General features: G+C 37.6%; 33 protein-coding genes. 3 read left to right on the top strand and 30 right to left on the bottom strand.

All coding sequences use genetic code 11. The features are described 5' to 3' along the window. Positions 1 to 79 precede the first annotated feature (79 nt). The 19 genes from CHI06_RS30000 to CHI06_RS23365 all read right to left on the bottom strand — a co-directional run bounded on the left by CHI06_RS30000 (position 80) and on the right by CHI06_RS23365 (position 21,727). Positions 80 to 226 (bottom strand): hypothetical protein, encoded by a 147-nt coding sequence (locus CHI06_RS30000; RefSeq protein WP_165979065.1) that lies wholly within the window; start codon positions 224 to 226, stop codon positions 80 to 82. Between the two features lie 42 nt (positions 227 to 268). After that, positions 269 to 1,666 (bottom strand): CitMHS family transporter, encoded by a 1,398-nt coding sequence (locus tag CHI06_RS23450; RefSeq protein ID WP_179292750.1) that lies wholly within the window; start codon positions 1,664 to 1,666, stop codon positions 269 to 271. A 93-nt stretch (positions 1,667 to 1,759) separates the two neighbouring features. Next, on the bottom strand, positions 1,760 to 2,446 hold the full coding sequence (locus tag CHI06_RS23445; RefSeq protein WP_095250984.1) for a response regulator: 687 nt from the start codon (positions 2,444 to 2,446) through the stop codon (positions 1,760 to 1,762). Next, positions 2,439 to 3,947: an ATP-binding protein gene (locus CHI06_RS23440; protein ID WP_257009427.1), complete on the bottom strand. Its 1,509-nt coding sequence runs from the start codon at positions 3,945 to 3,947 to the stop codon at positions 2,439 to 2,441. The genes CHI06_RS23445 and CHI06_RS23440 overlap by 8 nt, the downstream gene beginning before the upstream one ends. 127 nt (positions 3,948 to 4,074) lie before the next feature. Beyond that, positions 4,075 to 4,797, bottom strand: coding sequence for a response regulator (locus CHI06_RS23435; protein WP_095250982.1), 723 nt, complete (start codon positions 4,795 to 4,797; stop codon positions 4,075 to 4,077). Continuing rightward, complete coding sequence (locus tag CHI06_RS23430; RefSeq protein WP_095250981.1) at positions 4,775 to 6,385, bottom strand: ATP-binding protein; 1,611 nt, start codon at positions 6,383 to 6,385, stop codon at positions 4,775 to 4,777. Before CHI06_RS23430 ends, CHI06_RS23435 begins: the two co-directional genes overlap by 23 nt. Before the next feature lie 70 nt (positions 6,386 to 6,455). Beyond that, entirely contained in the window at positions 6,456 to 7,982 is a 1,527-nt protein-coding gene (locus CHI06_RS23425; RefSeq protein WP_095250980.1) for a tripartite tricarboxylate transporter permease, read from the bottom strand. 24 nt (positions 7,983 to 8,006) lie between these two features. Continuing rightward, the gene (locus tag CHI06_RS23420; RefSeq protein ID WP_095250979.1) at positions 8,007 to 8,459 is read right to left on the bottom strand and encodes a tripartite tricarboxylate transporter TctB family protein; all 453 of its coding nucleotides are present in this window, start codon (positions 8,457 to 8,459) and stop codon (positions 8,007 to 8,009) included. A gap of 60 nt (positions 8,460 to 8,519) precedes the next feature. Further along, positions 8,520 to 9,551 (bottom strand): Bug family tripartite tricarboxylate transporter substrate binding protein, encoded by a 1,032-nt coding sequence (locus CHI06_RS23415; RefSeq protein WP_095250978.1) that lies wholly within the window; start codon positions 9,549 to 9,551, stop codon positions 8,520 to 8,522. Between the two features lie 307 nt (positions 9,552 to 9,858). Beyond that, positions 9,859 to 12,270: an Ig-like domain-containing protein gene (locus CHI06_RS23410; RefSeq protein WP_095250977.1), complete on the bottom strand. Its 2,412-nt coding sequence runs from the start codon at positions 12,268 to 12,270 to the stop codon at positions 9,859 to 9,861. Between the two features lie 48 nt (positions 12,271 to 12,318). Next, positions 12,319 to 13,887: a glycoside hydrolase family 43 protein gene (locus tag CHI06_RS23405; protein ID WP_095250976.1), complete on the bottom strand. Its 1,569-nt coding sequence runs from the start codon at positions 13,885 to 13,887 to the stop codon at positions 12,319 to 12,321. After that, positions 13,844 to 14,305, bottom strand: coding sequence for a DUF4064 domain-containing protein (locus CHI06_RS23400; protein ID WP_095250975.1), 462 nt, complete (start codon positions 14,303 to 14,305; stop codon positions 13,844 to 13,846). Before CHI06_RS23400 ends, CHI06_RS23405 begins: the two co-directional genes overlap by 44 nt. A gap of 16 nt (positions 14,306 to 14,321) precedes the next feature. Beyond that, on the bottom strand, positions 14,322 to 15,263 hold the full coding sequence (locus CHI06_RS23395) for a pectinesterase family protein (RefSeq protein ID WP_218833116.1): 942 nt from the start codon (positions 15,261 to 15,263) through the stop codon (positions 14,322 to 14,324). Next, the gene (locus CHI06_RS23390) at positions 15,233 to 16,129 is read right to left on the bottom strand and encodes a dienelactone hydrolase family protein (protein WP_095250986.1); all 897 of its coding nucleotides are present in this window, start codon (positions 16,127 to 16,129) and stop codon (positions 15,233 to 15,235) included. Before CHI06_RS23390 ends, CHI06_RS23395 begins: the two co-directional genes overlap by 31 nt. Further along, a complete protein-coding gene (locus tag CHI06_RS23385) occupies positions 16,129 to 17,463 on the bottom strand; it encodes a glycoside hydrolase family 28 protein (protein ID WP_095250974.1) in 1,335 nt (444 codons plus the stop codon). The genes CHI06_RS23390 and CHI06_RS23385 overlap by 1 nt, the downstream gene beginning before the upstream one ends. Before the next feature lie 4 nt (positions 17,464 to 17,467). After that, a complete protein-coding gene (locus CHI06_RS23380; RefSeq protein WP_095250973.1) occupies positions 17,468 to 18,583 on the bottom strand; it encodes a glycoside hydrolase family 88/105 protein in 1,116 nt (371 codons plus the stop codon). A 105-nt stretch (positions 18,584 to 18,688) separates the two neighbouring features. Further along, entirely contained in the window at positions 18,689 to 20,218 is a 1,530-nt protein-coding gene (locus CHI06_RS23375) for an extracellular solute-binding protein (RefSeq protein WP_095250972.1), read from the bottom strand. Continuing rightward, positions 20,163 to 20,849 (bottom strand): YesL family protein, encoded by a 687-nt coding sequence (locus CHI06_RS23370; RefSeq protein WP_095250971.1) that lies wholly within the window; start codon positions 20,847 to 20,849, stop codon positions 20,163 to 20,165. The genes CHI06_RS23375 and CHI06_RS23370 overlap by 56 nt, the downstream gene beginning before the upstream one ends. Positions 20,850 to 20,869: 20 nt before the next feature. Further along, positions 20,870 to 21,727, bottom strand: coding sequence for an ABC transporter permease (locus tag CHI06_RS23365; RefSeq protein ID WP_373558164.1), 858 nt, complete (start codon positions 21,725 to 21,727; stop codon positions 20,870 to 20,872). 445 nt (positions 21,728 to 22,172) lie between these two features. Between CHI06_RS23365 and CHI06_RS23360 the strand changes: the two genes are divergently transcribed. Beyond that, positions 22,173 to 23,057, top strand: a complete 885-nt coding sequence (locus tag CHI06_RS23360; protein WP_095250969.1) for a carbohydrate ABC transporter permease — start codon at positions 22,173 to 22,175, stop codon at positions 23,055 to 23,057. A 342-nt stretch (positions 23,058 to 23,399) separates the two neighbouring features. Here the strand turns inward: CHI06_RS23360 and CHI06_RS23355 are convergent, their stop codons facing one another. Further along, positions 23,400 to 25,625, bottom strand: coding sequence for a helix-turn-helix transcriptional regulator (locus CHI06_RS23355; RefSeq protein ID WP_095250968.1), 2,226 nt, complete (start codon positions 25,623 to 25,625; stop codon positions 23,400 to 23,402). 339 nt (positions 25,626 to 25,964) lie between these two features. Here CHI06_RS23355 and CHI06_RS23350 point away from each other — a divergent pair, with 339 nt between their 5' ends. Both CHI06_RS23350 and CHI06_RS23345 read left to right on the top strand, forming a co-directional pair. Further along, positions 25,965 to 26,648: a rhamnogalacturonan acetylesterase gene (locus CHI06_RS23350; protein ID WP_095250967.1), complete on the top strand. Its 684-nt coding sequence runs from the start codon at positions 25,965 to 25,967 to the stop codon at positions 26,646 to 26,648. Positions 26,649 to 26,691: 43 nt separating this feature from the next. Continuing rightward, on the top strand, positions 26,692 to 28,455 hold the full coding sequence (locus tag CHI06_RS23345) for an ABC transporter ATP-binding protein (protein WP_095250966.1): 1,764 nt from the start codon (positions 26,692 to 26,694) through the stop codon (positions 28,453 to 28,455). A 154-nt stretch (positions 28,456 to 28,609) separates the two neighbouring features. Here the strand turns inward: CHI06_RS23345 and CHI06_RS23340 are convergent, their stop codons facing one another. The 10 genes from CHI06_RS23340 to CHI06_RS23295 all read right to left on the bottom strand — a co-directional run bounded on the left by CHI06_RS23340 (position 28,610) and on the right by CHI06_RS23295 (position 44,903). Beyond that, the gene (locus tag CHI06_RS23340) at positions 28,610 to 30,103 is read right to left on the bottom strand and encodes a UxaA family hydrolase (RefSeq protein WP_095250965.1); all 1,494 of its coding nucleotides are present in this window, start codon (positions 30,101 to 30,103) and stop codon (positions 28,610 to 28,612) included. A 15-nt stretch (positions 30,104 to 30,118) separates the two neighbouring features. After that, entirely contained in the window at positions 30,119 to 31,582 is a 1,464-nt protein-coding gene (locus CHI06_RS23335; protein WP_095250964.1) for a tagaturonate reductase, read from the bottom strand. Positions 31,583 to 31,644: 62 nt separating this feature from the next. After that, positions 31,645 to 32,643: a LacI family DNA-binding transcriptional regulator gene (locus CHI06_RS23330; RefSeq protein ID WP_095250963.1), complete on the bottom strand. Its 999-nt coding sequence runs from the start codon at positions 32,641 to 32,643 to the stop codon at positions 31,645 to 31,647. 76 nt (positions 32,644 to 32,719) lie between these two features. Beyond that, positions 32,720 to 34,156, bottom strand: a complete 1,437-nt coding sequence (uxaC, locus tag CHI06_RS23325; RefSeq protein ID WP_095250962.1) for a glucuronate isomerase — start codon at positions 34,154 to 34,156, stop codon at positions 32,720 to 32,722. Between the two features lie 192 nt (positions 34,157 to 34,348). Continuing rightward, complete coding sequence (locus tag CHI06_RS23320) at positions 34,349 to 34,840, bottom strand: DUF6803 family protein (RefSeq protein WP_095250961.1); 492 nt, start codon at positions 34,838 to 34,840, stop codon at positions 34,349 to 34,351. A gap of 169 nt (positions 34,841 to 35,009) precedes the next feature. Next, positions 35,010 to 36,755 (bottom strand): alkaline phosphatase D family protein, encoded by a 1,746-nt coding sequence (locus CHI06_RS23315; protein ID WP_095250960.1) that lies wholly within the window; start codon positions 36,753 to 36,755, stop codon positions 35,010 to 35,012. Positions 36,756 to 37,134: 379 nt separating this feature from the next. Then, complete coding sequence (locus tag CHI06_RS23310) at positions 37,135 to 41,604, bottom strand: hypothetical protein (RefSeq protein ID WP_095250959.1); 4,470 nt, start codon at positions 41,602 to 41,604, stop codon at positions 37,135 to 37,137. After that, positions 41,582 to 42,328 (bottom strand): DUF6063 family protein, encoded by a 747-nt coding sequence (locus CHI06_RS23305; protein ID WP_095250958.1) that lies wholly within the window; start codon positions 42,326 to 42,328, stop codon positions 41,582 to 41,584. Before CHI06_RS23305 ends, CHI06_RS23310 begins: the two co-directional genes overlap by 23 nt. Then, positions 42,325 to 43,839, bottom strand: coding sequence for a hypothetical protein (locus CHI06_RS23300; RefSeq protein WP_257009426.1), 1,515 nt, complete (start codon positions 43,837 to 43,839; stop codon positions 42,325 to 42,327). Before CHI06_RS23300 ends, CHI06_RS23305 begins: the two co-directional genes overlap by 4 nt. Next, positions 43,830 to 44,903, bottom strand: coding sequence for a Wadjet anti-phage system protein JetD domain-containing protein (locus CHI06_RS23295; RefSeq protein ID WP_095250956.1), 1,074 nt, complete (start codon positions 44,901 to 44,903; stop codon positions 43,830 to 43,832). The genes CHI06_RS23300 and CHI06_RS23295 overlap by 10 nt, the downstream gene beginning before the upstream one ends. Positions 44,904 to 45,069 lie beyond the last annotated feature (166 nt).

The raw sequence follows: 45,069 nt of genomic DNA, 5'->3' as shown, positions 1-45,069 counted from the left end.
GCACAAATCAACAGGTTCTAAAATCAACATTTACCTTTAACACAGCCTTAATAAAAAATAAATCGCATTTTCCTACTATTTACACTACCTGATCGTTAAAATAAATTACCTCTGAAAGAATCTTACAACCCGAAACATTTTTAAAAGCTTCTTTGGCTTCTTTTTCAGAATTAAATTCAAACATTGAAATATTGTTTCCTTTTAAATAGACAGTAATTATCCACATTAACATTCATCCCCTATCGATTTTCCTTTGTTCTTCGATTAGTTAAAAAGGAATAATTGACAATATAATTGCAACGGCAATCATAACCAGAGTTGAACCACAGGCCCATTTAAGGAATGTGCGCTGTAAGTCACCAAAATCTTCTCCAACCATACCGACTAATAGGTACGTCGAAGGTACAAGAGGGCTTAATAGATGGACTGGCTGCCCCAATAGTGATGCCCGTCCAATAAACTCAGGGTCAATTCCATATACACTTGCTGCTTTGGCAAGCAAAGGCAAAACTCCATAGTAAAAGGCATCATTTGACATGAAAAACGTTAGGGGTGCACTGATAATTGCAGTGATAAGTGCAAAATGAGAACCAAGTAAATCAGGAATATAGGAGATCATGGTTGTTGCCATGGCATCGACCATTTTCGTTCCTGAAAGAATACCAGTAAAAATACCTGCAGCAAATACCATTGAAACTACTGATAACGCATTATCTGCATAATTTGCAATTCGTTCTTTTTGGTCACTTATTTTTGGATAATTTATTGTAATCGTCAACGCAAATCCTAGCATAAACAAAACGGTTGTTGGAAGTAGTTCTTTGATTAAAGCAACTAATAGAATAATCGTAAGAAGATAGTTTACAAGTATTAGTTTTGGGCGTTTTAGATACGCATCCTCTGATGTTGCTGCTATCATCGACATTGTGCTGTAGTCGACTTGAAGTATTCCGACTCGTTTCCGTTCTTTTCTCCCAAGGCAGTAGGCCATGAACAATACGAACATTATCCCCCCTACCATGCTAGGTATAACCGGAGTAAAAACATCTGACATCTCAAGATTTAATGCCGTCATGGCTCTAGCAGTAGGTCCACCCCATGGGAGAAGGTTCATGACACCTGAAGCAGATACCGCAATTCCAGCAAGGATTAATGGTTTCATACCAATACGCTTATACAAAGGCAGCATGGCAGAGATGGTAATGATGTATGTAGTTGTTCCATCCCCGTCAAGGGATATTAAAAGTGCAAGGACTGCAGTTCCAATAGCTATTTTTACTGGATCTCCCTTTACTACTTTTAAGATGGTAGAAATAATAGGATCAAATACTCCTGCATCAATCATGATGCCGAAAAAGAGTATAGCGAACAGGATCATAATTCCCGTTGGGGCAACACTTTTTATGCCTTCAAGCGCCATTGGCCCCATTTCCTTACCAAAACCGCCAATCAATGCAAAAATGACAGGAATCACTATAAGAGCAATCATAGCGGGAAGGCGTTTGGTCATAATTAAAATCATAAAAGTAATAATCATCAAGAACCCTAATATTGCAAGCATCGTCTTCACCTCTTTTGTTTGTATATTAAATATAATCAAAATATTCAGATGTGAAAACGTTACCAAAATAAAGTTATTAACGTAAATAAAATTGATTTTGTACATTTTGTTCATAAGAGGGTAATTTTTCCAAGTTCGAATAACTTATTGGGGGTATCAAATAGGAGGACATAAAAGAAGGAGGGGTCATTTCCCTCCTCACGATACTGGATAATACTTCCTTTCCGGTCTGCCCACAATTCCATAAACAACTTCTGCTCTTACTTCCTGTTTAGAGGAGAGATATTCCAAGTACCTTCGCGCAGTTATCCGTGAAGCACCAATTTCCTTACCAACATCTTCTGCGGAAAGTCCCTCTCTTCTATCGTGGAAAACAGCCTTAACTTTTCCTAAGGTAATTTCGTCAATTCCCTTTGGCAATCCTGTGCTCTTTGTCGGCACTTCATTTTTCCCTTTTCGGAATAACAAGTCAACATAATTCTGATTTACTTCCTGAGTGGCTGAAAGAAGAGAGTGTTTTTTTATATATTCATGAATGACTTCATCGAATCTTTCCCTGCTTACTGGTTTGATTAAGTAATTCTCAACTCCATAGCTTAAAGCTTTTTCAAGGAAAACTTTATCTGTTGCTGCAGTTATCATAATAATACTAACTTTGAGGGAATTCTCCCGGATCATGGGGAGTAACTCAGAACCAAGCATATCCGGCATATACACATCTAGCAGCAGTAGATCAGGGGTTTTTTGCTCTAATAACTGAAGAGTCTGCTCACCATTCAAAGATTTTCCAACCACCTCTATTTCCTTAAACCTATCTAAAAATTTCTCATGTATCTCCGCTATTCGAAAATCGTCTTCCGCTATAGCCACTTTTATCTTATCCAAAATTCTCATCCCCTCGCACGTTCTTTGGAAGATAAACAGTAAAAACAGATCCACTTTCCTGGTTGCTTTGTACCTCGATAATCCCATTTAACTCCAAGACTGCCTCTTCAGCATTTGATAAGCCAAATCCCCTTGGCTCAGTACCATTTTTAGAAGTATAACCTCTTTCAAAAAGGAGTGGAAATTCTACATCACTTATTCCCTTCCCATTGTCCGAAATCTCAAAAATGATATCTCTTCCGATATCTGTAGCGAAAAACTTAACCGTTGGCGTCTCGCATTCATAGACAGCTTCAAAAGCATTATCGATTAAGTTTCCAAGTATCACGATTAAGTTAGAGAGTTTAATATGGGAAGGTAATATTTCCATATAGCTGTCTGAATTAATCTCAAACTTAATTTTCTTTTCTGAAGCTTTTCCTAATTTCCCTAAAAGGATGGCCTGCACTTTTGAATCTTTGATCTGGTTAAAAACGACTGAATTCTGAAATTGCTGTGTTTGTGTCTCACTTTGTATCATTTCGATTGCCTGGTTATATTCACCAAGTTGAAGCAGTCCCAATAAAACGTATAATTTATTGGTAAATTCATGCGTTTGAGCACGGAGATCTTCCGAATAACTTTTTACTTCAGATATGGTATTTAACATTTGCTTAATTTCTGTTTTATCACGAAAAGAAGCAACAACCCCCTTAATACCTGTCTCATCGACGATTGGAGTACAATTAACAATAACCGTTTTATCTTTCCAGACCATCTCTTTATCTGTTTGAGAGTTTCCTGATCGTAATACCTCATACAAATAATTTGAAGGAAAAAGCCCATCCACTTTCCTATTTTTGACCGTTCCCTGAAGATGTAGCAGCCTCTTTGCCTTTTGATTCATCATGGTAATGTAGCCTTTATTATCGATCGCTAAGATCCCTTCTTTTACCGCATGCAGGATAGCGTTTTTCTCTTTATAAAGGGATGCAATTTCGTAAGGCTCGAGCCCCATCGTATCCTTGCGGATATTACGCCCTAGTAACATGCTTCCCAGAAGGGAAATCAAAAGTGCAAAGAAAGAAACAATGAGCACTCTCCTGATGTTATTAATAATTTGCTGCTGTACATCTTCAAGGAGAAATCCTACAGAAACGATTCCGATAATCTCACCCTGATGATTAAAAATAGGAGATTTCCCTCTAATAGAAGGTCCGAGTGAACCCTCTGCCTTGGAGATATAGTATTCCCCTTGGGTTAGCGCCCTTTCATTATCTCCACCTTTCATCCTCTGCCCAATTTTAGAGATCATAGGATGCGCATATCTAGTTCCATCTTTATTTCCTATTACCACAAATTCGGCACCTGTTTCTTTTCGAATTTTTTCTGCGATAGGCTGTATCGCTTTAGAAGGGTCCTTCGTTTGAAAGGCATCAATGATAGTCGGGATAAAGGATACAGTTTTCGACAATTCTAATGCCAGCCTTCCCTTGTTTTCCTCAATTTGTTTACTTTCCATATAGCTATAAAACCCTGTCATTAGCAGGATTAACAATAATCCTAGTGAGAGAGCCAGCCCGAATATTTTTGTTTGTAGGGAAACTTTTAATGACTTCAGGCAGAAAACCTCCTATTAAAAAAATCTCTTAATTCTTAGTTGCTTTGCTTGACACGATATAAACGCGTTCCGGACGTCCTACTGTTCCGTAAGATAAATCGGCTTCTATACTTTCATTAGATACTAAATATTCAAGGTACCGTCTTGCCGTTGTTCTACTAACACCTAAATCTTTCGCGACACTCTCTGCTGTTAGTCCATATTCAACCTTCGCAAGAACCTCCATCACTTTTTCAAGTGTTAGTGGGTCGATTCCTTTTGGGAGGTAAGACTTTTCGTTACTTGCACCATCAATTTCTTTTCGTAAAAGCTTGTCTACCTGCTGCTGAGTAACATGGGTATTTTCTGTACCTATTTGTAATAGCTTTCCATGATAATCCTTATACCTCAGTAACGATTGTTTAAAGCGGTCAAAAACAACCGGTTTAATAATATAATCGAATACACCTATACTAATAGCCTCTTGCACTTTATGTATTTCTTTTGTAGCTGTGATCATAATAACATCCATTTGTTTTGATTGTTGTTTTGTTTCTTTCAGTAAATCTAGACCGTTCATATCTGGAAAATAAACATCTAACAAAAGTAAATCCGGCTGTAATATATCAATTAAGGTTTTTGCTTCTATATAGCTAGCAGCAATCCCTACTGCTTGAAAGCCTTCAATCTGTTCAAGAAACCGCTTTTGTATTTCTGCAATCCTAAAGTCGTCCTCGACAATTAATACTTCAATATCTCGGTTCCCCTTCATTCATATTCCCCCTGCTCTTTGGTATCGCCACAGTAAAAATTGTACCTTCCCCCACATTTGATGAAAACGTGACATATCCACCTAAACTATTAATTGCATTCTGAACTAGACTCAGTCCAATTCCGGCATTACTGTTCTTGTCCTTTGTGGTAAAGCCTTGTATAAATATCTGGTCGTTATTATTACCTTCTATCCCTATTCCGTTATCTTCTACTTCAATAATTAATTCTTTACCTAGGTCGGTCAAAAACAGTGTTACTCTTTTTTCTCCTTCTCCATTTTCTCTTACAGCTTCAAAGGCATTATTAACAAGGTTGCCAATAATGGTTACTAATGAATCTCTGCTGATTTCATCTGGGATATCTTTAAAGCCGCTCTCTCTATCTATTGAAAAATTTACTTTTAATTCGCTTGCTAGACTTACTTTTCCTAATATAAATCCAGCAATAATGGGATCGGGAATTTCCTTCATTAAAAATTGAATGAATCCTTGAGCGATATCCACTTCCTTGGAGATAAAATCAATGGCTTCTTTATACGAACCTAGTTGAATCAAGCCTAGCAGGGTATATAGACGATTAGAATATTCGTGGGTTTGAGCACGTAATCCTTCGGCATATGCCTTTACATGAGATAATTCCTGCAGTAACTGGGCCAGCTCTGACTTGTTACGTAAACTCGCGACGGCCCCAATCACATCACCTTTCTTATTAAAAATCGGAATCCGATTTGCCAAATAAACGTCCCCAAAGATGATAATTTCCTTATCATATTCTGCTTGTCCATTTCGAACTACTTCAAGTAGATTCGTATTTTCTATGACCTCTTCAATTCTTTTTCCACGGAGCAGTGTCTCATTTGGAACTCTTAAAATTTTATGAGCCGTTTCATTCACTACAGTGATTCTCCCATCAGTATCTATCGCAACGATCCCTTCATGAATAGACTCTAAAATGGCATGTTTCTCTTGGTACATCCAAGCAATTTCTTTTGGTTCTAGTCCAAACATCGCTTTTTTGATATTTAAAGATATTAGTAATGCCGCTAGTAATCCTCCTATTAGAATAAGCAGTGTAGCAAAAAAGATTTTTTTCTGTATTTTTGAAAGTTCCTTTTCAATGTCCGTTTGGAGATAACCGACTGAAACAACTCCAATAACTTTTCCCTGGCTAAAGATAGGTGCTTTCCCCCGTAATGAAGGACCTAGAGTTCCGGTAGATTCTGAGATGACAGATTCTCCTTTAAAAACAAGATCATTATCTCCTCCCACCATTTTTTGTCCTAATCGTTTCGGATTAGGATGCGAATATCGGATTTCATTCGTATTTCCGATAACAATAAATTCTGCCCCAACCTGTTTCCGAATGCTATCCGCGATTGGCTGGATAACAGACGCAGGTTCTTCTGCATGAAATGCCTTCTGGATATCTGGCATATTTGCAATCGATTGGGCTACAGATAAGGCTTTAGAACCTATTTCATGTTTAAGATTGGTTTCCATTATATTCTTAAAAGTAACCTCAAAAATAACTCCGATTGAGATAATAAGCAGAAGAATGACTAGCATTAATTTCGAATGTAAACGCACGCAATCACCTCAATACTTATTATAGTAAAAAAACTCCTTAAATAAAGGAGTTTTCACATTATTAAAAAAATTATCCTTCAATATTAATAATTACATCTTTCCCTCTTCGTTTCATGATGAACGGTATTAACACCCACAGGAAGGTAATGATTAGAAAAGCGAGTGAAATCGGTCGTGTAAAGAAAACACTAAAATCCCCATTAGAGATTGTTAATGCTCTTCTTAAATTATTCTCTACCATGGGCCCTAATACCAATCCAAGAACAAGCGGGGCGATTGGATAATCATTTTTACTTAAGAAATATCCAAGAATTCCACAACCCAATAAAAGTAAAAGATCGTTCGTTGATACTTGGACCGCATAGACACCAAAAATGGAGATTGCAATAATTATAGGAATCAAGAATTGTTTTGGTGTTTGAATAATTTTCGCAAACACTTTGACAAGTGGGAGATTTAATAATAATAGCATGATGTTCCCGATAAACATGCTGGCAATTAGTCCCCACGCTACTTGTGGATGGTCTTCAAACAATAACGGCCCCGGCTGGACGTTATACATCATCAATGCTCCCATTAATATAGCTGTAGTACCTGAACCTGGAATACCTAATGTTAATAATGGAATCATCGCCCCACCAGATGCTGCGTTATTCGCCGATTCTGGTGCAGCAACCCCTGCAATCGTTCCTGTTCCAAACTTTGAAGGCGTTTTTGATATCTTTTTCTCAAGAATATAGGAAAAGAAGGAAGCAAGTGTCGCCCCTGCTCCTGGTAAAATTCCGACAAAGAATCCTAACAACGAGCCGCGGGCAATGGGTCCCGCAGATTCTTTAAGCTCTTCTTTAGATGGAAGTAAATTATTAATCTTTGCAATTTCGGTATCTTCTTCATCTTTTTCCAAGATGGTCTTAAAAACCTCTCCAACTGCAAACAACCCTACCGCAATCGTTAAAAACTCAATTCCCTGATACAGCCATGGAACATTAAAGGTAAATCTGGCAATACCAGATACGTTGTCGATTCCAATCGTACCAAGTAATAAACCGAAAATGGTCATCATTAATGCTTTTGTTACCGATTTTCCAGCTAATCCACTAACAGCCCCCAGCCCTAATAGCATTAAGGAAAAATATTCTGCTGGTCCAAATTTGAGCGCTACAGCTGATAATGGTTTGGCTAATGCAATTAGTGCTACAAGAGTAATAATCCCCGCCACAAAAGAACCGATTGCAGAAATGGATAAGGCACTTCCAGCTCTTCCTTTCTTGGCCATTTGGTAACCGTCCAATGTCGTAACGACAGAGGAAGATTCTCCTGGTGTATTTAATAGAATGGAAGTGGTCGATCCGCCATACATAGCTCCATAATAGACTCCAGCGAGCAGAATGATTGCGCTCGTTGCTGCATGTTCTGGCGGTAGTCCCCCGGTAATAGAAGCTGTTACTGGAATGAGAAGAGCAACGCCACTCATCGGTCCAATTCCAGGAAGCACACCAACAGCGGTCCCTATTAATACCCCGACAAAGGCAAAAAGGATATTATACCAAATAAGTGCCGTTCCGAATCCCTGAAATAAATAATCAAGTGTGCTCATTTTTTGTCCTCCTTTCTTTCTCGCTTAAAACCAAATTGGCCAGTCTGGCAGTGTACCTTTTAAAATCTCTACATATAAAAAATAAACTAGTCCTGAAAAACAAGCAGAGATTATAAGTGATAGAATTACTTTTGAACGTTCCATTGTTTGAAAACAAACGAATAAAAAAAGAAAGGTAGTAATTACATACCCGATCGTTTCCAATGTTAAAATATAAACCAATGTAGCCGCAAAAATGATTAAGAAAGGCTTGTACTGTAATATCTCTTTTGTTCCCTGTTGATTCTTCGTAATGAAGGTTTCATAAAATAAACGGATACTTAATAAAATAAGTGCACCACCAAGAATAAGTGGAAATATATCAGGGCCAACTGCACTGCCATAGGACGAACTTTCAAGCTGCCTGCTCCCGATAATAAAAAGAACACCTACGGCAAGGAACAATACTGATGCAATGTAATCGAATTTTAATGCCATTCATAATCCCCCTTCTTAAAAAAATAGAGGAAGGAGAGAGTTAACTCCTTCCCGGATGTTTTACTTCTGCATTCCTAATGCTGTTAATAATTGCTGGACTTGGGTTTCTTGCTCCTCTAAAAACTTTTTGAAATCAGAACTGTTTTTATACTCTAATTCCCAGCCTTGCGTCTCTACTTCTTTTTTCCATTCAGGTGAGTTAACTAGCTTATCAATTGCTTGTTCCCAATATGTTTTGGCTTCTTTAGACATTTTTTCCGGACCAAAAACCCCGCGCCAAATCGTAAACTCTGCATCGACACCTTCCTCTTTTGCAGTTGGAACATCCTTAAAATCACCCGATAAACGTTCATCTGAGGTAATCGCCAACACGCGCACCTTACCCGCCTTTAAAAATTCTTTAACACTAGAGGCATCGGTACCAATTACATCTGCGTTACCGCCAAGCAGTGCAGTAATCGCTTCACCGCCACCGTCATAGGAAACGTATTTAACCTTTGTTGGATCCACCCCATATTTATAAGCAGGTAGAATGGAAATTAAATGGTCCATGGAACCCGGTGCAGATCCACCAGCAAATGTTAGTTTACTAGGATCTTTCTTTACCTCTTCCAATACTGATTTTAAGTCTGTAAATTTAGAATCCGCTTTTACGACAATTGCCCCAAAATCTTTTGTCAGTTGCGCCAATGGTGTTGTATTTTTGTAGCCATATGGACTGTTTCCTTCTTTTTTCAGATTGTTAATAACAATCGGAGGTGAATTGACAAAGAGCATGTCATTATTTTCAACTTGCTGGGTTGCGTATTCCGCCATAAAGACTGCACCGCCGCCACCAGGCTTGTTCTCGACCGTCAAAGGCTGATCGACCACCTTCGTTTCACCCAACACTTTTGCAAACGCACGAGCGGTTAAATCCCAGCCGCCCCCTGCTCCTGAAGGTGCTACTACTGTAATCGCTTTCGTAGGATAGCCAGTAGTTTCTTCCTTTTTACCTGGGCTAGCTGTTTCATTATTACTGCTGCAGGCACCAAGGCTTAGCGCCAATGCTCCTGCACACATTACTGCTGAAATTCTTTTGATAGAAAACATTTCAATTCCCCCTTGTAAACGTTTTCTTAATTTTACAAAATTTTTGAATATTTAATAGATTATACATTTAAACAGCATTAAAAACTTATTAACCATTTTGTTCATTTTGTTCACGAAGGATAAAACTTGCCAATGAAATTCAATGTCACAAAAGCTTCAAACTTAATTCTGAAATTTTGTGACAATTATTTCTGATTAAATAACAAAAGCCGCACTTGTGAACTATTCACTGTGCGGCTGAAAAAAATCATCTTTGGCTAAAAAGCCTTTTATTTATGTTTCATTTTGCTACGGATGGAACTTTAAATTATTTTTTGGCTTTGTTTAATTGTATATGAGAAAAGGTAGCTGTATTTAGATTGTTTAATTGATTCTCAACTTTGTTTCCATCAACAGCCATTCCAATATAAACCTTTTTATTCATTTCAATCTCGCGTTCACCTATTAAAGTCCAGCTGACTCCATCAACAGACCCTTCAGCTCTAAAAACATTACCAGTTCGTTTCAGTTTAAGAAAATAACCCAATGGTTTGTCTTTATCTTTAAAAGGTATATCATTTATTAACGCGACTCCCGATGCTATTGCATTTTCAGGAGAATCAAGGTTTTCACCTAATTCGTCCATATTTCCACCTTGTTCATAACGGGCTGCTACATAGGCAGACCAAGGATTTCTATAGTAAGTTGTTCCGTTTTCCTTCCAAGAATAAGATTTTGTATAAGAAAGACCCAAAGCAACCGTTTTCGCATCTTTTTCAAGACTCTCTCGGACCATTAACCCTGCAAAAGCGTGATGATCCACAGGTGTCATGGTCTCTACTTTTGCAATCAATTCTCCATCTCCTGCCAAATTACGGTAAGTAAATTGGAAGTTATCATCATTCTCTTTTAATTTTCCAGAACCTTTAACAGTCATAACATCATTAGCTAAAGATGCATGACCTGGAATATTTGGAGTTCCAATATCCGTTGATTTCCATTGTTTTAAATTAGTTTCGCTATTGATATGAATAACGGAAGCAGTTGCCTGTGTTTGTTGACCAGATTTATCTATTACTTTTGCAGATATATAATAGGTACCATCTGGTAAATTGGTGCTCATCCTAAATGGTTCACTTGTAACGGTTCCAATAACCTTATCTCCATTGTAAAATTCTACTTTTTCAATGTCTGTCTTTCCTTTTACATCTGCTCCAATCGTAATTTGATCACTTGTTCTAAAAATCTGATTATTTGCTGGGGTTTTCAATGATATTTCTGGGTTATTTGGTGTATATTCCATATCTACCAATGAATTGACGTAGTTTTCTATATTCGTATATCCGTTATGATCTGCTGATATTTCACTGCTATCATCAGCATTACTCGGATCTAATCCATTTTTCATCTCCCATTCATCCTCTATTCCATCACCGTCTTTATCAAAATCCTCTTGTCGAGTAATTACAGCTGTGTATGGGAGTCCCCCTACTTCTTCGTGGCGATTAACGAATCTACCTTGATTATTCTTCACTTCATTTATAATTCTAGCATCCAAGGCATCTCGTTTTGGATATGTTGCTCCCGCTTTTGCCAGAACCTCATTATATGCTTCCTCAGCAGCAGTAGTTCTTAGTGCCTCCGCTGATGTACCATCCATCTTAAGCTCTTCGTCTACTATTTCCGTTGTTGGGGAAGCACTTTCAGAAACATAAATACCTTTTGAATTATCGTTGGATACTTCAGAATTTCCTTCTAGTACATTTCCGTTAATGTAAAATTTACCTGGTTTGTCTTTCTCCCCAGCATCAATCACCCGTGATTCTACGCTGGTACGTGTCCCTAATCCTGGCTTCATATAGTTATTAATATAATTGGCATAGGCTCTGCCGCCACCATATGCAGTGTTAAATCCCCAGTTATAAATCACATTATTTCTGATATCAAATAAGCCTATATGGTTGTTATCATCTGCCTCGGCAGTACCCCCACCTAAACGAGGATTTCGAGAAGTATGATTAGCTACTAGATTGTGATGGTAGGTAGTATTGACTCCACCCCATATTCCACCGTACCCATGACGACCTTTCGTATGACCGCTCATGGCTAAACTTTCTGCTACAATTGACCACTGCACAGTCATATTTTCCGCACGATATAAGGACATCGTTTCATCAGTAGACCAGCTTGTTGATATATGATCAATCATGACATTTTTCATGCTTCTACCCCAAATAGCGTCCATGGAATCACCGCTATGTACATTTTCAGCTCCTGGACGGAAGCGAAGGTAGCGAATAATAACATTCTCAGAATCACTGATATTGGTTTCGTATCCAGTTAGAGTAATTCCATCCCCCGGAGCCGTTTGTCCTGCAATCGTTATATTCCTACGGTTTCTTAGAGATAATGGTTCTTTTAAATTGATTGCTCCAGAGATGTTAAAGACGATAAAACGATTGTCCTTACTTAAGGCATCACGCAGGGATCCTGGGATTGCCCTTTCTCTAGTTCCATAGTCTTCTAGTGTATGAACGATATAGACCTCGCCAAATCTTCCGCCGGAAGTATAGCGTCCTCCACCTTCTGCACCAGGAAATGCAAGCACTTTATCAATATTTTCAACTGCAGTTACCGCATTCACATTACTATCTGGTACTACTAACAAACTTGAAATCGCTAATGCCGCAGTTATGATAGAAGCTTGGATTTTCTTCCCTTTTAATGACGGTTTTTTCAAGATTTAATCATCTCCTATGAAAATAATTTCGGGGGCTCTTTCTGCTTATTAAAGTGAATCTAGTCCACGATATTCAAAGAAATCAAAATCAGCATACGATCCAGCTTGCAGGTCCATATCATGAACAGCAATACCTACAAAGTTTCCGGTAAATCCTCCAGCCAAGAATAATAAATCTTGACCTTCTCCAATTTCTTGCCAAAGAGTATTATCATCCATCCGATAGTAAAATCTTCCAGCTGGTCCGTCGACTTCAATCTTTAACTCTACTTCGCCCTCTTCTGTTGGGATAATGACTGGAAATAAGGTAAATTCCCCATCTCTACATTGCATTAATCGAATAACACGACCTCTTACCTCATCATAAGTTAGGTAGGCATAAAGGTAATTGCTATCATTTAGATACAATAGTAGTCCTGCCATTTGATTATAGGTTTCTGGTGTATAGTCTATTTTTGTAGAGGCATCAAACCGGAAATCTTTTTGGCGAATAGCTAGGATATGATGTTCAAATAAGGATTGGATGGAATCGCCTGAGCATACCCGTAAATATCCCTTACGACTGGTTAAATCGCACCATGAATCATCCGCTAATATGCGTAAAGTGTTCCACTCTTTGTCAAGAACACCTGTAAAATCATCTCGGAAGTTTGTATTTATCCTTTGTACAACTGGCTCTGCTGCAACAATTTCTGTTTCTACCAATGGTCCATTGCCACCATCCACTAATCGCAGCCAGCCATCTTCTGTCCAATAAACTTCTTGAATAGCCGTTTCACGACCTAAAATCGCTGCTTTTCCCATTAAGGGACGAGTGCATAAATAGACCATATACCAGTTGCCCATCGGGGTTTGAACGATACTGCCGTGACCTGAACATTGTAATGGTGATTCGGGTTTATCACTTGCTGTCAACATGGGATAGTGTGGATCCAATTCATATGGTCCGGTAAGTTCTTTTGCACGGCAAACCGTCACGGAATGACCTGAACCTGTTCCACCTTCCGCAGTGATTAAATAGTAATAATCATTATGACGGTAAATATGTGGGGCTTCTGTTTTTGCCAATTCTGTACCATCAAAAATTTTATAGACAGGTCCTACTAAACTTTGATTTTCTAAATCATATTCTTGAAGGACAACTCCGACTGATTTATTTCCTGTTTCGATACGATAATCCCAAATTTCATTTAACAACCACTTGCGTCCGTCCCGATCATGGAATAAAGACGGATCAAAGCCGCTGCTATTTAAGTACACCGGTGTTGACCATGGACCATTGATACTTGGTGCTGAAATTAAATAATTATGGCTATCTTTAAATGGTCGTTTTGTACTTTTTACATCGGTGTAGACAAGATAAAATAAACCGTCTGCGTAACTAATTTGTGGTGCCCAAATACTTCCATTTTGTGGGTTTCCACGTAGATTTACTTGATTCGTTAATATATCGGTTTCGTGATTCCAATTCACTAAATCTTTTGATTGATAAATGCGAACACCTGGCAGCCATTCAAAGGAAGAAACGGCAATATAATAGGTATCTTCCACCTTCAAAATATACGGATCTGGATTAAATCCTGGCAAAATCGGATTGACTATTTTTGTTCGATACATTTCCTACTCCTTCTTTTTCCTTTATTTTTCTAAATAGGCATAAGGCTGAGGCAATAAAAAAGAGAAAGGCTAAGGGAAAGGCAATAAATTGGGTACCAATTAAAGTTGCTAAGCCGGCAAATATATAGAGCACAGCTCCCCTTTTAAGATATTTATTTCGCCAAATTGATAGAGTAGCCAGAGCAACTAGAATAAATACAATTATTAGTGTAACACCAAACCATATAGCTAACGCTTTCACAGCTTCAAAGCTCTCTGAAACGTATTCTTCAGAAACACCCTCCTGCAGGATTGGGAAAACCGTTGTCTCGTAAATACTTTCCTCCATCGAAGTCATCGTCAATGAAAACCCGCCTAAGAAAATGACACAAAGTATGACACCTGCAATTCCAATCATCACTTCCCATTTTCGCTTCATTCTCCATGTTCCTTTCCTATAAATCTACTTGTATGAAATCAATCCAATCTACTGTTTTCATCTCACTATGGAAGATATATCGATTATTATTTTCTTTATATGTTACTGTTTTTCTATTTGCTATGTTTCCCCAATCATTCCATCTATCATGATGAATATGAGCACCTACCATACAGTTTGCAAAAGTAGTTTTCGCATAGGGGCGCCACGGCCTTCCTAAAAAGACATTTTTAACATCTGCGTCTGCTGTTAATAAACATTGATAGAAATAAAAACCTTTTTTATTTTTAGAAGTGGAGGCAGCAGTAATGTAACCTTCTTTGTTAAGCGGTCTTTTCAAGGACTTAATTTCACAGCCTTGGAACACTGCTTCCCCACCACCAAAAATAAAATCGACTGTTCCTTCTATATAGCAATTAATAAAATGACTCTTGTTTTCTTCATAGATGGTTCTTATTTCAGGAGTAGAAAAAGGCTGGCCATTTTTTTGCACTTCTGGCAGTGGGCCCAGACAAATGGTGTCCTGATACCCTTTGAAGGAACAGTTTTTAAATGTTACGTTGTTTCCTTCATTATATAAGGCAAGCGCCTGACCCACCTTTTCTCCTGGTCCTGCATCATTAATAATCTCAAGATTTTCTATTCGAATATTTTCTCCATTGATAAAAAGGGTTGCACTCTGAAAGGTGCCAATTTCTCGTAGATGTTCATCTTTTTGTAAAGCATATCGATTTCCAATCAACTTAGTAGAGCCTATACCTATCAATGAAATGTAAGATTGATATACTGTAATATTTTCATAATACTCTCCACTTAAGACGGTTATTTTTAAAGGTCCATCTTCATCTCGACAACTATCTAAAGCCTCTTGTATACTAGAAAAATCACATATTTCATTTCTTCCAACAACTAGACTCTTAACAAAATTCATAGATGGTTCTTTAAGAAAGTTTTCCATAATGATCTCATTTCCTTTGTTTCCTGATGTCCGCCTGTAAGTATGCACCCTTCCCAATTCTCCGAAACACCGTGTTTTTCATACGTACTTATTAATTGATCGTTTAAAAATCCGGCTCCTTCAATCGGACACATTCGATCATCCTTACCGATCATACTGAGGCGTGGTCTTGGCGCAATCATTTCTTGAACGGCTAATGTAGAAAAATGTTTTAGAAACCCAGGAACATAATAATAAAAACCATGATGATCTAAACCACGTTTCTGTTTTAGTGTCTCGATATCTACTTGGGCTGCGATGTCCACTGTGACTTTTATACGCTCATCTAGTGCAGCTAACCACCAACTCATTAAACCACCCATAGACATTCCGATAGTTGCTAATCTGGCAGGATCTACATCTGATCGGGTTTCTAGATAATCTAACAAGGCAATGTTATCGAATATCCGCATCCCCCAGAGCGTTTGACCATCCAACAGCATTTCCTTTACCAATTCACTTTCCTGTTTCCCTTTTCGTTGATTAAAGCCCCACATATCAATCGAACAAACAGCAAACCCAAGTTCAATTATCGCTTCAACGAAGGATGGGTTTTGTAAATAAGAGCTGCTGGTTAAGAGTTCTTCCTTCCCTTGATCAAAATTGCCGCCATGAGAATGATTAAAGATAACGGTTGGCAAAGGTTCAACGGCATTTAATGGTTTAGCAAAATAAGCAGGGACGGTTTCGATGTTATTTAAATGCAACATTAAACTTTCTAAAACAAACCCCTGCCTTGTTTCTACATTTATTAATTCGGCAGATATCTCTTCCGATTTTGAACGTTCTCCTAACAAATCGATTAGATGTTTTCGCCTTTTCTCAATCACTCTACCCCTACTTCCTTAAGAAGTACTTCTTCAGCTTTTGTATTTTTAGACTTGCAGTGGGTAATCTCTACATCCTCACTATATTCGACATGGAATGCTGGACCTTCATGATTCTCGATGGTTACTCGGTTAAATAGGATGTCTTTAGCAAAACCTACATAAAAACCTCGATTGTTCATATCCTCTATTCCTGCCATCATGGCTGGTTTCCCAGGAATCGCATTTTCTGCCATTGAAATATCAATGTTATTAAATGTAATTTCAGACACATATTGCTCAGCTAAGCCATAAATAAACCCTGCGGATGCATGAACATTTCGAGCTGTAATATTAGCAAAATAGATTCGTCTAAACATCGGAGTTTCTTCCGTAATTGGGTAAGGATTTTTATCCCAAACATATTTATCTTTTCCACGAGGCCCACAGAAGTAATACAAGTTAAGAATAAATGGACACATTACTCTTTCCATGACAATATTGTCGATACGAATATCCTCTACAATCCCCCCGCGTCCACGTCGTGATTTAAAACGAATTCCCCTATCGGTATCCTGGAAGGTACAGTTACTAATCGTCACATTTCGGATATCCCCACTCATTTCACTGCCAAATACCACTGCCCCATGACCGTGAACCATTGTACAGTTCGTAATAGTAATGTTCTCACAAGATACCCTTTCAGTAGTATCTTCCGTTCCAGCTTTAATCGCGATACAGTCATCTCCTACATCAATGTGGCAGTTACTGATTCTTACGTTTTTGCACGATTCCGGATCAATTCCATCCGTATTAGGTGAGTCGGCTGGATTGATAATAGAAACATTGTCTATGGTTACATCGTGACAACGGATCGGATTCACGGTCCAGCTTGGTGAGTTGATTAAGGTCACATCTCGTATGGTGATCCGCTCACATCCATCAAAACTAATCAATTTTGGCCGCGGATAAGCTAGTTTTTCTCGTTCATATCGAAAAATATGCCACCAAGTCACCCCATTACCATCAATCGTGCCAAAACCGGTAATAGAAATATTTTTTGTGTCTTCTGCAAATAAGCAAGACGCATATACCTCTCGTACAACACCTTCCCAACGAGAAACTACCACTGGATAGTCCTCTTGTTGATCCGAAAATTTCAAAGTAGCCCCTGCAGACAAATGCAATTCAATATTATCTTTTAAAAATAAAGCACCTGATAAAAATACACCTGACGGGATAACGATTTGGCCGCCACCATTTATATAGGCTTCATCAATGGCCTTCTGGATATATTTGGTGCATAAACTCCCATCGGCTAATGCACCAAAATCGGTAATATAGTAAGTTGTCATATCCTTACTCCTCATTCATGACTTCTTCAAATTCAGCTAAAGCTTGTAAAAACGCGCCTACCCCTTTTTGGTCATTACAAATAATCGGTTCACTAATGTAATAAGCATAGGTACCATCCCGTTGATCATCGCCGCCCAATCCAGCAACCTGACAATTCTTATTTAAATTCACCCAGCCTTCTTTCGTTAACAGGACAAATTCATCCAATAATCCTTGGTGCGACTTTCTTACCTGTTCTTCCCATTCTTGTCGATTAAGAACTCCCAAGCGAATCCCTTTTGCTATTGCACATACAAACATACTGCTGCATGAAGCTTCTAAGTAATTCCCTTTTTCATGTCCCTTATCTGTAACTTGATACCAGACACCACTTGCTTCATCCTGGTAGTTTACTAGTGCCTTTAATGTTTTCTCTAGTATCTGTACAAGAAAGTCTCGATCGGGTGTATCTTTAGGAAGGATTTCTAATGTATCTACTAAAGCCAATAAATACCAGCCCATAGAACGGCCCCAGAAGTTCTCTGACAAACCCGTTTCTTTATTGGCCCATGGCTGAATTTTTTTCTCATCCCATGCATGATATAAAAGCCCTGTCTTTTCATCTATTAAATGCTGATAACTAAGTTTAAACTGACGAATGATATCCTCTAAACCTTCTCCATTAGCAAAGGTTGTTTGATACTCCGCATAAAAAGGTGAACCCATGTATAAACCATCCAGCCAAATTTGATAAGGATAAATTTGTTTATGCCAAAATGCACCTTCGGATGTTCTAGGGTGTGTTTCGAGCTGACTGCGTAATAATTCAGCCGCCTTTTTATACTTTTCCTCTCCGGTTTCTTTGTAAAGGACAAATAACATTTTTCCATTATTAATATGATCGATATTATATTCATCCAGTTGATACCCTTTTATTGACCCATCTTCTTGAATAAAATAATCCATGTTTTCTTTTATATAGTTAAAATATTTCGGTTCACCCGTTTGCTGCCAGACTCTTTCAAACCCTTTAAATATCACTCCATAATCATAGGACCACTTTCCTTTATATCCATTGTCCTCATATAAATGAGGAAGTCTTTCCATAATTGAGTTTGCTGTTTTAACGGACCAGTTCATATCTATCATTCTCCTATCTCGGTTTATATTACTTACACATGCCTGCATATAGAATGGAGGTTCTTTCTATTGAACAAACATTCAATAGAAAAACCTCCATGGTGATTATTTTGCTGCTTTATACGCTGCTTTATATTCCTCTTTTATCGTTTTCCCGCCTTGCTCATTCCAACTTTTAACTGCTTCCTTATAATCATCAAGAGTGATTTCTCCTAAAATGTATTGATAAGTAGCATCCGTAATAATCTTTTGTAATTCCGAACCTTGTGTGGTGAAAGTTGGTGATTCTAAAGGAACAGCAGGGTTAAAGACAGCATATTTTGCGTTTTCAGCAATCATATCATCTGCTAATGATTTAATTGGGTTAGGATCTTTTAAACCATAACCAGCCTCTTTTGGACGTGAAGAGGCAAAAGGCTGGACTTCCTGCTGCCATAAATCCTGGTTAATAATTTCATATGCACCATCATCATTAACCTTATAGTGGGTACCATCAATTCCATAAGTCATTAACGTATAGTTTTCTGGTTCTAATAACTCATTAACGAATTTCAAAATGCGTTTTAATTCCGCTTCATCCTTAACCTCTGAACGTGGGAATGCTAATAATCCGCCAATACCATTACCTGCAGACCAAATGGCTCGTTCAGAATTAGAATTAGAAGTCATATCATTGACTAAGGCAATTTCCATATTATCTTGGATACCCGCGGCCATTGTTTGTAGGTTTTTGGCATCAAATAGGGCTCCCACATAAATACCTGCCTTACCTTGAGCAAAGTTTTGCTGTTGATCTGTTTTGGCTGTTACTGCAAAATCCTTGTTAATCCAGCCGTTTTCATATAACTCTTTCATGTAGTCCATCGTTTCAATATAGCCATCTGTTTCAAACTCAGCTATAAAGTTGCCCTTGCTGTCCACCTGCCAATTATTTGGTGTACCATGGTATGAACCTAATGTTTTGAAAGCACCATAGATTAAATCACTACGATCCATAAATCCAGTCGTATCATTTTTACCATTACCATCAGGATCTTTTTCTGTAAACGCTTTCGCTACTTCCATTAATTCTTCTGTTGTTTTAGGAACAGCCAAACCTAATTTATCTAACCAATCTTTACGAAGAACGACACCATTTCGTGCTAAATCTTTTTGGAACGGTATGCCATAAAGCTTACCTTCGATAGAGGCTGAAGTACGAATGTCTTTTGAAATCGCTTTTAAGTTAGGAAACTCATCTAAATAATCTTCCACATTCCAGAACATCCCTGATTTCAAGGCATTACGAACAGAAGAATTTTCCAAAATGGTTAAAGTAACAATATCTGCTAATGAATCCGAAGCTAATGCTGTATTAAGACGTTCCTCTTTTGAAGCATCTGGGATCCAAGAGAATTTAATTTCTGAATTTGTTTTTTTCTCTATTTGGTCTAACACCGTATCGGTCGGCGGTGAAGCTGTATGAAGAATGTTTAACCAAGAAATTTCTGTTGTACTGTTTTTGTCGTCGTCCTTTGCGGAATTGTCGTTGTTAGAAGCTGTACTGTTGCACCCCGCTAATAGAAGCATACTTGCTAAACTAACACCCGCTAACTTTGATACCATTTGTTTTTTCATCCCAATTCTCCTTTGCATTGTGGTAAATACTATTTTCTTCTAGCTCTTTGGCATCCATCGTTTCCATTCTCGTAAACACTTGATTACCTGTCCAAGTAATCAAATAGAATAAGAAACTAATACCTAAAAAGGTTAAAACCCCTGGAAAAAAAGTAGTTGCTGCCCAATAAATTACACCGGTAACCAAAAATAAAACAAGTGAATATTGTAGACAGGAAAAACCAAATAGTAGAGACATCTTCACTTTAAAGAGAATTCCCTTCCAATTATAATGAGCCATAATCGGATAGATATAAACTAGTGATAATAAATAGATAAAACTGATTACAAATAAAGCTACCCTAACATACCAATTGGCTACATGCATTAAATCAACGATTAAAACTATTCCACCTATAAGATATATCCAACTGATGATGACAGATTCTTTGAAATTCTCTTTGTAATATTTCCAGAAGGTTTTTAAAACCGACAGGCTATGGTTGCCGCGAACCCATTGCCTGCAAATACTAACCAAGGCATATGTGGAGGGGCCAATACCGAATATACCTAATCCAAAAATGGTAAAGAGTATCCATAAAAAATTCACGTATACCAAGTTAAGGATGATCGTTAAAACGTGATTTAACCTTTCCACTGATTTCAGCAAGATATCCCCTCCAACTTTCTCTAATACACGCCATCTTCTCCAAATTTCTTCGCTAATTTATTCGCAAGAATGACTAATACCAATCCAACAAGACCTTTAAATAACCCAACAGCAGTACTGAAACTTAACTGGCCATTCTTTAAACCTGCTGTATAAATATAGGTGTCGAAAATTTCTGCAACACTACGGTTTAATGAGTTAAGTAAAAGATACATATGTTCAAAACCTAGATCAAGGGTGCTTCCAATTTTCAAGATTAATAGTGTGATAATAATAGGACGAATAGCAGGCAATGTAACATGCCAAGTTTTTCGAAGACGACCAGCACCATCCATTTCAGCTGCTTCATATAATTGAGTATCTACTGCGGTAATCGCAGCCAAATAAATGATCGTTGACCAGCCTAATTCTTTCCAGATGATTTGTGCGATGTAAACGGTCCTTGTCCAATCAGGTGCAGTTAAAAAGCTGATTTTCTCCAATCCAATTAATGCTAAAAATTCATTAATAATACCGCCATCCACATTCAGAAAGATAAAAGAGATGGAAACAATAATTACCCAAGACATAAAGTGAGGAATATAAATTAGGGTTTGAATTCCTGCTTTAAAATATCTGTTCTTCACTTCATTCAGCATGAGCGCCACGATGATCGGTAATGGAAAAAAGATTACAAGATTTAAGGCAAACAAAATTAATGTATTCTTTAATAACATAAAGAAAGTAGGTTCCGTAAATAACCGAATAAAATGTTTGAGACCGACCCATGGACTTCCTAAGATCCCTAAGAATGGCTGATAATCTTGAAAAGCAATAATGAGACCAGCCATCGGTAAGTACTTAAATATAAGGAAATAAAGTACTCCAGGAAAAATCATAAGATATAAGATTTTATTCGTTTTTAATCCCGCTAAGATTTTCTGTCTTTTTTTGATTTTTTGCTGCCTTGCAGTCAAGATGGGCAAGGGTTGATTATTTTGATTCACAGCACCTTCCATTTCTTTCCTCCTCTTATCATTTTGCTTTCCTTTCTTGCTCTAAGCATACTGAAAATGAAAAATTACGTACATAATCATTTTATGATTACGCTTACAAAACCCTTTGGTATCAGTGTTTTTAAACATGGTATCAACCATAATGATAATTTTTAACTAGTTGTGATTATCACTTTATAATGCAATTTTTTCGTCACGAAAGCGTTATCTTTACTGTTAATTCAATAGTGGGATATTGATTATATACGGAATTTGGATGTGATGATAAGGTTGGTTTATCTTACTAAAAGATAAATAGATTAATATTTTGGAAGCGAGGAGGATTTATATGAAGAAAACGAAAAAGAATAAAAAAACCAAAGGAGGTCTAGTCTTTCCTATTATTAATGGAACCATTCTAATCCTGATTGCCCTTATTTGTTTTCTTCCATTTGTCAATGTGATCGCAAGTTCATTTGCATCCACTCAGGAAGTGGTGGCAAGAAAGTTTATCTTATTTCCACGTACTTTTTCTCTGGATGCTTATCGCTATATTTTATCAACGCCTACCCTCTTTAAGTCATTAGCGGTTTCCATTGGAGTAACTGGTATAGGTACTTTAGTTAGTATGGTTCTCACAGCTTTAATGGCATATGGCTTATCTCGAAAATATCTAATTGGGAGAAATTCCATTAATTTTATCGTTGTGTTCTCCATGCTTTTCAGTGGTGGAATGATTCCTACATTCTTAGTTGTTAAATCAGTTGGTTTAATTGATTCTTATTGGTCATTAATATTGCCAGTCGCAATAAACGCTTTCAACTTAATTATTATGAGAAACTTTTTTCAAGCCCTACCAGATAGTTTAGAAGAATCGGCAAAAATGGATGGCTGCACAGATTTTGGTGTTTTCGTTAAAATCATGCTGCCACTGGCATTACCATCAATAGCTACTATTTCTTTGTTCTATGCAGTCACCTATTGGAATACGTATATGACAGCGATTCTTTACATTAATGATTCTGTCAAGTGGCCGATACAAGTATTATTACGTCAAATTGTCATCGTATCTAGTGGTATGCAGGCTGAAGGGTCCTCAGTAGATGTTGTACCGCCTGCACAAACGATTAAAATGGCTGTTATCGTAATCGCCACTGTTCCAATGTTAATTGCATACCCATTCGTTCAAAAATACTTCGTCAAAGGTGCATTAGTTGGATCTGTAAAAGGATAAAATATATCAATCAAAAAAAGCTTCTGCTATAGAAGCTTTTTTTGTTGTCGAGAAAGGGTATTTTTCTCGGCAATTTTTTAATTTTTCTAAATCTAAAAATACCAAATTTTACTATATTTGATTCTCTCTGTTAACGTGCCTGTTGATTTCCGCTCCAGGTGCTTCGCGCACCTTAGGGCGTGCCGGGGAGCCTCCTCGGCGCTTTTGCGCCTGTGGGGTCTCCCCAGCCCCGTACTCCCGCAGGAGTCTTCGCACCTTCCGCTCCAATCAAAGGGTGCCAAATCAACTTAAAGAATTGCACACACTTTTTACAGTCAGGCTAATTGTGTTGCAATCTTTTTTCTAATGCATATATTCTTTACGATAATCTCCTGGGGTCATTCCTAATTTCTTCTTGAAGAATCGAATAAAGTTTTGAGAATTCCGATATTGCAAGCGTTCAGCAATTTCTTTAATGGCTAAATCGGTATCCTTTAACAAGGATTGTGCCATTTGTAGACGATAATTCATTAGATAGTCTACAAAATTCTCTCCATATTCTTTCTTAAATACATTGCTTAAATAGTTTGGATTGTAATGCAATCGATCTGCAATAATATCCAGGGAAATTTCTTTATCATATTCCATTTGTACAATGTATACGATTTTTTCAGATAAGGATTTAAATCCTCTTTCTGTTTTATCGTGAGTACTAATAATGACGGGTTTAATTAAATCGTTAATTAACATTTCCTTAATTTTCTCTGGATAATAGGCATTCATGGCAGCTTGATACAATTTCTTTATATTTTCAAAGATTTTTGATTCAGCACCCAATAGTTGTCCTAATTGCACGAGCTCGTTTATTACTCGAATTAATGTAACTCCTAAGCTAATGGGATTTTTATTTAAACGAAAGATCTCTTCAACAAGCAAATCGACCATGTTCATGACGTCTTCCTCATGACCAGAACGAATCGAATTCAATAACTCATTAAGTAATTCAACAGGGAATTTTGAAATGGACGCATCATTTAACATTGAAGAGATATCATTATAGAAAATAATCGACTCTGGTCCAACATTTACTCGGTAATGAAGCGATTCTTTTGCTAAATCTACCGCTCTTTTACTATCGATTAACGATTCATAGATTGGGCTAATACCAACACTAATGATGATATTCAGCGATTTTTTCACCGCTGCTTGGATTTCTTCATAGTACTTCATGATCCGACGCTCAGGTTCTTGGTCGCTTTTATCTAAGATAAAGATCGTTGCTTGCATTTCATCATTTAAAACGATCGGATTAAGACGTTCATCCTTAGGAACAATTTCTCCTACTATATTATTAATAGCCAATAATAAAAGATTTTTATCTCCAACCTGTTGATGATCAAAGTTGTCAATTTGAATCAATCCTGTATAAAACACCTTATCCTCTTCAAAATGGTAGCCAAATTGCTCTAAACGATTCATCACATCATTTTCAGAGATTCGTTTCCTAAATAAGCTTAAAACAAATAAGGTCTCCAATTGAGGTTTTTGAATAGACAGACTGGCTGTTAACAGCTCATTTTGTCCAACTATTTTATCGATAGATTCAGCCAAAAAGGAAAGTTCATTTTGTTTTTTATGTACTCCCTGAATGTCCAATTTTTCCTGTATCTTCCTTATCGGTCGTGTGAATGATAATGCCAGCAAATATGAAATAATACCCACCAAAAAAATTAATAGGGCTGAGACAATAAAAAGGCCTACTCTTGTATTTTGAATAATGCTGCCAATCTCATTTTCATCTATTTCTACTAAATAAAGCCAACGATTATAATCAGACTGCATATAGACATATTTCTTTCCCTCTTCTGTTTCTAATACATTGGCATTTTGCCCACTTTCCTTAGAGACTGAACTAAAATCCTGAAAACTACCTTTTTTTACTTCCCTATCCTTCATCATACTAGAATAGAGTAATTGATTTTTTTTATTATAAATTTCTACTATATTATTTTGGTCACCTATAATCTGATCAATACTTCTCCTAGGAATATACGATATTCCTAAAGCGAACTTTTCCCTCTTATACATCGGTAAAGTCATAACCATTTCAATTCCAGATTTTATTGGTTTCCAAAAAAGACTATTGGTATCATTGTTAATATATGTATTTTTGTATTCAGTAACTTCTTCCGTTGTTAGCATTTTCAAAGAACCGTTAATGATTCCCCAGTTCTGTTCCAAGCTTACTAAACTATGATTACTGCCTTCTATCCCCATCATTTCTATGTAACTCATCTCTTTTTTGATATCCCGGTAAATATCAAAATCTTTTCCTGTCAAAGGATTCTTAAAGATTTCTTCAAAATTGGAAGTCGCGCTGTAACCAGTATATCCATACTCGATGGTTCTTACTTTTTGTTCAACATTGTAAAGAATTTGTTTTGTATAATTTTTCTTATCCTTCAAGAAGCTTTCCTCAACGGAATGATACGTGGAATTATAGATAAATATGCTGAACCCCACAACAAGTCCTATTCCCAATAAGAAAAACGGGATAAATAGTTTGTAAAATACTCTTGCTTTTTTCAAAAAATCACCCCTTCGGTGAACTGTTATTCACTATATCTCAAAAAATGCAATTTTCAAAAATTTGATAACGCTTACGTTATAATAAACTACATTACCATATTTACAAGACTATGTAACCTAGCGTTTTATCTTTGTAAGTTATATGCATTGACACTAAAACCAGTAAATTGTAAAATGTTAACGTTAACATTTATTCGCACAATTTAATCATATCCTCATTTCAGAAACAAATATTAAGGTAAATGGGCTCTACTTTTGTTTTAACATAAAAATGTTAACGTGTACATATTCTTTTATCAAGTATTAATAAGAAAATTTAAAAAACGGGAGCAATTACGGATGGAAAATCAAATAACCATTTATATAGCAGGAGATTCTACGGCTGCTATCAAACTACCAGAAAAACGTCCAGAAACAGGCTGGGGGGAAGCATTTCAATCGTACTTTAAAGAGAATGTAAAGATTGAAAATCGTGCCATTAACGGCCGAAGCACAAAATCATTTATAAACGAGGGTCATTTAGCTGCTATTGAGAAAAGCATTCAACCTGGAGATTACCTCATCATCCAATTTGGTCACAATGATCAAAAACTAGAAGATCCTGAACGCGGAACGCACCCTTATGGAGATTACCAAGATAATCTCTTTCAATTCATTCAGGCGGCTTATCAAAAAAATGCCTATCCACTATTATTAACTTCAGTCACTCGCCGAAAATTTGAAGATGACAGTATTGATATCATGTCAGTTGGAGATTTTCCTCAAGCCATGATTCAATTTGCTGAAAAATACCAAGTTCCTGTTTTAGACATACATAAGATCACAAATGAGTTTATGGGGAAAATCGGTAATGAGGAATCAAAGAAATACTATTTGCATGTAGCTCCTGGCCAATCCGAAAACTATCCTGAAGGAATTACGGACAACACCCACTTCAATGAAGAGGGAGCGAAAGCAGTGGCTCAATTGATTATCAAGGCAATTAAACAAAGTGAATTACCTCTAAAAAACCTACTAAAATAGCGAAACACAGTCTTTTTTCAACCTTTAAAGGGAGTTGAAAACAATGGAAGAGTCATTTGTACAGCAAATCTATAACAAAAATCAGAAAAATTCCTTTAAGGTACTAGTAGGATTATATAAAGGAAACTACTTAAGAATATTTTATTCAGCAGTTTTCTTTATCATCAAGCATATCCCCGCTTGGGTAATGCCGATCGCAATTGCGAATGTGATCAATGCCGCTACTATCCAGAAAGGTGGTGGTATTCAAACCATATATCTTAATGCGATCATTATGTTTATATTAGTACTGCAAAACATTGTAACAAATTATTATCACACTAAACTGCATAGTTATGCGATTCGCAGCGTGGAATCGGGTTTGCGTGCCTCGCTTATTAAAAAGCTGCAAGAACTTTCAATTCCCTATCAAAAGGAGATGCAGTCTGGAAGGCTTCAATCTAAAATTATGCGAGACGTTGAAGCTGTCCAGACCCTTTCCTCACAAGTGTTTGTCAGTAGTTTAAATATTATTGTCAATCTATTAGTGGCCTTAGCCATTACGTTATATAACAGTCCTACTGTATTTCTATTTTTCATCTTAACTGTACCGATATCAGCTCTTATCATTGTTGTCTTCCGTAAAAAAATCAAAACCTCAAATTCTGAATTTCGTCAAGAAATGGAAGAAACCTCTGCGCGTGTTATTGAAATGATAGAATTAGTACCCATTGCACGTGCACATGCGTTAGAGAATCAAGAGGTACGCCGCTTAAATCACCGATTCCAACAAATATTAACAAAAGGGTTTCATTTAGACATCATTCAATCTATATTTGGTTCTGTTAGTTGGGCTAGTTTTCAACTTTTTCAAATTATTTGTTTAGTTTTCACTGGTATTTTGGCATTACGTGGTTCCATTACTCCAGGAGAAGTGGTGATGTATCAAACTTACTTTACAACAGTAGTAAATTCTGTTTCTAGTATAATAACATTAATACCCACTATCGCTAAGGGATTAGAATCAGTAAACTCAATTGGCGAAATATTAACGGCTGGTGAAGTAGAAAATCATGAAAATAAACCAAAAATTAAACAAGTAGATGGAAATTTTTCCTTACAACAGATTTGTTATCGGTATCCTAAAAGCGATCAAACGATTCTCCAAGATATTAACTTAGAGGTTAAACAAGGAGAAACGGTCGCTTTTGTCGGAGAATCTGGTTCGGGTAAATCAACCATCTTAAATTTACTCATTGGATTTATTCAACCTACTGAGGGAAAAATCCTTTTAGACGGGCATGATATGTCCTCCATTGATTTAAGATCTTTTCGACAGCATTTAGCAGTAGTCCCACAATCAACTATTCTATTCTCTGGAACCATTCTTCAAAATATAACGTATGGTATGCCATCTGTTACAGAAGAAGAGCTAGAAAGAGTCCTCCTTGCTGCAAACCTCTGGGATGTAATTCAGAAGCTTCCTGAAGGGTTGAACACGAGGATTGGTGAACATGGGGATAAGCTTTCAGGCGGTCAAAGGCAACGGGTATCGATTGCAAGAGCCTTAATTCGGAACCCAAAGGTCATTATTTTAGATGAAGCCACGTCTGCATTAGATAGCCATTCCGAGAAAAGAATTCAGGAAGCTTTGAATATTTTATGTCACGGCCGGACTACATTTATCGTAGCCCATCGTCTTTCGACGATTCGTAATGCAGATAAAATAGCAGTGATTGAAAATGGACGCTGTGTAGAATTTGGTACCTACGATGAACTAATGTCTAATAGAGGTAAATTTTATGAATTGAAGCAATTACAAATTTAGTAGCCTAGCAAAGGGATTAATAAGTCAAAATTGGATGCTAAGGAAATCCAGCCTGGCATCTTTTTTTCCTGTTGATTTGCGCTTAATAAACCAAAAAAACCCTTTTGAAAGACTGTATGATTGTCTACTCAAAAGGGATTTATTAAGTCTCTGACTATAAGGTAACTCCACTCTTAAAAATTGAAATCTCTCTAAAGTCATTTTTTTCATTATTAACAAATTCGCCGCTGGCAACTTTAATAATATAATCCACAAAATCATTCAACACTTGTTCTTGTAGTACTCCATCCTCCAACAGTGTTCCTGCATTAAAGTCAATCCAGTGTGGTTTTGTTTCATAGATTTGTGTGTTAGTTGAAACCTTCATCGTTGGAACAAATGTTCCGAACGGGGTCCCCCGACCTGTCGTAAACAAAACCATCTGACAGCCGGTGGCCGCAAGCGCCGTGGAAGCAATAAGGTCATTACCTGGGGCACTTAAGAGATTTAACCCTTTTGTTTTAAGTGTATCGCTATATTTTAAGACATCGACAATGATGCTCGTTCCCGCTTTCTGTGTGCATCCAAGGGACTTGTCTTCTAATGTCGTAATGCCTCCAGATTTGTTCCCTGGGGAAGGGTTTTCATAAACAGGTTGATTATGACGCAAAAAATATTCCTTAAAGTCATTAATTAGATCCACAATCTTTTCAAAAACCTTTTCATCTGCAGCACGTTCCATTAATATCGTTTCGGCTCCAAACATTTCCGGGACTTCAGTGAGGACGGTTGTTCCTCCTTGTGCAATTAAATAATCAGAGAATCTACCAAGAAGTGGATTGGCGGTAATGCCGGAAAATCCATCGGATCCACCGCACTTTAAGCCAATTTTCAATTCTGAAAGAGAAACGGACTCCCTTTTGTCATTTTTGGCATTTTCATAGATTTCCATTACCAGTTTAAAACCTTCCTCGATTTCATCGGTAACATTTTGGGAAATCAGAAATTTCACTCTCTCCTCATCCACTTCACCCAACGCTTTTTTAAACTCTGGCAGCTCATTATTCTCACAGCCAAGACCTAATACAAGAACACCGCCAGCATTGGGATGTTTTACTGTATTGATTAGTATTTGTTTTGTGTTTTCATGGTCATCTCCTAGCTGCGAACATCCATAGTTATGCTTTAAGACAAGGACATTGTCAAACGGGCTAATGTCTCCAACATGACGCTCAAACCGCTTGATAATTTTCTCGGCAATTCCGTTCACACAGCCTACAGTAGGCACAATCCATAATTCATTCCGAATTCCGACATTCCCATCTTCCCGACGGTATCCCTGGAATGTACGATTTTCATTTTTAAATAGATTCTGAGATTCTTTAAACACGTATTGGTATTCCTGTGTTCCAGATAAATTCGTTTTTGTGTTATGGGTATGAACATGTTCACCAGGTGCAATCAGACCCAGTGCATGGCCGATTGGATAACCGTATTTAATAATATCCTCATTTTCATAAATATCTTTTACCGCTATTTTATGGCCACGGCTGATGTCTCCTTTTATTTGTATATTCTTGCCATTAAGATAAATGGTTTCACTTTTCTTAAAGTTTCTTAGTGCTAGAATAATATTATCGTTTTCAGTAATTTGAAGAAAATCCTTCATTATAGCGGCCTCCTACTAAATAGATGTTTCAAACAATTCTTTAAGAGCTTCCTTAACTCCCATTTCATAGATAGTAAGGAGGTTTGTACAGACGGTACTATCTAGATTTGGAATCGAGGTCAAATCCATCCCCCATAACCTTTTCTCTGCGAGGATCACGTTCACGAGTTCTTTCATAGTAAGCTCATGTTGCTCAAATTTTTCCCAGTGAGTTTTAAAGAATTGCACATTTACCGGATCATCCTGAAGTTCTATTACGTCATTTCCTCTTTTTCCTCGATAAAAATAAAGCATACTGCTTAATGAAAAAACCATTCGTTTAGGCAGGCTGTTATTTTTTTCAACATAATCCAATAAGGCTGGCAGGTTTCTTGTTTGAAATTTAGAAATTGAGTTTAGTGCGATGTTCATTAAATAATGCTTGATATATGGATTAGCAAAACGGCTAATCACATCATCTGCAAAGCTGCTTAGCTCTGTTTTCGGACCCTCTAATGTTGGGACTATTTCCTCTACAATCATTTCTCTTATAAATCGGCCGATTTCTTCATTATTTACACTTTCTTCCACCGTACTTAAACCGGATAAGTAAGCAACCGGAGTCATCGCTGTATGTGCACCATTTAAAATCCTGACTTTCCGTATCCTGAAGGGAGTTAAATCATCGACAATCAGTGTGTTTAGCCCTGTTCCCTCAACTTTAAGCTCATTTTTTATCCATTCAGGTCCCTCAATGACCCAAAGGTGATACTGCTCCCCTACCACCATCAATTCATCCTCATATCCAAGTTGTTCAATTTTTTCTTTATAGGAATCGGTTGGAAATCCCGGTACTATACGGTCTACAAGGCTTGAACAGAAGGTATTAGCGTTCTCTACCCATTCAATAAATTCATCCCCAAGGTTCCAGAGGCTTGCATATTGCAATACGATTTCCCTCAGTTTTTCCCCGTTTCTTTCAATTAGTTCACAGGGAATGATAATGCAGCCGCGATTTTCATCACCTGCAAACGCTATAAAACGGTGATAGAGGAACGCAGTTAGCTTTCCTGGAAAACTTTTTTGCGGTCGATCCTGCAACTGGTCTGTTGTGTCAAACACAATTCCTGCTTCTGTCGTATTAGAAACGATTAATCGGAGATCTTCTGTCCCTGCAAGCTTGATATATTCCGGATAATCCGTAAATAGATTAATACCCCTGCTGATTGACTCGATTACCTGATGTTGATTTACCAATTGACCTTCTTTTATGCCCTGTAAGTAAAGGGTAAACAGTCCATCCTGAATATTTAGCCTTTCAATCTTGTTATTTCCTCGCGGCTGAACTACCACTACACTTCCATTGAAATCTGTCTTCTCATTAAGAACTTGTATTTGCCAGTCAATAAACCCTCTTAAAAAATTTCCTTCCCCAAACTGAAGCACCTTCTCGGGATAGGAGGTATATTCCTGATAAATTTTATTATTTAGTCTTTGCACCAATATTTACCCCTTTCTAAAATGCACACGTTAACATTTTTGTTCATAAAGAAAGGTAAAAACTAACCTCTCTTCTTAACAGAATCTCTTATGATTAATTCTGTATTGGCAAAAACCTTTTCGTTTCTTTCTACTTGTCCTGCTACAAGTGAAAGGAGTTTCTCCGCACCAAGTATACTGACTTTTTCAACCGGCCGTTTTACCGTTGTTAGCTTTGGTGTTGTATATTGGGCGAAACCAATATCATCAAATCCGACAATAGAAATGTCATTTGGGATATTCAACCCACTAGCAAACACGGCATTCATTGCACCAATGGCCATGTCGTCATTGGAACAAAAAACGGCTGTCGGAGGCTTTTTCAAGGACAGTAATTTTTCCATTCCTTGATAACCGCTTTCCATATCATAATTTCCGCTCACGGAATAATCCGGTTGAATTGAAATGTCATTATCAATCAGCGCAGTAAGATAACCGTTCTTACGCATTTGCGTAGATTTAAAATTTGGAATTCCTTCAATGACTGCGATGTCTGTATGACCGCAATCTATTAAATACTGCACAGCTTGTCTTGAACCCTCTGTATCGTTAGAAAGAATGTTGATAATGTAATCCTCTTCAATTTCTCTGTTAAGCACGACGAGGGGAATTTTCTTTTGGAGTACATGATAGATAAAAGAATGATCGTGTACACTTTGGCTCATTAAAATAATCCCATCAAATCTTTGTGAATTAATACTCGAATAATCCTGATAATCATCAATACCACGGATAAACAAGTTATATTCCTGGCTAATGACACTGTTTACACCTTTTATTGTATCTGCAAGAAAGCTTGCAGATGTACCATTGCTAATGCTTGTTAAAAATAATCCAATCGTATGCGACTTTTGCATGACCAGGCTTTTAGCATTGTAATTAGGGGTATAATTTAGCTGGGAGGCAATTTCAAGGATTTTCCTTCTTGTTGGCTCTTTAATAAGAGGGCTGTTATTTAGTGCCCTTGATACGGTTGTATGAGATACATTGGCCAATTTTGCAATATCTTTTATGGTAACCATTGTTTTGACCTACCTTTTGCATTAACTATTTTCATTCATTATACCTTATCAGCCCTGCCCCGCCAGCTTTCATCTATTAATTATTAGAAATATGTTCGACTATGGCTGCTTCCTGAAAATCAAAATAATTTTTGGCATTGTTATAGGATATTCCCTGAACAATATTTCCGAGTAACTCCAAATCATTTGGAACCTCACCGTTTTCAACCCATTCTCCAATTAAATTACAAACCAGTCTCCGGAAATATTCATGTCTTGTATAAGAAAGAAAACTCCTTGAGTCGGTCAGCATTCCGATGAAACGGCTGAAAAGACCTACAGAAGATAATGCCTTCATCTGCTCGAGCATGCCTTCCTTTGTATCGTTGAACCACCATGCTGTACCGAATTGAATTTTCCCTGGAGTCCTGCCGTCTTGGAAGCTATTAATGATACTTGCTATTACCACATTATCGCCTGGATTCAAGGAATAAATAATGGTTTTCGGAAGCTTGTTTTCCTGCTCTAACGAGTCCAGTATTTTTACTAACGGCTTTGCAATCTGGTCGTCGTTAATGGAATCATAACCGGTGTCAGGACCAAGAATCTTAAACATCCTATTATTATTGTTACGGTGAGCATTGATATGGAACTGCATCGCCCAGTCCAGCTCTGCATAAAGCTTGCCAAGATAGATTAACGTGAACGTTTTGAACTTCTTTTCTGCATCAATAGAAATACCGCTGCCGGAAATTCTTTTAGCAAAAATTTTAGCCACTTCTTCAAAGCTCGTTTCTTCATATACCATAGAATCTAATGCATGATCCGATACTAGGCCGCCTGCAGTATGAAAAAAATGAACGCGTGATTCAAGTGCAGCAAGGTAATCTTCATAATTGGTAATGTCAATTTCAGCAACTTCTCCAAGCTTAGCCACCCAATCTATGAAGCCTTCTCGATTTATTTCTAATCCTTTATCAGGTCTGAAACCTGGTACAACACTAACCGGAAAGTCATTTTCTTCTTTTAACTTTAGATGGTATTCAAGGCTATCGATCGGGTCATCTGTTGTACAAACAACTTTGACTTTTGAATTTTCAATAAAATCCCTGACACGAAACCCTTCCTCGTTTAATTTAGCATTTACTTTTTCCCAAATATGTGGGGCACTTTGTTCATTCAAGATATCATAAATTCCAAAGAAACGTTGTAATTCTAGATGGGTCCAGTTATACAAAGGGTTCCCAATGGTCATCGGAACGGTTTTCGCCCAAGCAAGAAATTTTTCATAATCACTTGCTCCACCAGTGATATATCTTTCTTCAATTCCATTTGCCCTCATGGCTCTCCATTTGTAATGGTCACCATACAACCAGACTTCGGTAATATTTTTAAATTTCTTATTTTCATAGATTTCTTTCGGGCTTAAATGGCAATGGTAATCAATAATTGGCATGTCTTTTGCGTAATCGTGGAATAAAGAGATAGCGGTTTTATTTTTCAGTAAAAAGTTTTCATCCATAAATTTTTCCATTTTGCACCATCCTAATGTAAAATGTTAACGTTAACAAAATTCTATATTTTCAGTCTAACAAATCTAAAAAACATTGTAAATAATTATTGTTAACGTTAACATTTAAATCATGCACACTAACGAGATTTCATTCACAAATAAAAATCCCACCTTACACTTATACAGGTGAGATTTTCGTTAATAACCTAGGATCTACATATCGTGACCCATACTTGGCATGTCAGAAACGATCGTTGGATCAACCATTCCAGCAATCATGGCAATGTGTGCAAAGATTAGAAACATACCAACAAAGATGGCATGGACTTTTAATTTTTCTTCTTGTGATTTGTTTTTATAAATAATATTTAAATCTAGAAGTGCCATGCCCAGTAATGGGATAATTCCTAGCAAGTAAAATCCTACAGCAACTACATCAATCCACCCATGCCATTCTCCTTTGGATGTAATAGGAATAACAGCATTAAATAGTAAGTAAATAAAAATACCAGTGAAATATAACCCTACAAAAATCGATGTAACTTTGTTAACCAACCTTAATTTTCCAGTTAGATTTCTAGTAAACAAAATTGCTAATTCCGTAACAGCAATGGTTTCAGCGCAGATAACCGGAATGGCCATAAAAATAATCAGATTCCATGGTTGATTATCTGCTAGTAAGCCCATATAATGTGTCATGTTCATGTGGTTATATCCTCCTATAATCGTCTTTGTTTTGATACAGATAGATTGTAGGTATAAGATATAAAGATAAGATGAAGAATCTATGACAAAAGAATGACATATACCCAGCTTAAATATACAAAAAAAGAGTGCTAGGTAATCTCCCCAGAACTCTTCTACTCTATCGAAATTAATTCGTAATAGCTTCGCGTTTTCGCTTTTTCTCCATTTGCTTTTCGTGCGCCCGAGCGTGGGCACGGTGGCGGTCTTCTTCCACTTCAGCAGACATTTGTATACCCAAAGGTACTGTTGTAGCCGCTATTTCTTTGAGCCCGTTCTGGTCTTTCTCAAAAACAAATGATGCTCTTGTTGAAATATCTGCTCCTTGCTCAGTCACAAATGGAACGACACGGTAATCTGCACGCCATTGTTCTGGAGTGACCTGGCAACGAACGTAACCGCGGTAATTATTAAAGAATTTGATGTGCGGGTTATCCGCCAAAGATTTGGCCGTGTCTGCACGCCAATCTGACCCGTTTCCTCCTGAAGTAATCGATGTTCCAACAAACTCTGCCCCAAAAATCGGAGCCTCAGGATTGTTGAAATCATTCGTAAGGTTAGAAGCCCAGCTTGCATGCACATCTCCAGTAAGAACGATAACATTGTTGATGTTACTGCCAGCAACAAAATCAGTGATCCGCTGACGCGCAGCCGGATATCCATCCCATGAATCCATACTGAATTTTGGTGCTGTGATGCTTCCAGATTTGCGCTGCGCAAAGAAAATCTGTTGGGCAAGGACGTTCCAATGAGATTTTGAGTTTCCTAAATTGCCAATGAGCCATTGTTCTTGTTCTGTTCCAAGAAGAGTGCGCTTTGGATCCAAGGATTCCGGCGTATGAGCTTTCGATCCATCACCATTCGCCTGGTCATCTCGGTACTGACGTGTATCAAGAACATAGAAGTTCGCCAAATCGCCATATGTAAAATCCCGGTATAATTGCATGCCACCATCGTGAGGCAATGACGACCTGCGGAGAGGCATATGCTCGTAATAAGCCTGGTACGCAGCAGCACGACGCTTGATAAACGCCTCAACAGACTGGCCTTTTTCTGGAATGACATTTGCGTAATTGTTTTCCACTTCATGATCATCCCAAGTAACAACCCACGGGAATGCAGCGTGTGCTGCCCTAAGGTGTTCATCAGAACGATATTGGGCATGACGAGTACGGTAATCTTCAATTGTGATAATTTCATCACCTTTGTGGGCACGGACATTGCCCGTTGGTGAAAGATACTCGTTCGTACCGTATTCATATATGTAATCGCCAAGGTGGAATACCAGATCCAAATCCTCTTTCGCTAAATGCTTGTACGCAGTAAAATAGCCGTGTTCATACTGCTGACAGGAAGCGAATGCGAACGTCATGCTTGCTACGCTGGCACCTGCTGCCGGTAAGGTTTTTGTTTTTCCAACAGGACTTAGTTCATTTCCGGTCTTGAAACGGTAAAAATAAACACTATTCGCCTTCAGGCCGCTCACTTCTACATGGACTGAATGTGCGAGATTAGGGGAAGCATGTTCAGTTCCTTTTTTGATTACGTTTCGAAAGTTTTCGTCTGTGGAAAGCTCCCAATTAATGGGGACGATATGAGCTGGCATTCCTCCACCATTTAATGGATCCGGAGCCAACCTTGTCCATAATACAACACTGTCAGACAGCGGATCGCCGGAAGCAACACCAAGAGTAAAAGGATATTCGCTGAACTTCGGAGCCGCATCCACTTTAAACCCTCCCAATGATTGAGCAATGGTTAATCCAAGAGATAACCCAGCGATTTTGCCGGCTCCATGAAGAAAGCTGCGGCGGTCTAAATTCTTTTTAAAATTTTGTTCGTTAAACTTCCTAATCATTTCATCCAAATTAGTCATGATCTTTCCCCTCTCAGATTACATATTTCTACCACGACTTTGATTTTAACTAGGATTTATTAAAAGATTATGAAGATTGTAAATAGAAAAATAGTATGGGGTTTGATAGATGGTCCATTTATAATAGGCCTTTTAATTTAGTCAGGGTTAAATTACAACAAAAATTCGGATTTTCTTGCAATCAACGGCAAATTTTATCGACTTTAACTAGCCTTTTTCTCCTGAATTTCTTAATATTATTTTCATAAAAAACTTACAAACTATATTTTTAATAAAAAGTGCACGTACTTCCTTGGCCATCTTAGGTGCCTCTTAGACAAAAAAATCCCACTTTCCATACAGAAAGTGAGATTTTACGTTTAATTCTATTATCAATATGTTACCTAACCTGAGTGACTTCCTCTCCCTGGTAGATACGAAATGCTGGAACAATCGTGTCGGAAACTATTTCTTTTCCTTTTTCTCGAATGAAGTCTAATTTATAATAGGATTCAAATCTTTGGCTGATTTCCGTTTTCACCAGTTCGGGCGGAGTAACGACGATGAATTGAAATTTCAGTTTCTCAGCAACGGCAAATATCGGGTCAAGGACATGAGATGAGGCAGCTTGTCCGAACGGATTATCACAGACTAAAGGAACCCAACTTTGATCCGTTTCGCTTTTAACGGATAATAACATCATCATCATCACCATTCGAGCTGATAACTTTTGTCCGCCACTGCCATCCGATTTCGTTTTAGAACCTTGATTAATCGTCTGCCAAGTTGAATAATGCTCTCTTTGTGGTTTTCCGTACATAAAGGCATTATCTGTTCGCATGTTATAGACGAGCAGTTCAGGATAACGATTTCTTAGTGAAACAAATAAAATTTGTTCATCACTTATGAGTTGTTTTATTTCCTCGTCTAAGGCTCGATTATGATCATCAATCAAGTCAAATTGTTTGGTAATTTTATTAATCGCAGCTACGAAATGCTGCTTCAGAAGCGGTTCGATATCTTCAGGCTTTTTAGGTAAAATATCTTCTTTGAGCTGGACGAGCGGAAAGGATCCTCGTTCATTCTTCAACTTCATTTTCGCAACCATCGAGCGGATTGCCTCTGAAATGCTCATCACTTTCATGCTGGCACGGCTAGCCCAGAAGTTTTGCGCCTTTTCTGCTCTTTCTTTGTCGCGTTCTAATTGTTCCAATCCGCTTTGTGAAAAACGCTTCATATTTTTTACAATGGTTTGGATATGCGTATAGTGTCTAGTATCCATATGGTCAAGTGTTGTTAATACTTCATTTTTAAAGCGAATCTCCCAATCCTTGCCTTCAATCGTCAGCTTTAAATTTCGTAATGATTGATCGATTTTCGCATGCTTCTCTTGGCCTTCTTCTTGTATCGCTTGATGTTCTTCACACCAGGATAAGATACATGCTTTTCCTTGACTCTTAATTTTTTCTACATCCTCATTCGTAAATACTCCCGCTTCTTCCTTTAAGATGACGGATAGTGTTAATAAATCTCCTTCATAACCAGTAATATTATATTCTGTTTCTTTTTTGCGTTTCTCAGCCTGCTTTACTTCCTCTTTCGTCAACTTTGTTTGGTCTTTAATTTCTACTTCTTTTACCACTAAGTCAAGTTCTGCCCATTCTTCAGGCTGTTTTTCATGCTTCTCGACTTTCTTTCCGGACTTTTCACGTTGTTCTGCTGCATGCTTCAAGGACGTTTCGGCTACGGTTACAGCCGTTCCTTGATCCCGTTCATCTTTTTCCGCTGTCTTTGCTTCCTTCTGTGCAGTTTGCAGCATGTTTTCTAAGATACTGATTGGTTCAGATGGTTCTGGAGCATCCTTCCAATCCTCGTTATGAGTAGTGAGTTTCTTCTCTAATTTCTTTTGCTGCTTCTGTTCGGTTTCTTTTCTTGCTTGTAGAACGAGTAATTCTCTAGCCTGTTCTTCCTTTGATTTTTGCAGCTGCTTTAGCTCTTCGATACTTCCGTTTATCTCTTGTAGTAAATGAAGCGATAAATGAGGAACCTCTTCGCTTTGGTCCGCTTTTTGATCAGGAGGAAAAACGGCTTCTTCAATAAAGAAGGAAATCTCCTTGATATTTTGTTCAGTTGTAAGCTTCCATTCTACATACGTTTGATTCCACTGGTTTTGCAGATCAACGATAGATTGATGTTCTTTTCCTATTTCTTGTTGCTGAATAGTCAAGGCTTCCTTTTGTTTTTCTTTCTCAAGTTTGACTCGTTTATTTTCTTGGTGAAGAGTTTTTTCTTGATCAAAAGCCTCTAGAGTTTCTACAGCTTTTATCAGCTTTTCTATCTTTCCTTTTGTCTTTTCCAACTGTTCTTTTATCCCAAGCTGTAATTCTTTTTCTTTATCAACTTGTGTTTTGATTTCCTGTAATTTCGTTTTCTTCGTAAGAAGAGCGTTCTGTTCCTTGTTCCAAGCTTTTTCGATATCACTAGAAAGCTCACCCGATAAAAACCGATCGATTTCTTTTAATATTCGACGTAACGAAGTTTCTGTTTTTTCAATTTCAAGGAGAGCATCTTTCTTTTCTTCTATTTGTTTAGCAATCTTTATTTTCCAGTCCGTGAATTGGTTTTTATTCGATAATAGCTCTTTCTCCGTTCCGTTAATGATCACAAAAGATGGTTGGGGATGTTCGCTATTCATTTCCTCGCGCAAGAAAATCGGAACAGGACTTTTAAACATCCTGCCTGAAAGTACCTGATGATTTATTTTTTGCCATTGCTGCCCACTTACGACCAAACCGTATGGAAGAAGTGGATTTGACATCAGGCAGCTCCCCATTTCCTCTGTCCCTAAGGATTGAAGAAATTGAGTTCCGTAAAACACATCAATCCCAGTCTTTTCATCAATCCATTCCTTTAATTCTTTCACGTCCTTATTTGCAACCCAAAAAGGCTCATCGTTTAAGGAATGGTCGAGTTGTGTTTCCCAGAGCTCTTTCTTCATTTGTTCAGCTTGTTGACGGTTTATGTTCAATGTTTCTTCTATTTGTAAGCTATACTTTGATAAAAGAGAAGGAGTAAACGGTGTAGTAACGTCATCCAATATACCAAGAAGCCTATCTAATAGTTTTGCTTCTTTTTGTTTTTGCACTTCATTCGCTGCGTTTAATTCTTCACATTTTTCTTCTGAAAACTGAATCGATTGGACGAGCGTACCATGTGAAGCCGCAAGCTGATTTTGCACTTCACTAGATTGTTTATCTTTTTCTTGCAACTCTACTACTCTAGCTTTTTTATCTTCAATTTGTTTAAGAAGACTCTCGTTTAAGCCCTTAAAGTCATAGCTTAAGCGGTCGCCAAATGTCTGGATGAGTGCTGCTTCCTTAGACTCAAAGTTATGCATTTGCGAATAAAGGAAATCAATTTCAGTACTCAGCTGGGCAATGTCTTTTGTCTTTTGTTTATCTTGCTGCGCGAACTCTGTTGCTTTTTTCTTAAGATACTTTTGATAGCCCAAGTACTGTTTAACACCATCTTGGATGGATTGATAAGATTGCTCCCACTCTTTTCTAGCTTCTACTTTGATTTCATCCATTTTATGATTCACTTGCTCTAGGCCGCTATTTTGTTCCAATGTCGCAATCTGCTGTGACAGAGAGGTGATACTTTGTTCGTTTTCACTCCATTCTTTTAATAAAGCTTGAAAGACCAATTGTTCTTTTCGTTCCTGCTTCACTTTAACAATCTCTTGTAAAGAAGTATGTTTAGCTCTTTCCTCCACTAATTTCTTTTCCCAATCCATGACCTCTCGGTGAGCTTTTGCAAACTCTAAATTATCTTTTTGAAAGCGAAGTTCTGCTTGCCTTATGATTAATTTTTCCATGTCTTTCTCGATAGCTAGCAAACTTTCCTCTTCCGATTGCTTCAAATGCTGCAGCGCACCAAGGAGTTGTCTTCCTGTCTGTGTACTTGCATGAATGATTTCTTTATGTTCTACTCCATTAGCTAAGTGCTCTTCAAATGGAACAATATTTTCTAAAAACTCTTTATGGGCTTGCTCTCTTTTTAAAAGAACAGGCAGGTCCTTAGCGATACTTGCCTGACTCTTGAAAATCTCCACCAGATCGTTCTTTTGATGTTCGGTTCGATGTAAGACTTGACTCACTGTAGGAATGATTCGTTTTTGGAACAGGGAATGGTCATCCTCAGCTCCCTCGAAATATTTCCCAACGCCGCCTTCATCCTTGTTAATATCCTTCATAATATCCCAGTCTTTACGGTTAATTCCGTATGTATCAAGGATGCGATAGTGCTTCTTCGTATCGCGGTAAACGTCATATCCATTCCATTTTAAATAGTCTTTCAGGGTGTCAGGTTCAGCAACCTCATCATTTTCATAAAGTGGAATATGCTCAAGTGCAGCCTCTTCTTTACGCTCAAATTCTCGTGTATAAAAGGTAATATTGGGGAGAATCTTTGCTTCCTGTTCCAAGGTTTTATTTTCATTTCCACTTTCTTCACTCATTGAAATCCGCTGTTCAGCTGAGAACATACCACCCGTTATTAGGTGGTGGCGGTCTGCACCGTCCAATTCCCATTGAATGAGAACATGAAAGGTATAGGGAATAAATTGCTCTTTATTATTAAAAAAGAACTGCTGATAATATCGATTGTTCTGCTTTCCCCATGAGGTTCCAGGTTTAAGTATTTGGAAAATCGTTTGAAGGAACACACCTTTCCCACCGCCATTCATCATCGCAATGAGCCCGTTGGTCGATGTCTCATCATTATGAAAATTAAATGTGGTATCTTTGTATTGCTTTTGCATGCCATCATACTTCAGGTTGACAATTCTAATTCGATGGATTTTCGGCATGCTCATCCTCCTCCGCAGTCATTAACTTTTTAATTAGTTCATAACGATCATAATCGTGATACAAATATTCAATTCGCTCAAAAAGCTCACTCTTAGGAATCACCTTTGCTATATCGTCCCGATCAAGAATGACGATCAGCCCCTCTGTCTCTAATAAGCGCATAGCCCCAGCAATTAAACCGATGCGGGTTCGCCGATTTCCTTTTTTAATCCCAAAATCGTCACTATCGACCTCCATGTATTTCCATGTGGTCACAACTTCCTTCATATCAATCCGTTCTTCATCCCCGAAGGTCGGTTGAGTTTTGAGAATGTTCTCCCATTTACTGATTAGATCATTGACTTGCCGCTCTAATGCGTAGTAGCTAATCCCATCTCGCTTCGTGCGGATTTTCGCAGCCTGATTGCGATCGATTGCTGCTAAAAAAGACATGATGACAATGCTAATAAGATGAAAGTGTTTCTTCGTTTCCACTTGCCTATGCTTATCTTTCAAATGGGTAAAATTCGTTGCAAAGACGGAGCCGGTTGGCTGAACAACTAAATGGATGCGTTTAGGTGCCTCAATGATATATGTACCGGATTCGTCCGCTAATAAAAGAACCGTCTGCCTCACTTCCGGATCAAAGTATGTCTGGAAGTGTTCACTATTTTCGTCGATTACCTTATCTTTTAATAGAGTAAAATAGACAGCGGATGCCTTTTTAATACTTTCTGCATTCATCGTTCTCCCTCCTGTACATAGATTTTAAATGGGGTAATTTTCATTTGATACCATAGGAAAGGCTCCGCTCGATGGTCAAACTTGGTAAAGATTTTTGAGCCTTCAAACACTTGAAATTGCGGGTATTCTTTCATTAGTTTAGAAAGAAGAATTTCCCTCTCATCGCTTAAGGTTTCTTCCTTCCGATGCAGCACTTGAACCTTCAGCGGCTTTTTATCGAACATCATCCACAAATCAATCGTTTCAGATTCTTCAAACCATAAATCCTGCACCTCTAAGGGCAGCTCTTTTAAATCCTTTAATGAAAATTCTCCGTTTGTTTGTAAAAATTGAAATACATAGCTCCATGCCTTAATAACTGAATCCCAGTTGGTCACTCGCAAATGTGAAATGCTTTCTTCTCCCTCTTCTTCGACTAACGTCTCGGTTATCTGTTTCTCGTCGAATTCTTGTTCACCCCAGATCCAATCGAGTGGCAAAATAAATTCATTCTTCGGTGAAAATAACGGAGAAAGAACTCTTTCTATTTCCGCAAACCTTTGAAATCCTTCCTTCATAAACAAATTTTCATAAAAATGTTCACGAAATGAAACCAGGCTGGTTTCCCAAAATAATGAAGGGTTTTCCGCTTTTAATTTCATCTCATAGGAAATATTTTGAATAACTAGCTTCGCAAAACGATCATGCAATTGCCTTGTATGGCCAATTTTTTCTTGGAGCAGAATTAATTCTTTCTGAATAGAATCATCTTCTTCATTCCTGCGTTTCGTTTTATCAATCATACTAGTAATCGTACGGAAGTGATTTTTTTCTTCTTCAAATTGCTTTTCAATTTCAACACGATTGTCTGCCCTTTGCCATTCTTCTTCAATCAATAAGATTTTGGGATTGTTGATCATTTCCTTTTGAAAAGAGAATTCGTTCGCCATTAAGCGATTTACACGTGAAATGAGGTGATCGAGGTTTCGGGTAGCTTTTCGAAAATTACCGTTCTTAATCAGCTGCATACTATAAAGTTGTTCAATCGTGATGGAGAATTCCTCAGCCATTTCCCTGCTCATAAAAATCATTTCCTGAGAGACATCAGTGAGTTTATAAACAATCGATCCGCCCATCTCTAAATTCGTATATAATTCATCCATCGTGACATAGCGAAAGACCTGAGTCTCCCAAGATTGTCTGATTTCATCGTAATATAAGGCCTCAAATGGTTTGCTGTACTCTTCCTTTCCCTGATACAACAGCCCGCTTGTAATCCGTTCAATTTGCTTATCATCAGCGAGAAGCTTCATTTGTTTAATAGAGTCTTCAACCATGTATTTGATATCTGATTTACGCCTGAGGTCATCATCATTTAATTCTCGATAAAAGATGGTTAGGAGCACCTGCATCAAAATGGTTTGGATATGAGGTTTCAGCTCACCTACTTCCATTCCTCTCCCGAGCTCAAACAGTGGATTTAATCGTTGCATCCTCTGGGCGAAGCCTTCCCATGATTCGTTCACTGCCATCGCCTCCATGTTTCAAATGTTAAGACTTCTTGCGGGATTCGTTTATTTTCCTGCCATAATTGTTGTAATAGTGCTTGCTCTTCTTCCGTAAACCATTGAAAGAATGCATCACGGTATTTAATGTTTTGTGTTTGACCTTGTTTTTGGTCATTTCTTTTATCTATGCACTCTAGCATTTTACGATAGATTTTTAATGCGGGCTGAATACAGCAATCCGGGTATTTTTCTATTAGTCTACTAATGATCCCATATCCCGCTGCATCAAGATCTCCTGCGTAATAGAAAAGATAGTTGTTCGGTGGAAACATTCGGAAGAAAAAAGAAAAGCTTCGTTCAATTTTCGTTCCTTCACCATAGATTATCAGTTCAGGTTCATAGTCAAGTTGATTTTCTTCCAGTAACTTAATGGAAGTATGAAAGAATGATAGGTTCTCAACAATCAATACCCGCTGAATATCTTTTATCTCTTTCCCCTGTTTCATCCAAAATACAAACGGCTCCCCATAGTTCACCATTTTAAGCTGCTCTTCTGAAACTCCAATTCTAGCTAAAAATCCCTTACTATCAGGAAAGCTATCACCATCGAGTAAGAATTTTTCATGACCAAAGAGCTCTAGACTTCTTTCCTCGACTGACACGATTTCACGTTCCTGGCTAGTTTGCAGAAATGTATATAGATTCTGAATGCGATCCCATTCGTCTATTGTCTGCCATTCGGGATGCCGTTCATAATAGGAAAAATCAAAATGATCACCTAATTTCATCATCTCAAGACGATCCCATTTGTTTTCCTGAACTTTATTATTAACCCAGTAATACAAGGCAAGTGCTGGGGTTCTACTATTATATTGATTATTTTTAATAGGGGTTAGTTGTTCCTCAGCTTCCAAGGCTTGAATGGCATGATAAAACAACGAATAACCGTCCATTTCAAAATAATCCTCCATAAGCTTACGCAACTGAAGTTCCAAATCGTTAATATTTATCTTCTTTTTTTGTTTAGGGTGTTGGATATCCTCAATAAAACCTCTCACCCGTGTTTCAATGATGTCGATCGTACTCACCTACTTAAATCTTTCTAATTTCATAGAGATCTATTCCTATTGACCAATTTGGACATCCTTTTATTATAAACTAGATGTGTGATTGTTGGTAAATGAAATTTTCTTAGTATAACAAAACCAAGGGAAAACCAAGGGGACGGTTCTTCTGGCCTTATTGGGCCAGGAG

Origin of the sequence: Bacillus sp. 7884-1, from assembly GCF_002272245.1 — a bacterium.
Lineage (GTDB): Bacteria > Bacillota > Bacilli > Bacillales > Cytobacillaceae > Neobacillus.
The sequence above is the reverse complement of the archived record's forward strand: the minus strand, read 5'-3'. Positions and strand labels throughout refer to the sequence as shown.

What these genes read in the sequence shown, in the direction of transcription:
- CHI06_RS23340 (WP_095250965.1), bottom strand. Translation starts at nt 30,103, where the DNA reads ATGAAGGATTTTCTTCAAATTACTGAAAACGATAATATTATTCTAGCA.
- CHI06_RS23395 (WP_218833116.1), bottom strand. Translation starts at nt 15,263, where the DNA reads ATGGAAAACTTTCTTAAAGAACCATCTATGAATTTTGTTAAGAGTCTA.
- CHI06_RS23300 (WP_257009426.1), bottom strand. Translation starts at nt 43,839, where the DNA reads ATGGCAGTGAACGAATCATGGGAAGGCTTCGCCCAGAGGATGCAACGA.
- CHI06_RS23315 (WP_095250960.1), bottom strand. Translation starts at nt 36,755, where the DNA reads ATGACTAATTTGGATGAAATGATTAGGAAGTTTAACGAACAAAATTTT.
- CHI06_RS23360 (WP_095250969.1), top strand. Translation starts at nt 22,173, where the DNA reads ATGAAGAAAACGAAAAAGAATAAAAAAACCAAAGGAGGTCTAGTCTTT.
- CHI06_RS23435 (WP_095250982.1), bottom strand. Translation starts at nt 4,797, where the DNA reads ATGAAGGGGAACCGAGATATTGAAGTATTAATTGTCGAGGACGACTTT.
- CHI06_RS23310 (WP_095250959.1), bottom strand. Translation starts at nt 41,604, where the DNA reads ATGCCGAAAATCCATCGAATTAGAATTGTCAACCTGAAGTATGATGGC.
- CHI06_RS23425 (WP_095250980.1), bottom strand. Translation starts at nt 7,982, where the DNA reads ATGAGCACACTTGATTATTTATTTCAGGGATTCGGAACGGCACTTATT.
- CHI06_RS23385 (WP_095250974.1), bottom strand. Translation starts at nt 17,463, where the DNA reads ATGACAACTTACTATATTACCGATTTTGGTGCATTAGCCGATGGGAGT.
- CHI06_RS23345 (WP_095250966.1), top strand. Translation starts at nt 26,692, where the DNA reads ATGGAAGAGTCATTTGTACAGCAAATCTATAACAAAAATCAGAAAAAT.
- CHI06_RS30000 (WP_165979065.1), bottom strand. Translation starts at nt 226, where the DNA reads ATGTGGATAATTACTGTCTATTTAAAAGGAAACAATATTTCAATGTTT.
- CHI06_RS23450 (WP_179292750.1), bottom strand. Translation starts at nt 1,666, where the DNA reads ATGTACAAAATCAATTTTATTTACGTTAATAACTTTATTTTGGTAACG.
- CHI06_RS23405 (WP_095250976.1), bottom strand. Translation starts at nt 13,887, where the DNA reads ATGTATCGAACAAAAATAGTCAATCCGATTTTGCCAGGATTTAATCCA.
- CHI06_RS23350 (WP_095250967.1), top strand. Translation starts at nt 25,965, where the DNA reads ATGGAAAATCAAATAACCATTTATATAGCAGGAGATTCTACGGCTGCT.
- uxaC (WP_095250962.1), bottom strand. Translation starts at nt 34,156, where the DNA reads ATGGAAAAATTTATGGATGAAAACTTTTTACTGAAAAATAAAACCGCT.
- CHI06_RS23415 (WP_095250978.1), bottom strand. Translation starts at nt 9,551, where the DNA reads ATGTTTTCTATCAAAAGAATTTCAGCAGTAATGTGTGCAGGAGCATTG.
- CHI06_RS23420 (WP_095250979.1), bottom strand. Translation starts at nt 8,459, where the DNA reads ATGGCATTAAAATTCGATTACATTGCATCAGTATTGTTCCTTGCCGTA.
- CHI06_RS23375 (WP_095250972.1), bottom strand. Translation starts at nt 20,218, where the DNA reads ATGCAAAGGAGAATTGGGATGAAAAAACAAATGGTATCAAAGTTAGCG.
- CHI06_RS23380 (WP_095250973.1), bottom strand. Translation starts at nt 18,583, where the DNA reads ATGAACTGGTCCGTTAAAACAGCAAACTCAATTATGGAAAGACTTCCT.
- CHI06_RS23440 (WP_257009427.1), bottom strand. Translation starts at nt 3,947, where the DNA reads ATGGAAAGTAAACAAATTGAGGAAAACAAGGGAAGGCTGGCATTAGAA.
- CHI06_RS23365 (WP_373558164.1), bottom strand. Translation starts at nt 21,727, where the DNA reads ATGATTTTTCCTGGAGTACTTTATTTCCTTATATTTAAGTACTTACCG.
- CHI06_RS23320 (WP_095250961.1), bottom strand. Translation starts at nt 34,840, where the DNA reads ATGAACATGACACATTATATGGGCTTACTAGCAGATAATCAACCATGG.
- CHI06_RS23305 (WP_095250958.1), bottom strand. Translation starts at nt 42,328, where the DNA reads ATGAATGCAGAAAGTATTAAAAAGGCATCCGCTGTCTATTTTACTCTA.
- CHI06_RS23400 (WP_095250975.1), bottom strand. Translation starts at nt 14,305, where the DNA reads ATGAAGCGAAAATGGGAAGTGATGATTGGAATTGCAGGTGTCATACTT.
- CHI06_RS23330 (WP_095250963.1), bottom strand. Translation starts at nt 32,643, where the DNA reads ATGGTTACCATAAAAGATATTGCAAAATTGGCCAATGTATCTCATACA.